Annotated in this window: 59 protein-coding genes, 3 tRNA genes and 1 pseudogene (1 of these 63 only partly in view); 15 read left to right on the plus strand and 48 right to left on the minus strand. The window is 31.5% G+C overall.

The window, feature by feature from the left end:
* The 12 genes and pseudogenes from WC663_05840 to rpmH all read right to left on the minus strand — a co-directional run.
* Positions 1–307: the 5' portion of a glycosyltransferase family 39 protein gene (locus WC663_05840; protein MFA6296852.1), read on the minus strand. 1,574 nt of this gene lie to the left of the window's left edge; 307 of the gene's 1,881 nt are visible here — the first part of the coding sequence; its start codon is at positions 305–307; its stop codon lies off the left edge, out of view.
* 18 nt (positions 308–325) lie between these two features.
* The gene (locus WC663_05845) at positions 326–931 is read right to left on the minus strand and encodes a DedA family protein (GenBank protein MFA6296853.1); all 606 of its coding nucleotides are present in this window, start codon (positions 929–931) and stop codon (positions 326–328) included.
* A 52-nt stretch (positions 932–983) separates the two neighbouring features.
* The gene (locus tag WC663_05850; GenBank protein ID MFA6296854.1) at positions 984–2,558 is read right to left on the minus strand and encodes an O-antigen ligase family protein; all 1,575 of its coding nucleotides are present in this window, start codon (positions 2,556–2,558) and stop codon (positions 984–986) included.
* 126 nt (positions 2,559–2,684) lie between these two features.
* Entirely contained in the window at positions 2,685–3,053 is a 369-nt protein-coding gene (locus tag WC663_05855) for a hypothetical protein (protein MFA6296855.1), read from the minus strand.
* Positions 3,054–3,170: 117 nt separating this feature from the next.
* Positions 3,171–4,259, minus strand: coding sequence for a glycosyltransferase family 1 protein (locus tag WC663_05860; protein MFA6296856.1), 1,089 nt, complete (start codon positions 4,257–4,259; stop codon positions 3,171–3,173).
* A gap of 258 nt (positions 4,260–4,517) precedes the next feature.
* Positions 4,518–5,972, minus strand: coding sequence for a flippase (locus WC663_05865; GenBank protein ID MFA6296857.1), 1,455 nt, complete (start codon positions 5,970–5,972; stop codon positions 4,518–4,520).
* 138 nt (positions 5,973–6,110) lie between these two features.
* On the minus strand, positions 6,111–6,674 hold the full coding sequence (locus tag WC663_05870; GenBank protein ID MFA6296858.1) for a PRC-barrel domain-containing protein: 564 nt from the start codon (positions 6,672–6,674) through the stop codon (positions 6,111–6,113).
* Between the two features lie 63 nt (positions 6,675–6,737).
* The gene (locus WC663_05875) at positions 6,738–7,220 is read right to left on the minus strand and encodes a R3H domain-containing nucleic acid-binding protein (GenBank protein ID MFA6296859.1); all 483 of its coding nucleotides are present in this window, start codon (positions 7,218–7,220) and stop codon (positions 6,738–6,740) included.
* 150 nt (positions 7,221–7,370) lie between these two features.
* Positions 7,371–8,078, minus strand: coding sequence for a YidC/Oxa1 family membrane protein insertase (locus WC663_05880; GenBank protein ID MFA6296860.1), 708 nt, complete (start codon positions 8,076–8,078; stop codon positions 7,371–7,373).
* Positions 8,079–8,202: 124 nt separating this feature from the next.
* Positions 8,203–8,448, minus strand: a pseudogene (gene yidD / locus WC663_05885) (membrane protein insertion efficiency factor YidD).
* 130 nt (positions 8,449–8,578) lie between these two features.
* Entirely contained in the window at positions 8,579–8,923 is a 345-nt protein-coding gene (gene rnpA, locus WC663_05890) for a ribonuclease P protein component (GenBank protein ID MFA6296861.1), read from the minus strand.
* Positions 8,924–9,017: 94 nt separating this feature from the next.
* Positions 9,018–9,158 (minus strand): 50S ribosomal protein L34, encoded by a 141-nt coding sequence (rpmH, locus tag WC663_05895; protein MFA6296862.1) that lies wholly within the window; start codon positions 9,156–9,158, stop codon positions 9,018–9,020.
* A 133-nt stretch (positions 9,159–9,291) separates the two neighbouring features.
* Here rpmH and WC663_05900 point away from each other — a divergent pair, with 133 nt between their 5' ends.
* Complete coding sequence (locus WC663_05900; protein ID MFA6296863.1) at positions 9,292–10,374, plus strand: transglutaminase-like domain-containing protein; 1,083 nt, start codon at positions 9,292–9,294, stop codon at positions 10,372–10,374.
* Between the two features lie 89 nt (positions 10,375–10,463).
* Here the strand turns inward: WC663_05900 and WC663_05905 are convergent, their stop codons facing one another.
* The 3 genes from WC663_05905 to WC663_05915 are packed head-to-tail and all read right to left on the minus strand — an operon-like array spanning position 10,464 to position 11,746.
* Entirely contained in the window at positions 10,464–10,730 is a 267-nt protein-coding gene (locus WC663_05905) for a helix-turn-helix transcriptional regulator (GenBank protein ID MFA6296864.1), read from the minus strand.
* A 22-nt stretch (positions 10,731–10,752) separates the two neighbouring features.
* The gene (locus WC663_05910) at positions 10,753–11,235 is read right to left on the minus strand and encodes a hypothetical protein (GenBank protein MFA6296865.1); all 483 of its coding nucleotides are present in this window, start codon (positions 11,233–11,235) and stop codon (positions 10,753–10,755) included.
* A 46-nt stretch (positions 11,236–11,281) separates the two neighbouring features.
* On the minus strand, positions 11,282–11,746 hold the full coding sequence (locus WC663_05915; protein MFA6296866.1) for a hypothetical protein: 465 nt from the start codon (positions 11,744–11,746) through the stop codon (positions 11,282–11,284).
* A gap of 156 nt (positions 11,747–11,902) precedes the next feature.
* Between WC663_05915 and WC663_05920 the strand changes: the two genes are divergently transcribed.
* A tRNA-Ser gene (locus tag WC663_05920) sits at positions 11,903–11,989 on the plus strand.
* Positions 11,990–12,177: 188 nt separating this feature from the next.
* Here WC663_05920 and WC663_05925 read toward each other — a convergent pair.
* Positions 12,178–13,629, minus strand: coding sequence for an ATP-binding cassette domain-containing protein (locus tag WC663_05925; protein MFA6296867.1), 1,452 nt, complete (start codon positions 13,627–13,629; stop codon positions 12,178–12,180).
* Between the two features lie 111 nt (positions 13,630–13,740).
* Here WC663_05925 and WC663_05930 point away from each other — a divergent pair, with 111 nt between their 5' ends.
* On the plus strand, positions 13,741–14,418 hold the full coding sequence (locus WC663_05930) for a GAP family protein (protein MFA6296868.1): 678 nt from the start codon (positions 13,741–13,743) through the stop codon (positions 14,416–14,418).
* Positions 14,419–14,445: 27 nt separating this feature from the next.
* On the opposite strand, the gene WC663_05935 is transcribed toward WC663_05930, so the two are convergent.
* On the minus strand, positions 14,446–15,141 hold the full coding sequence (locus WC663_05935; protein MFA6296869.1) for a hypothetical protein: 696 nt from the start codon (positions 15,139–15,141) through the stop codon (positions 14,446–14,448).
* A 92-nt stretch (positions 15,142–15,233) separates the two neighbouring features.
* On the opposite strand from WC663_05935, the gene WC663_05940 reads away from it, so the two are divergent.
* From WC663_05940 to thiI, 10 genes are all read left to right on the plus strand, one after another.
* Positions 15,234–15,962 (plus strand): DNA alkylation repair protein, encoded by a 729-nt coding sequence (locus WC663_05940; GenBank protein ID MFA6296870.1) that lies wholly within the window; start codon positions 15,234–15,236, stop codon positions 15,960–15,962.
* A gap of 197 nt (positions 15,963–16,159) precedes the next feature.
* Complete coding sequence (locus WC663_05945; protein ID MFA6296871.1) at positions 16,160–17,362, plus strand: pyridoxal phosphate-dependent aminotransferase; 1,203 nt, start codon at positions 16,160–16,162, stop codon at positions 17,360–17,362.
* Positions 17,349–18,737, plus strand: coding sequence for a nicotinate phosphoribosyltransferase (gene pncB, locus WC663_05950; GenBank protein ID MFA6296872.1), 1,389 nt, complete (start codon positions 17,349–17,351; stop codon positions 18,735–18,737). Before WC663_05945 ends, pncB begins: the two co-directional genes overlap by 14 nt.
* A gap of 160 nt (positions 18,738–18,897) precedes the next feature.
* Positions 18,898–19,266, plus strand: coding sequence for a hypothetical protein (locus tag WC663_05955; protein MFA6296873.1), 369 nt, complete (start codon positions 18,898–18,900; stop codon positions 19,264–19,266).
* Positions 19,267–19,386: 120 nt separating this feature from the next.
* Positions 19,387–21,000 carry a prolyl oligopeptidase family serine peptidase gene (locus WC663_05960; protein MFA6296874.1) on the plus strand — a complete coding sequence of 538 codons (1,614 nt, stop codon included), beginning with the start codon at positions 19,387–19,389 and terminating at the stop codon, positions 20,998–21,000.
* 47 nt (positions 21,001–21,047) lie between these two features.
* Positions 21,048–21,266, plus strand: coding sequence for a type II toxin-antitoxin system HicB family antitoxin (locus tag WC663_05965; GenBank protein ID MFA6296875.1), 219 nt, complete (start codon positions 21,048–21,050; stop codon positions 21,264–21,266).
* Between the two features lie 54 nt (positions 21,267–21,320).
* A complete protein-coding gene (locus WC663_05970) occupies positions 21,321–21,467 on the plus strand; it encodes a type II toxin-antitoxin system HicA family toxin (GenBank protein ID MFA6296876.1) in 147 nt (48 codons plus the stop codon).
* Between the two features lie 4 nt (positions 21,468–21,471).
* On the plus strand, positions 21,472–22,035 hold the full coding sequence (locus tag WC663_05975; protein ID MFA6296877.1) for an HD domain-containing protein: 564 nt from the start codon (positions 21,472–21,474) through the stop codon (positions 22,033–22,035).
* Position 22,036: 1 nt separating this feature from the next.
* Positions 22,037–22,714: a M23 family metallopeptidase gene (locus tag WC663_05980; GenBank protein MFA6296878.1), complete on the plus strand. Its 678-nt coding sequence runs from the start codon at positions 22,037–22,039 to the stop codon at positions 22,712–22,714.
* 72 nt (positions 22,715–22,786) lie between these two features.
* Complete coding sequence (gene thiI / locus WC663_05985; GenBank protein ID MFA6296879.1) at positions 22,787–23,941, plus strand: tRNA uracil 4-sulfurtransferase ThiI; 1,155 nt, start codon at positions 22,787–22,789, stop codon at positions 23,939–23,941.
* 30 nt (positions 23,942–23,971) lie between these two features.
* Here the strand turns inward: thiI and WC663_05990 are convergent, their stop codons facing one another.
* Both WC663_05990 and WC663_05995 read right to left on the minus strand, forming a co-directional pair.
* Positions 23,972–24,364 (minus strand): hypothetical protein, encoded by a 393-nt coding sequence (locus WC663_05990; GenBank protein ID MFA6296880.1) that lies wholly within the window; start codon positions 24,362–24,364, stop codon positions 23,972–23,974.
* A 93-nt stretch (positions 24,365–24,457) separates the two neighbouring features.
* A complete protein-coding gene (locus WC663_05995; protein MFA6296881.1) occupies positions 24,458–24,946 on the minus strand; it encodes a hypothetical protein in 489 nt (162 codons plus the stop codon).
* 167 nt (positions 24,947–25,113) lie between these two features.
* On the opposite strand from WC663_05995, the gene tyrS reads away from it, so the two are divergent.
* On the plus strand, positions 25,114–26,292 hold the full coding sequence (tyrS, locus tag WC663_06000; GenBank protein ID MFA6296882.1) for a tyrosine--tRNA ligase: 1,179 nt from the start codon (positions 25,114–25,116) through the stop codon (positions 26,290–26,292).
* A 111-nt stretch (positions 26,293–26,403) separates the two neighbouring features.
* Here the strand turns inward: tyrS and WC663_06005 are convergent, their stop codons facing one another.
* The 18 genes from WC663_06005 to dnaA all read right to left on the minus strand — a co-directional run bounded on the left by WC663_06005 (position 26,404) and on the right by dnaA (position 47,658).
* A complete protein-coding gene (locus tag WC663_06005) occupies positions 26,404–26,559 on the minus strand; it encodes a hypothetical protein (protein MFA6296883.1) in 156 nt (51 codons plus the stop codon).
* 41 nt (positions 26,560–26,600) lie between these two features.
* A complete protein-coding gene (locus WC663_06010) occupies positions 26,601–27,449 on the minus strand; it encodes an ROK family protein (GenBank protein MFA6296884.1) in 849 nt (282 codons plus the stop codon).
* Positions 27,450–27,493: 44 nt separating this feature from the next.
* Entirely contained in the window at positions 27,494–29,365 is a 1,872-nt protein-coding gene (locus WC663_06015) for a hypothetical protein (GenBank protein MFA6296885.1), read from the minus strand.
* A gap of 16 nt (positions 29,366–29,381) precedes the next feature.
* Complete coding sequence (locus WC663_06020; GenBank protein MFA6296886.1) at positions 29,382–30,434, minus strand: glycosyltransferase family 4 protein; 1,053 nt, start codon at positions 30,432–30,434, stop codon at positions 29,382–29,384.
* A 10-nt stretch (positions 30,435–30,444) separates the two neighbouring features.
* Positions 30,445–31,473, minus strand: coding sequence for a glycosyltransferase family 4 protein (locus WC663_06025; GenBank protein MFA6296887.1), 1,029 nt, complete (start codon positions 31,471–31,473; stop codon positions 30,445–30,447).
* Entirely contained in the window at positions 31,470–33,155 is a 1,686-nt protein-coding gene (locus tag WC663_06030; GenBank protein MFA6296888.1) for a glycosyltransferase family 2 protein, read from the minus strand. Before WC663_06030 ends, WC663_06025 begins: the two co-directional genes overlap by 4 nt.
* Positions 33,156–33,275: 120 nt before the next feature.
* Complete coding sequence (locus tag WC663_06035; GenBank protein MFA6296889.1) at positions 33,276–34,271, minus strand: hypothetical protein; 996 nt, start codon at positions 34,269–34,271, stop codon at positions 33,276–33,278.
* 9 nt (positions 34,272–34,280) lie between these two features.
* Positions 34,281–35,186: a hypothetical protein gene (locus WC663_06040; GenBank protein ID MFA6296890.1), complete on the minus strand. Its 906-nt coding sequence runs from the start codon at positions 35,184–35,186 to the stop codon at positions 34,281–34,283.
* Positions 35,187–35,245: 59 nt separating this feature from the next.
* Positions 35,246–36,691, minus strand: coding sequence for a hypothetical protein (locus tag WC663_06045; protein ID MFA6296891.1), 1,446 nt, complete (start codon positions 36,689–36,691; stop codon positions 35,246–35,248).
* A gap of 20 nt (positions 36,692–36,711) precedes the next feature.
* Positions 36,712–37,986: a UDP-N-acetylmuramoyl-tripeptide--D-alanyl-D-alanine ligase gene (gene murF, locus WC663_06050; GenBank protein ID MFA6296892.1), complete on the minus strand. Its 1,275-nt coding sequence runs from the start codon at positions 37,984–37,986 to the stop codon at positions 36,712–36,714.
* Position 37,987: 1 nt separating this feature from the next.
* On the minus strand, positions 37,988–39,028 hold the full coding sequence (locus tag WC663_06055; GenBank protein ID MFA6296893.1) for a glycosyltransferase: 1,041 nt from the start codon (positions 39,026–39,028) through the stop codon (positions 37,988–37,990).
* A gap of 156 nt (positions 39,029–39,184) precedes the next feature.
* Complete coding sequence (locus tag WC663_06060; protein ID MFA6296894.1) at positions 39,185–40,153, minus strand: hypothetical protein; 969 nt, start codon at positions 40,151–40,153, stop codon at positions 39,185–39,187.
* A 128-nt stretch (positions 40,154–40,281) separates the two neighbouring features.
* Entirely contained in the window at positions 40,282–41,706 is a 1,425-nt protein-coding gene (locus tag WC663_06065; GenBank protein MFA6296895.1) for a sugar-transfer associated ATP-grasp domain-containing protein, read from the minus strand.
* A gap of 109 nt (positions 41,707–41,815) precedes the next feature.
* Positions 41,816–43,339 carry a 7TM domain-containing protein gene (locus WC663_06070; GenBank protein ID MFA6296896.1) on the minus strand — a complete coding sequence of 508 codons (1,524 nt, stop codon included), beginning with the start codon at positions 43,337–43,339 and terminating at the stop codon, positions 41,816–41,818.
* 210 nt (positions 43,340–43,549) lie between these two features.
* Entirely contained in the window at positions 43,550–44,020 is a 471-nt protein-coding gene (gene ruvC / locus WC663_06075; GenBank protein ID MFA6296897.1) for a crossover junction endodeoxyribonuclease RuvC, read from the minus strand.
* Between the two features lie 130 nt (positions 44,021–44,150).
* Complete coding sequence (locus WC663_06080) at positions 44,151–44,879, minus strand: YebC/PmpR family DNA-binding transcriptional regulator (GenBank protein MFA6296898.1); 729 nt, start codon at positions 44,877–44,879, stop codon at positions 44,151–44,153.
* Positions 44,880–44,943: 64 nt separating this feature from the next.
* Positions 44,944–46,047, minus strand: a complete 1,104-nt coding sequence (gene dnaN, locus WC663_06085; GenBank protein ID MFA6296899.1) for a DNA polymerase III subunit beta — start codon at positions 46,045–46,047, stop codon at positions 44,944–44,946.
* A 225-nt stretch (positions 46,048–46,272) separates the two neighbouring features.
* A complete protein-coding gene (gene dnaA, locus WC663_06090; GenBank protein ID MFA6296900.1) occupies positions 46,273–47,658 on the minus strand; it encodes a chromosomal replication initiator protein DnaA in 1,386 nt (461 codons plus the stop codon).
* Between the two features lie 394 nt (positions 47,659–48,052).
* Here dnaA and WC663_06095 point away from each other — a divergent pair, with 394 nt between their 5' ends.
* Positions 48,053–50,992 carry a PBP1A family penicillin-binding protein gene (locus WC663_06095; GenBank protein ID MFA6296901.1) on the plus strand — a complete coding sequence of 980 codons (2,940 nt, stop codon included), beginning with the start codon at positions 48,053–48,055 and terminating at the stop codon, positions 50,990–50,992.
* Positions 50,993–51,186: 194 nt separating this feature from the next.
* Here the strand turns inward: WC663_06095 and WC663_06100 are convergent, their stop codons facing one another.
* The 11 genes from WC663_06100 to WC663_06150 form a co-directional block, all read right to left on the minus strand.
* Positions 51,187–52,341: a hypothetical protein gene (locus tag WC663_06100; GenBank protein MFA6296902.1), complete on the minus strand. Its 1,155-nt coding sequence runs from the start codon at positions 52,339–52,341 to the stop codon at positions 51,187–51,189.
* A gap of 180 nt (positions 52,342–52,521) precedes the next feature.
* Positions 52,522–52,755 carry a hypothetical protein gene (locus WC663_06105; GenBank protein MFA6296903.1) on the minus strand — a complete coding sequence of 78 codons (234 nt, stop codon included), beginning with the start codon at positions 52,753–52,755 and terminating at the stop codon, positions 52,522–52,524.
* 321 nt (positions 52,756–53,076) lie between these two features.
* Positions 53,077–53,922 carry a hypothetical protein gene (locus tag WC663_06110; protein MFA6296904.1) on the minus strand — a complete coding sequence of 282 codons (846 nt, stop codon included), beginning with the start codon at positions 53,920–53,922 and terminating at the stop codon, positions 53,077–53,079.
* A 125-nt stretch (positions 53,923–54,047) separates the two neighbouring features.
* The gene (locus WC663_06115; protein ID MFA6296905.1) at positions 54,048–54,449 is read right to left on the minus strand and encodes a polymer-forming cytoskeletal protein; all 402 of its coding nucleotides are present in this window, start codon (positions 54,447–54,449) and stop codon (positions 54,048–54,050) included.
* Positions 54,450–54,532: 83 nt separating this feature from the next.
* The gene (locus WC663_06120; GenBank protein MFA6296906.1) at positions 54,533–54,997 is read right to left on the minus strand and encodes a DUF4446 family protein; all 465 of its coding nucleotides are present in this window, start codon (positions 54,995–54,997) and stop codon (positions 54,533–54,535) included.
* Between the two features lie 88 nt (positions 54,998–55,085).
* The gene (locus WC663_06125) at positions 55,086–55,505 is read right to left on the minus strand and encodes an ATPase, T2SS/T4P/T4SS family (protein MFA6296907.1); all 420 of its coding nucleotides are present in this window, start codon (positions 55,503–55,505) and stop codon (positions 55,086–55,088) included.
* Positions 55,506–55,643: 138 nt separating this feature from the next.
* Positions 55,644–56,069, minus strand: a complete 426-nt coding sequence (locus WC663_06130; GenBank protein ID MFA6296908.1) for a hypothetical protein — start codon at positions 56,067–56,069, stop codon at positions 55,644–55,646.
* A 276-nt stretch (positions 56,070–56,345) separates the two neighbouring features.
* Positions 56,346–56,418: transfer RNA gene (locus WC663_06135), tRNA-Ala, on the minus strand.
* Between the two features lie 37 nt (positions 56,419–56,455).
* On the minus strand, positions 56,456–57,067 hold the full coding sequence (locus tag WC663_06140) for a hypothetical protein (protein ID MFA6296909.1): 612 nt from the start codon (positions 57,065–57,067) through the stop codon (positions 56,456–56,458).
* A 9-nt stretch (positions 57,068–57,076) separates the two neighbouring features.
* Positions 57,077–57,340 carry a hypothetical protein gene (locus WC663_06145; GenBank protein ID MFA6296910.1) on the minus strand — a complete coding sequence of 88 codons (264 nt, stop codon included), beginning with the start codon at positions 57,338–57,340 and terminating at the stop codon, positions 57,077–57,079.
* Between the two features lie 85 nt (positions 57,341–57,425).
* A tRNA-Ile gene (locus WC663_06150) sits at positions 57,426–57,502 on the minus strand.
* Positions 57,503–57,671 lie beyond the last annotated feature (169 nt).

Here is a 57,671-nt window from a genome sequence, read left to right on the forward strand (position 1 = left end):
TGTTACCCATTCTATAAATAAATTCCCAACCGCATTCCCATTGTCCATTTGTATCAGTTGTCCAACAAATTTTATCAACTGGAAATTTCAAATTCTTAACAAATAATAATGGCAATGCATCCCAAACTTTAATCAATGGCGGATGTTCTGGATTTAACCTATAATCTAAATATTTTATATAAGAATAACCAGCTGGAATATGTGCCACTTCATCCGTTGTACCAGAATCGCCTTTCAAAGAATAAAGACCCAAAACAAACATGGTCCCTAGCATTAATAAAACAAATAGCCATTGAAATTTTTTCATTTTTGTTTTTTTGATTATTTATTTTGTTTCTTCTTCAACAACCTTGAATAATTGCTTCTTCAAATACATTACAATAAAAATTACAATAACACCTACAACAACAATCAAGGTCACAAACAAAATACTATTTTGCACATATTGCCTTAAAACTTGCCAAGATTCTCCGAAAAAATAGCCTAAGAATGTCATAACAGTTGCCCAAACAAAACTGCCAACCGCATTCAACAATAAAAATTTTCCGAAATTAATTCTTAATGCTCCAGCCAAAATCAAAACCATTGCTCTGACTCCATAAACAAATCTTACCAACAAAATTGTTTTGCTAGCATGTTTTTTCAACAGTTGATCAAGACCAACAGCTTTTTCTTTTTTTCCAATTAATACTTTTTGTAATCTGTTTACCAAGGCCTTCTCTCCAAATCTTCCAATTACGTACCAAACAATATCAACTAATAATACTGCAATTGTTGCGAAAAAAATCACCCAAACAACATTAAAATAACCTTGGGCTGCCAAAAATCCAGCTGCTAAAAGTAAAATTTCTCCACCAACAATAACACCGGCAAAAATTCCAATGTAACCATATTGTATTAAAATTGCCGAAAGCGCGGAAATTTCTAACATAGTAATTAAATCTCAAATTACAAACAAATCTCAAATCACAAAGATACAAACTTTAAATCCTATTTTGTAATTTGTCTTTTGTAATTTGTTTGGAATTTGGAATTTGGAATTTTCGTAACGCTAAATTCTGTCCAGCAATAATCAATCCAATCAAAAACCAAATATGAATAATATATAAAGAAGAAAAAGTCATGTATTGAATTAAAATTCCAGCAAATGCAACTGTCAGTCCGACAACCAAAGTTTTATCCATAAAATCATCGCTCTTAAACCAAACTTTCAGCGTTCTAAAAAAGATAAAAAATATCATTGCCAAAAAAATCAGCAATCCAAAAATTCCAGTCTCTGCCCAAATTTCTAAAAATTCATTATTTACAATTGCCCAACCATTCTTTGGAATGGAAATTGGACCTTGCGCTACCTCTGGTCCAAAACCTCCAATCCCAACTCCCAAAATCGGATTCCTCTGAATCAAAAACCATGCCTGTTTATAAGTTGAATATCTTTCTTCAATTGATGCACCTTCTTCAAATTCTGTTGCTTGAGCTGTAAAATTTTTAATATTTACATCTTTCCTTGTAAATTTTAATAAATATATTGTCGATACAATTGCAATTATCGCAATCGCCGCAATTATAATAATTCTTTTCGGCGAAAAAAAAGATTTAAAATAAAATAATGCAAACAAAACCAACATTCCAGCAAATCCCAAATAAGCACCGCGCGAGACCGTCAAAACCAAATTCAAAACCATCAAACCAAGTATTACAAATAACACAATTGGCGCACTCAAATTTAGAAGCCGGTTTGTTTTATTGTTTTTTTGTTTTTTTGTTTCTTGCCCTAAAATCAAACCATTGTCAATTTCATCTTGTTTGCCTCGTTTTCTACTCAATATCATCGCCAAACATATTCCCAAAGGAATTAACAAAAAGTTACCAAAATATAATGGCTCAGAAGATGTCCCTTGAATTCTTGGAAAACCGAATACTTGTGATGTATATATATCTCTCAAACCTGTTATTTCTTTTGGAATACCAATCATATCTCCGACAAATTGAAAAAGTCCATAAATAGACACTACTAATCCAGACAGCAATATCACCCAAACAATTTTTTTAAATAATTCTTTTGAATTAATCAAGCTTGGAATAACTAATGCCACCAGCATTACAAAAAAATTAAAACCTAAAATTGTCAAACTTCTTGAAATATTTTGAGCATTAGCTAAAGATAAAACAGAAACGCCAGTAAACAAAAAAACAAAAATTATTAATGGATTTTTAACATAATTATTTTTTTTCTTTGCCAAACTAACCAAAAAAAATGCAATCAAAGTTATCAACGCAAAAACTTGTGAAATTCTCACTGTCATACTTCCCATTTCAAACGATCCTAATCTTTCAAAAGGCAGAAAAAAAGCGACTAAAAATAAACCAAAATAAGGTTTTTTAAAAATTGCCAAAGAAAGCCCAATAAAAATCATCGCACCAACCAAAAACAGAAAAACAGATTTATACTGATCATTTACTAAAACTCCAGTAATAGCGCAAACAACTAAAACAACCAAAGTCTTAATTAAGTTTTCTTTGCTAAAAATATTCAGTTTTTCAATTGCTTCAGCCATATATAAACTTATCCATATTTTATCCCATTTTTAACATTTTAGCAATTCGAAAAAACATTCGCTTTATTCGCAAATTCATTCGAGTGAGCAACAAAAAAAGAGCACAAAATGCTCAAAAAAGTTCTATCACTTTCTCATCGTAAGTTTCAAAACAATAACTCCTCTTTCTTCATCATTTTTCAGACCAAAATGATCATCCTCACAAAATGTAAACCCATCCTTTCTATAACTTTCAATTACGGGAAAAAGCAACAACAATGTTTCAATGGTTATGCATATTCCTGATTTTAAATCGTCTTTGTCTTCATGAGTTTTAGGCAAAAAACCAATTTTCACAAATGGCACTTCTAGATCTACTGATGTCACTTCAGGTTTGCATTCTAAATGAACAGTTCTAACGATACCGCCACCCAAAGTATCCTTTTCCATAAGACATATTAATCCAGATTTTTCTTTCGATTTATCATCTGAACGAACAACTACTATTTCTCCCATTTTCTCCTCCTTTTCGCCTAGGACATAAAAAAGTACAATAAAATATTTTACTAAATTAAAATACAAAGTCAATATTTAATTTCGTAATTTTCAATTTCGATAATTTAATCTATCTAACTAATCTATTATTTTTAACTCGTTATAAACTTCTAATGTTTCTTCAGCACATTTTTTCCAAGAAAATTTATCAGCTTGCTTTAATCCATCTGCTTTCATCATGATCTGTTTTTCAGGACTTTTCAAAACTTCTATAATATTTTTCACCCATACTTCTTTATTTTTTGGATCAATTAAAATTCCTGCATCACCGACAACTTCTGGCAACGATGAAGAATTTGAAGAAATAACTGGCACTCCACATTTCATTGCTTCTAATATCGGCAAACCAAAACCTTCATAAATTGACGGAAATGCAAACAGTTTCGCACCATTATATAAATACGGCAAATCACCTTCTTCAACATAATCCGTAAAAATAACTTTATCTTGAAGATTTAGTTCTTTAATCAGTAAAAATATATTTTCATACCTCCACCCTTTTTTACCCGCAATAACAAGCTTCAAATCTCCAATATCCGAATATCTTAATTTCCGAATATCATTAAATACGTTTACCAAAAATTCTAAATTTTTTCTTGGCTCAAGTGTCCCAACATTCAAAATATAATTTCCACTAATTCCATATTTTTTCTTAACCTCTTCAATTCTATTCAAATCAGTTATCACTCTAAATTCTGAGCCCGCTGCCTCATAAATCACTTTTATTTTATTTTCATCTAATCCAAGTTTTTCCACTAAATCTTTTTTCGCACTTTCTGAAATTGTAATAATATAATCTGCAAACTTATACGACCAAGGCATTAATTTTGTAAAATAAAACCTTGAACTCATTGAAAAATTTTCTGGATAAAGAATTGGAATAATATCATGAATTGTCACCACTTTTTTAAAATTTCCAAATTTCGGCACAGAAAAACAAGTTTTGTGAACAACATCTGGTTTTATTAATTTTACTTTTTTTACAAATTTTACCTGATCCCACCAAATTCTTTCATAAGTTCTCAAATCTTTATTTTTTCCTGAATCAATTAAAAAATACTCATTTTGAGTATCAATTTTTTTTAGATTTTCAACTAAATTTTTAACATAAAAACCAAACCCGCTCTTCTTTCCCAACATTGTCTGTGTATCGATGACTATCCTCATTTATAAGCACTGTCATCCTGAACCGCAGTGAAGGATCCCGTTGCTAAATAAATAATCACGGGATTCTTCGGCTTCGGCCTCAGAATGACAATATCTAAAAATATATTTTTCTAAAAAAATAAAAACAGATATTGGCAAAAATTATTTTTTTCTGAAGGCGAGGATTGTCTGAGCCCCGAACCGCAGTGAAGGGGCGAGTTCCGCAGCCTGAAGAAAAAAATAATTTTTGACAATCAACACAAAACATCTTTTTCAACATTATTTAACCTTAATGCCTTCTTTAACCAATTCCTCTTTTCTCAAAGAAATAATTTCTTTAACCTCGCCTATCAAAATTGCTTTAATTAAAAATGCAATCCCAAAATAAACAGCAACAGCAATCAATCCTCTGATCGCAAAATTCCAAGATTCAGGCATTATAAATAATGCTATTGCCATAAAAATTCCAGCGATCAAAGATTTGCCAGCAATTTTATAATTCAATCCAACTTTTTCCAGTTTCCAAATTATTAATGCTGTCAGAACTGCAACTGCAACTTCAGAAACAACTGTTGAAATTGCTGCACCATAATATGAATATTTTGGAATCAACCACAAACATAATACAACTGCCAAAATTGCCGTAAAAATATAAACCCACATTGTTTTATGCTGTTTATTTGCTGCAACTGCAGCATTTCCAAAAAGATGAGAGAAAAAGATCGCGCCAGTTGCGATAATCAATAATTTCAAAACATTTCCAGAATCAGAAAAATCACTACCTCCAAAAAATGCCATTATTGGTTCTGCAAGAAACAACGTTCCTATAATTAACGGAATTACAAAAATAATCAAAATATCAAATCCTTTTTTATAAATTTCTTCAAACTTCTTTCTATCTTCTTCAAAAAACTTCGACATTACAGGCAACAATAATCCAGCAAAAATCGCTGCAAAAGTAATTAAGACTTCCAAAACTTTGTATGCCGCGCCGTATACACCGACATCGCTTTCTGATTTCATAATTGATAAAAACAAAGTATCAACTTTAAAATAAATTAAATTAAAAACTACTGAAAAAGCCAAAGGCGCAGTCATGATCAAAATCTTTTTCCACAATGCAAAATCAAAAGCTAATTTAACTTTTACATATTTTCTGGAATAAAGGAACAGCACCAAAAAATTTACAAAATTGGACAACGCAATTCCAAAAATCATATACAAAATTGAAGCGTTTGCATTAATAACAAGTATAACAGCAACCAACCAAACAATTCTGCCAGCAACTTCAGCAACTGCCACTTTATACATTGAAAAATATTTTTGAAAAACACCGATTAAAGTTTGATTTAATAAAATAAATAAATAAGAAGCAGCTCCAACCACAACGCCCCATTTTACAATTGGATCATAAGGAAAAAGCCAAATTACCAAAGAACCAATCGTCAGAATTAACAATCCTGACAATCCTTTTATTGTCATTGCATTACTGACAAATTTATCTTGATCAATATTTTTCTTTGATATTTCACGAGTTACAACCAAATACAAACCCAAATCAGCCATAATTGAAAAAACAGATAGATAAGCCATAATTGTCGTATATTGTCCAAATCCAGACTGGCCTAAATATCGAAGCATTAATGATACTGTCACCAATGCCAAAACCATTCCAATTCCTTTGCCGACAAATTGTATCAGCGTATTATGCGCAACTTTTCTAGCTAAAGACATTCGTTTAAAAAACTAAAAATATAAAAATCACTAACTCATATTATCATTTTTTCTATGCAACAGCAAACAAAAAAGAGCAGAATGCTCTTAATTTCTAATTTCCGAATTTTTATATTTTTAATTTTTTATATCCGTACGCTATTCCGTATCTTTCATTACAACATCAGAAATCATCTCTTTTTGCTCAAGCTTTGCAGAAACAGGCTTACGTTGTTCTTCACGTACTAAATCATCCTTCACAACAATAGCTTTTTTACTAATCGAAACAATTTTATCAAAAGAAATAATTAATTGGCCTTTAAACAATTTTCTTAAAAAACCTGTTTTTACATACATTTTTTCAAGTCTATAAGAAATATCATCCATTTCAAAATCAACAACTTTGCCTAATTCTTCTCCACTCTCTGTTACAACATTATTATCTTTGATTTTAATTTCTTTTTTCAAAAGTTCTTCAAACAAACCAAAATTATTTAATGGCTTTACTGACATCTCACTATCAACAAAAACATTTCCATCTCTAATTTCTTTTACATCTTCAATTCGTAAAATTCGCTGTTCTTTCAATAAACCTTCAGACAACTGAAAACCTAATAATTTTCCAGTTTCAAAATTAATTATGAATTCATTTATTTTGCCAATTTCTTTATTGCTAGAAACAACCAAAATAGTCGCACCAATTGTCTCGTTGTAATCAATCATAAACGTGAATTAAGAATCATGAATTAAGAATTATGAATTTTATCATAATTCTTGATTCTTTATTCATGATTCTCGTGGCTTAATTACTATTTTTCTATTCGGATCTTCGCCAATACTTTCTGTACAAACTAGCTCATTATTTGCCAAACACATATGAACAACTCTCCGCTCATAAGCAGTCATTGGTCTTAATACGATTTCTTTGTTAATTCGAACTACTTTTTCCGCAGTATCCAAAGCTATCTTTTTTAAATATTCTTCTTTTTCTTGGCGATAATTATTCACATCAATGTAGAATGGAATTTCAGAAACGCTATTTTTTCTTTTTAAAAATACTTTTGCTAAATGTTGAATTGCAAATAAATTGCAGCCTCGCTGTCCAATCAAATAATTTGCATCATCAGCCTCAATATTCAAACAAACAATTTCCTTTCCTTCTTTTTCGTCAATTCGAGCATTTGTCTTTCCATTGATTCCCATTTTCAGAATTAAATCTTCAACTACTCCTTTTACCTCCTCGATACTTGTTGCATTGATTTCATTCATATGTTTTAAAATAATCAATAATCAATTACCAATAATCAATAAATAATCAATTTCCAATAACTAAATAATCAATAAAATCGTCGCAATTTTGATTATTAAATTATTGGTTATTGGTTTTTTACTGATTATTGAAATTTGATTATTGGTTATTTAAGCCGCTGTTACTCCCGAAACTCCAGTTTTCTTAGTCATTATATATTGTTGCGCAATTGCAAATAAAGTTGTTGTAATCCAATAAATTGCTAAACCTGCTGGCAAACTCATCGCAATAAAAACTGTCATTACTGGCATAAAATATGTCATTTGTTTTCCTAACATTCCTGCCATTTTATCGCTTGTTTTCTTTTGTTTTGAAAATACCATCCATGATTGCACAAATTGTAAAAGCCCAGCAATAATTGCCAAAATCAAATTTGGAGTTGTCATACTAACTAATCCAAACAACATTGGATTAATGCTTTCTGGTTTTGAAACAAAAGAATATAGCAAATCCATGCTAGAATTTTGTAAACCTTTTTGAAATACTCCATACAAAGCAAAAATAATTGGCAATTGAACTAATAAAGGTAAACAAGAAGACATTGGATTAATTTTGTTTTCTTTATAAAATTTCATCAATTCTTCGCTTTGTTTTTGCTTGTCGTCTTTAAATTTATTTTTAATCTCATCCATTTTTGGTTGCAATCCTTGCAAAGATTGTTGCGATTTCATTGACTTTAATGACAAAGGCAACAAAACAAAACGAATCAAAATCGTTACAATAATAATTGCAACACCAATATCACCAATCATGTTATACAGCCAAACTAATAAATTTAATAATGGCTGAAATAAAATTATATTATATAGTTGAATCATAGTTTTAAAAATTTATAAATTACAAATCCCAAAATCCAAACAAATCCCAAATAACAAATTACAAAATATCTTTTGTGGTTTGTAATTTGGAATTTGTAATTTGTTTGGTATTTGAAATTTGGAATTTCACAGGTACGTTATCCACTCCGCCATGACTCCACGGATTACATCTTAACACACGCCAGCCAGCCAACAAAGAGCCTTTAAAAATTCCATGTTTTTCAATTGCTTGATATCCATATTCTGAACAAGTCGGATGATATTTGCAAACACCATAAGGAAGATAATTAGATATTAAGCCATGATCAGGAGAAATGGTTTTCTGATAAACTTTAATCAAAAGCAATAATGGCAATCTAAATATATACATAAATACAATTATCAATTCACAATTACCAATTTACAATCAATTAATCAATGATCAATAATCAATTTTCGACGAAGTTTTGTAAATTGTAAATTAGTAAATTTATTGAAAATTGATAATTGGTAATTGAAAATTAAACTATTCCCGCCATACTCAAAACTCTATCCAAAGCCTGATTAACTTCGGTATAGCTTTTTCCAATAATTTCCGGCCTCACCAGTACAATTATATCAAATCCTTTTTTCAATTTACAATTTTTTATTTTTAATCTAAATACTTCTCTTAGAATTCTTTTAATTTTGTTCCGAATTACAGCCTTTTTTGAGATTTTTAATCCAACTAAAAAACCAACGCGCGTTACATCTAATCCGTTTGGTAAAAATCTTATTGCTAGAAACTCGTCGCCACAGAATCTGCCTCTTTTATGAATTCTGCCAAAATCATCTTTCTTTGTCAGCCTGTTTTCTTTTTGAAGCATTATCTTAGTTCTAAAAGTTATAAAGTTATAAAGTTCGTAAAGTCCGTAACTTTATAAACTTTATAACTTTATGAACAGCACGAACTAACGCAAACTAAACAGTCAGTTTTTTTCGGCCTTTTGCTCTTCTTCTTTTCAGCACATTTCTTCCGCCTTTTGTGCTCATTTTCTGCAAAAAACCATGAGTTCTAGCTCTTTTTCTCTTTTTCGGTTGATATGTTCTTTTTGTTGCCATATGTCTCAATTTACCAGAAAAAAACTGATTAGTCAATCCAATTACGATATTGAGAAAACAATAAAATCTTGTTAATATAAAAATATACTGAGGCAAAAAATAATATTTTTGGCTCTAATTTACCTAAAAAAGTATGCCAGAACAAAAAACAAATACGCAAAAAATTCAACCAGTAAAAAAATATCAAAAAAATAAAAAAATAATCGTTGCCTGTTGTTCAATTTTTGCTGGATTTTTTATTATTTTATTTTTTACATTTATCGCAATTTGGTTTTTTGTTTTGCCAAAAAGTTCTAATCCTCCAAAAAATCTCCCCAACATTTCCCAAAATATTGCTTTAAATTCACCAGCAGAATCTAACTCCCAAAATTATTTAATTTCCGAAAATATCATCCTACAAAATATTGGCCTGCAAGATTCTTATATGCAAACTGTCTATATTGCTAAATTCCATGATCTTGCTCCTTATCAAGATGTTTTAGAAGAAACAATCTCACCAACAAATTATGAAATTATTAAAGATGAAAATAATAATGAATATCTAAAATATACTTTTTATAACTTGTCTGCAAATGAATCAAGAAATTTTAATCTTCAATACAAAATAAAAATAAATGCAGTTAATTATGATTTAAAAAATTGCCAAGGAAATTCTACGAATCAATTTTTATTGCCAGAAAAATCAGTTGAATCAGACAATCCAGAAATAATTGATTTAGCAAAAAGTATCACCAAAAATTCTCAAAATCAATGCCAGGCTTCGAAAGACATTTACAATTGGATTGGTGACAATATTAGCTATCCAGGCTATATTCCAGATGCCAAAGGCGCATTATGGGCATTAGAAAATAAACAAGGAGATTGCACAGAATTTGCTGACCTAAATATTGCTTTAAATCGCGCTGATAATATTCCTGCTCGTTTTGTTGAAGGTTTAGTTTATCAATCCGATCAAGAAACAGATCCATCACAAATGAAACATGATTGGTCGCAAGTTTATTTGCCAAGCACAGGATGGGTGCCAGTTGATCCAACTTTTGGCAGACTATCAACAAATCGCAAAGATTATTTTGCCGAAATTCCAGATAATCATGCCATTTTAACAATTGGGCAGAATTTAGAAATATTGCATGGCTTTTATTTTTATTATTATGAATATAATGGATCAACCATAGAAACAACTCAAGAAAATTGGCGAATGCAAAAGACAAATTAAAAATTTTTCAAAATACCTTATCTTAAAGGTATTTTTTTGACACAAAAAAAGCTAGATAAATCTAGCTAACAAGGTACTATTCACAACTCTTATGCCGACAAAGCTTGATCAATCAAGACTCGCAAACCTTGATCAGTAATCCTATACAATCTTCTTCGAGGTCTTCTCAAACTAACATGTTCCTCTCTGCGACTTGCAATATCATTTCTATCTTCCAATTGATCCAGCCAAACATATACAGTTCCACGCTTCAATTTTCCTGAAGATCTTTCGATAATATCCAATCCATACATCTCATTTCCATTTTCTTGCAAAATTTCCAAAATCAATATTTCCAATCCAGAATAATCATTCATCACAGCCTCCTCTTCCTAAAATTCAGGAAATCGCCGAACTGATTGTGTTAGCAAGATAACTAAAACGCATAGGCAACAAATAACTTCCTCTCGGATTTTTCGCAAGATGCTCTTTCGCCTCCATAATATGTAGAGTCCACACTGCAACACTCGGAACATTCAAGGGCTTTATCCATTCAATTAGCTCCTCAACGGAAATTGCATACTTCTTCCTCTCGCAAAAATAATTCGATAAATTAGGCAAAAATCGCCTATGACTATTATGATTATCACGATCACTTGCGACAGCAAAATAAATGTTTCTCGAAGATTGCACATTTCTCACAATACCAAAACCGATCAATCCACAAGGTGACTTCACTGCATTTGTCCACTCAATAACCAGAATAGTTCCAGAACTAACAATTTCATTAACCGTATCATCAGTCAATAATCTTTCTAAAAATCCACGAACCGGCATTTCTTCTAAATGCAACATTACTTGTTCTGTTCCACCTTTAAACATCGTCACCATTGTCTTCCTCCTTTTTCCTATGAAAAGCAATCAAGAATTATAATGCCGAATTAATTGGATAAATACAAAAACGCAATGGAAGAAAGCTATCACTACGACCAGAAGAAGATTGTTCTTTTGCTTCCATAATATGATACGCCCATATATCAGCTGCAGGAATATTCAATGGCTTTATCCAATCCATTAATTCATCAACAGAAATTCCGGTCATTTTCCTATCGCAACAAACTTTATTAATTGCAAAAAACTTACCTTCTCCTTGATCCTTTGCACCAGCAAAAAATACATTTTTTGAAGTTTCCATATCTCGTAAAATTCCAAACCCAATCATTCGACAAGGCCTTTTTACTGCACTCGTCCATTCCAAAACCAAGATAGTTCCATCACTAACAATTTGATCAACTACGTCATCTCTCAATAATTTCTCCAAAAATTCACGAACTGGCATCTCTTCAAAACGTCTTTCCAATTCTTCTTCAGTCCCTTCAAACATTGTTACCATTGTCTTTTCTCCTCCTTTTCTGCGAACGATAATTTTTAAAGAGCATTTTTCAATATATAATAAACTGAACAAAAAAACAAGACTAAAACCTTGTCTTTGTGTAACTACAAATTTTAGATTGCCAAAAGGCTTAAGTAAGATTAAAATAACAATATTGGAGAGGTGCCAGAGAGGCCGAATGGGCTGGTCTCGAAAACCGGTATGCCCGAAAGGGCATCGTGGGTTCGACTCCCACCCTCTCCGCCTTCGCCCGCCGAAGCTTTAGCAAAAGCGAAGGCGGGATAGTCAAATACACGAATCAATGTTTCTGTTTTTTCTAATTCACGGGCGGGCTTCGGCGGACAAAGTCCGTTAAGAAATATTAATTTTAACTTAAATAAAAAATTATCCATACAAATCCGCGTGTAATCCGCATTAATCCGCGCGTAAAACTAGAGTTTTCCTAAATCCAATTCTTCATCAAATCTTATTTGTTTTACAAAATCAGGCATGTGACTGACCATGATCATCGCTCCTTCGTAGTCATTAATTGCTTTAGCAATAATTGGCAAATGACGAAAATTAATATGATTAGTTGGTTCATCCAAAATTAATAAACCTGGCTTCATTAAAGTTAATCTTGCAAAATTCAATAATCCTTTTTGCCCTTCTGACAAATCTCCAACTTTATGGCTCATCATGCTGCCATCAATCAAAAAACCAGATGCAACTGAACGCATGTTATGTTCATCTAGTCCTTCAGCTAAAATGCTTGAAAGAGAATCATAAACAGTTTGATCAAAATCTAAATTAGAAAAATCTTGGCTATAATATCCAACTTTAACATCTTCTAAAATTTTAGCATTTTCATCTTTATTGTTTACTAGAGTTCGAAGCAATGTACTCTTGCCTATTCCATTTGGTCCAACAACTAAAAGATGCATTCTTTTTCGAATCACTTTTTCAGTTTCTTTCAAAACTGGCTCGTGATTTTTAATCACTTTAACTGCTTTAATTTTTACAATTTCTCCAGAAATATCTTGAACTGGAATTTCAAATTCTCTAATCGTCTTATCTTCTTTTCTAACATCAACCATATTTTCTTCCATTTCTTGAGCTTCCAATTTTAATTTTCTTGCCAATTGACGCATCTTTCCGCCTTTGTTTGCAAAAAAATTAACTTTTTCTTTGCGATCAATAATTGATTTTTTTAACTGAGCATTTTTTCTTTGCTCTCTAAGAACTCTACTTTTTATTTCCTCTACTACTGAAAAATAATCGCCGACATAAGTTTCAATCTTATGTGTAAAAACATCAAGATAAATAACGCCTTCAGTAAAACAATTCAAAAAATCAGCATCGTGCGAAATCACAATTACTGTCTTATCATACATCACTAAAAATTCAATCAAGTGTTCAATGCCGGCTTGATCAAGATTATTAGTCGGCTCATCCAATAACAAAATATCTGAATTTTGAATCAACGCATTTGCCAACAATAATCTTGCTTGTTGTCCGCCAGATAAATCTCCGACTTTTCGATCAGTTGGCACATCTAAATTTACTGCTTGTAAAACCTTGAATATTTTACTTGCCATATCAGGCTGTTCTACTTCAAAAGCTTTCTCAAAATACTCGCTAACCTTCAAAGAAAAATCTTCTCGCTTCATCACTTGGCGAGCAGTTGCAATTGTTGCTCCATTTGAAATATGAATTTGACCAGATGTTGGCTGTAATTCTCCCATAATTAAAGCAAATAACGAACTTTTTCCAGCGCCATTTTGACCCATCAATGTTATTTTAGCTCCTTTTCGAACACTAAAACTGACCTCGTCCAAAACAGGCTTATCATGATCATATTCAAAATTTACTTCATCAAATCTTAAAATTACTTCTTCAGCCATAAAAATAAAATAAAAATGCGCCTTTCACGCAAGTGGAATTAATATAACATATTATCCAAAAATGTACAGACTATTTGATTTAAAAAAATAAATAAAAAATAACACAAAAATATGTTCGAAAATCTCACCTTTACTATTATTATTTCTATTGCCAGTTTAGCTATCCTTGACAGCATCAATCCGCTTGAACTATTAGCTGCCTTATTCATTTTTTCTATTAAAAAACCGATCAGCCGTTTTCTACCTTATGTTATTGGTATCTTTTTCTTTCACTTTTTAGTAGGATTCATTCTTTATTACACTCTTCATTTTATCCTAAATCTTAACATCTTTAATTCGCCTATCTTTGACCGCTCTCTTGAAATCATTGCAGGCATTCTTTTAATCATTGTTGGACTAAAAATGAAAAAACATAATAAATCAACAATTAAAACAATTCTTAATCCAAAACCGCTCTATACTTTTCTGCTAGGTCTAGGCATTACAGCTTCTGCTCTCCCAAGCTCTGCCGTCTATTTTTCTGCTTTAGGAATTATTGCTAATGATGATCTAAAATTTGCAAGTCTTGCCCTGCTTTTGCTTATCTATAATATTATCTTTGTTTTACCGCTCTTTATTTTGCTGGCGATTTATTTATTATTTCAAAAACGTTCAGAAAAAGTATTTTCCAAAATCAGAAATTTTATTCAGCATCGTTTAAATTCAATTTTAAAAGTAATTATAATACTAGTCGGATCATTTTTAATTTTAGACTTTATTCTTTATCTTTTTCACACGCCAATTCTCTAAAAAAATAAAAAAGACCAAATCAATTGGTCAAAACGCACTATGGGTGCATTCACAAGGATCTTTATGACAATTATGACAGCCATTGCCATAATATTTCAAAACAACTGCCTCCAAATCAATATTCAATAAATTTGCAATTGCAATCGTCCAAGCTAATGTATCAGCTAATTCCAATGCAAATTCTTTTTCCATCTCATCTAAAGTTAAACTTCTTTCAGGAATTCTCATCAACAGTTGCAACAACTCGCTAATCTCTTTAAACAAACGATTCAAACAGTTTTCTAAACCTTTCTGCTCATTCCTTTTTCCATAAATCTCTTTCATTGAAGCACACCATTCTTTTAAAGTCCATTCCATCTGAACCACAAAATCTATAACAGCATCAGGATCGTAAGACAATTTTGGATCCAATCTCCTTTCCGAACATTTGCATGATTTTTGCAAACAATAACTGCAAACACCTCTTGGATATTTTCTTGCCATATATTCCACCAACGGCAATTTCCAAAAATGGTTAGCAACGCAGAAAATCCTTGCTACTACACTTGCCAATTCTTTTTCAACATCACCATTTTTTCGAATTGCATCCTGCAAATTTCCGATTCCAACATTCAAAAAATTAATTCGCGCAGACAAACTTGGCAAAAATATTCTGTTGCGCCTTTCATAAAGTCCCCAAAAATGAATCATCAAATCCTGCAAACTTCTCTCTTCTTTTTCCATCCCTTTCTCCTCCTTTTCGAAGTTCTAAATATTTTGTTGTAACAAAGAACGAATTATTATAAGATAATATGAATATTAATTAAAGTCAAATCATGACCATCTTAAAACAAATAGACCGAGAATTAAAACAACATATTGATCAAGGATACAAAGCAGGATCAATTAGATATTTCAAAGAAAAAATAAAAGTAATTGGCGTAAGAAGTAAGATTGTCAACAAGATTTCCCAAAAATATTGGAAAAATTTATCCACCGAAGTCTCGCAAGACGGAGGTGGATCAAAATTAGAAATCTTTAATCTTTGCGAACAACTATTAAAAACTGGTTATAGTGAAAAAATCAGCATTGCCTTAGATTGGACATTTAGACTTAAAAAAGATTTTGAAAAATCAGATTTTAAAATTTTTACGTCTTGGCTTTCAAAGTATATTAGCAATTGGGCATCTGATGACGATTTATGCACTCACCCATTAGGCTATCTTATTTATAAATTTCCAGAATTTTTACCGCAATTGCAAAAATTAACCAAATCAAAAAATAGATGGGAACGACGTGCTTCAGCAGTCACATTTATTTATCCAATCCGCTATGATAAAAAATTTCTGCCACATGTTTTTAAAACTGCCAAAATCTTATTGCAAGATCAAGATGATCTAGTCCAAAAAGGTTATGGCTGGATGTTAAAAGTTGCCAGCCAAAAATTTCCAGCAGATGTTTTAAAATTTATCAATCAACACAAATCCAAAATGCCACGCACAGCTTTAAGATATGCCATTGAAAAATATCCACAAAGGATAAGAAGAGAAATCTTGAAAAATTAGCTTCTACCCTGCCCACGGCAGGAGTTAATCAACGCACAAAATAAAGACTTTTTCGCAAAACACGAACCCTTGCCACGCCTGCCCACCGTAGCATGTGCGAAGGTGGGGGCAAGGTAGAAAACTAAAAAAATATCCGCAAAAAATCAAAAAACAAATTCTAGCAAAGACTTTATAAACTTTATAACTTTACAAACTTTATGAACTTGTCTAACCGCGCATCAAACACGCCCGCTTCTCCTATTCGAAAATTGTTCCCCAAAGCATCAGAAGCCGAAAAAAAAGGCATCAAAATTTACAAATTGAATATCGGCCAGCCAGATTTAAAAACTCCTAACTGCATTAAAAAACGTTGCCAAAATTATCCAAAAGATTTAGTCTATGAACCTTCACCTGGAATTCCTGAATTAATTTCAACTTGGGCAAAATATTTTGCCAAAGATAATTTGCCAGTCACAGATAAAGACTTAATTATTACAACTGGCGGCAGCGAAGCTATTGTTTTTTCACTTCTTGCCACTTGCGATCCAAATGATGAAGTTATTGTTTTCGAACCTTTTTATGCCAATTACAAATCTTACGCTATTCAAACTAGCGTCAAATTAGTTCCAGTTACTTTAAAAATTGAAGATAATTTTCATCTTCCAAATGCTGAAGAAATTGAAAAAAAGATAACTTCAAAAACCAAAGCAATTTTAATCAATAATCCAAGCAATCCAACTGGAGCAGTTTACAAAAAAAATGAATTGCAGATGATTACTGATTTAGCTATCAAGCACAATTTATTTATCATTTCTGATGAAGTCTATAATGAATTTGTTTTAGACAAAAAAAATAAATTCATTAGCTTAATGTCGTTCCCAAAAATACAACAACAATTAATTTTAATCGAAAGTGCCTCCAAAAAATTCAATGCCTGCGGAGCCAGAATTGGCGCCTTAGTTTCTAAAAATTCTGAAATAATAGCAACTGTCACCAAATTCGCTCAAGCTCGCCTGTCTTCTCCATCCATTGAACAATATGCCTTGATTCCAATTTTTAAAACTGCAAAAAAATATACGCAAAAAATTTGCCAAGAATATAAAAAAAGACGTGACACAATTTTTAACGGCCTCAAAAAAATCAAAGGCGCAATTTGCCTAAAACCAGAAGGCGCATTTTATGTGATAGTAAAATTACCAGTTGATGATACTGAAAAATTTTGCGCCTGGCTTCTTGACAAATTTGAATATAAGAAGCAAACTGTTATGTTAGCTCCAGCTAAAGATTTTTATGCCACACCAAATATGGGCTTGCAAGAAGTAAGAATTGCCTATGTTCTAAAATCTCAAGATCTAAAAAAGGCAATGGAGATCTTAAAAATTGCTATCGAAGAATACAATAAAATTTATGCCAAAAAATAATCTTCCAAAAACTCATCTTCTAGTTCCTAAAGATTTGCATCTTTATGAATTGCAAAACATCTATCCTGCATGCGCGCTTTGGCTTGAAAATAAAATGGAAAAACAAATTGCCACTTACGATTTGACTATTCGAGATCTGCCAAAAAATCGCAACTTTTTATTATTTGGAGGTCTTGAAGAAGTCATCCAAGAAATTAAACAATGGAAATACACTAAAGCAGAAATTAATTATCTTTTAAAACAACAGCTAGCTACTCCAAAATTAGCCAAATATTTATCATCTTTTAAATTCACCGGCGATCTTTATGCAATGCCAGAAGGCACTGCTTTTTTTCCTGGAGAACCAGTAATTAGAATTACTGCTCCATTGTTAGAAGGCAATTTATTTTCTTTATTTTTGATGAACTCAATTTGCAGCAATACGATTTTTCTTTCAAAGTTAATTCGTTCTAAAATTGCTGTCAAAGATAAAAAACTAGCTTTCGGTGGCCAAAGAAGCCATTCCTTTGAATCAGGCATGAAAGCAACTCGTGCTGCTTATATCGCTGGAATTGATACTGGCATGCCAAGTTTTTTTAAAAAATATAATATTATTAATCCTCCAAAAATATCACTCAATGCTTATCATGCAGTCATCAAATCTTTTCCAACAGAATTAGATGCTATGCGATCAGCAGCCAAACTTTTTCCAAATCGCTGTCGACCAATGGTTGACACTTATAATTTTAAACAAGGCATTAAAAATGTTATTGCTCTATCTAAAGAATTAAAAAAAGAAAATAATTCAATTGCAGCAATTACAATTGATAGTGGCGATCTTGCTCAAAGAGCACTCTATGCTAGACAAAAATTTGATCAAGCTGGTTTTAGAAATATCAAAATTACTGCTGCTAGCAATTTAGATGAATGGAAAATAGATGAATTAGTCAAAAAAAATATTCCAATTGATAATTATGTTGCTGTCACTGAATTGTCAACCTCTTCTGATGATCCAAAATTAGAAATTGTTTATAAATTAGTTGAATTAAGAGATAGAAATAAAATAAAACTTTGCGCCAAATTTGCAAAAAATAAAATCAGCTATCCTGGCAAAAAACAAGTTTTTAGAATTTACAAAAATAACATTTCCCAAACCGACATTATCGGATTAGAAGATGAAAAACTTGGTAAATTAAAATTACAAAAAATGATTTCTAATGGAAAATTAAATTATAGCTTGCCAACATTAGACCAAATTAAAGAACATGTCCAAAATGAATTAAAAACTTTACCAAAAAAATTATTAGATATTGAAAAACAACACAAATATAAAGTTCAATTTAGCCAAAAACTAAAAGATCTATTAGAAAAAGCTAGACAAGAACATACAGTATAAAAATAAAGCGAGATTAATCTCGCTTTTTTGTTGCAAATTTTATACAATTTTACTACCAAAAACTTGACAAAATTACAACTTTTTATATAATTATCAGCACCCTAAAAATTTTACTGACAAACCCGCCATGCCAAAAAAATGGCGGGCTGGAGGATGAAAAATGGAAAAAAGGGTCAATCTCATTCTATTTTCCTGTGCATTATTACTCATTTATTCTATTGCCAATTCGCTACCGAGCAAACCACTCGAACAACTAATCAATTCAATCGCCACTCTCCAAAAATCGGTTGACGCTCTAAAGCCAGCAAAGCCAAAAGAAACAAAACTCCCAGAACAACCTATTTCAAATCCAACCACCATTCCCAATCTTTGCCAAACAAAATGCCAGACTAAATTGAAAATAGTAGCTAAGGCAAGAGACGATTTTGCTCAAAAATGTGATGAGTTATATTCAGATGAATGCAAAGTGCAAGGCGTATCTCTTAGTCTTGCCATTTCAGCTTACCTCTTCTGCCTAAATCCGAATTGACATTTTTCGTACTTTCACCAAACCTTGATATCAAGGTTTTTTTATTGCTTAAAATTTAATATATTTTTATTTTATTACTTCATTAAAAATGCTATACTATAACTATAATTTATAATCAATATGACAAAAACAAAATATCTTGTTCTAATTATTTTGGCATTATTTATCTTGCCAAACATTTCGTTTGCTAAAACCAAATACCACACTTTTACCAGAAAACAAATCAAAATAAAATATGATGCCAAACTTTGGGCTAAAAAAAATCACAAAGTTTATTTAAATTTAAAATTAAAATCAAAACCAAATACAGTCAAAATAAAAATCAAAAAAACTTCTTTAAGCCAAAAAGGCCGAAAAAATTTAAAAGGACTAAAAGTAAACAAGTTTGCCAAACAATACAAAAACAAAGTTGCAAAACAATTCTCTACTTTGAATCCTCTATTTCAGTCCGCCCAAACTTACAAAATAAAACACAAAAATTATAAAATAATTAAATTAAATTTTAATTTAAAAACCGGCGGATTGTTTGCTTATTATATCACTAATAAAAAAGTCTATTTGCAATACATCATCATTTGCCGTCAGCCAGATATTACAATTTATAATCAAGATTTAAGAAAGATAACGCAATCTTTAAGAATTTTGCCAGATAACACTGCTCCAACTTTTGCTGGAACGATGAATGCAGTGTCAACCAGTACCTCTTCAATTACTTTGTCTTGGGATGAAGCAACTGACACTGTGTCATATCCAGAAAATATTAAATATCTGATTTATCAAGCTAATCAATTAGAAGAACAAGATTATGCCACGCCAAATTACACAACCGAAAAAGGCGCAACATCATATCAAATCAATAATCTACAAGAATCAACTTCTTATTATTTTGTTGTTCGAGCCGAAGATGAAGCCGGAAATTTGGAATCCAATCAAACCCAAGCGATTGCCACAACAAAAGCAACTTCAAATGACAATCCAACTGCTGGTAGTCTGCAAAATGTTACTTATCAATCTAATGGCTCAACAGTTGTTGGAAGGATGTATCGACCTAACGGCGCTGGTCCTTTTCCAGCAATTGTTTTTAACCATGGCGGAATTACTCCAGTAGATCCTTCTGTTAATGACGCTAGAATCAATGCTTTACGTCAAGGCGATACTTATGCTGTTTTAGCCACAGCCTATCGAGGAGACACTCTCTCTGGAGGGAATCTAAGTCTTAGCCTAGGTGACGTTAATGACACCTTGGCAGCAATTGAATATCTAAAAAGTAAAAGCTATATTGACTCAAACAGAATTGCAATGTACGGGGAAAGCAGAGGTGGCAATGTTACTCTATCCGCTGCTGAAAGAACAACCGAAATGAAAGCTGTTGTTACATGGTACCCATACACCAATATCACAACATTCTGTGATTATCTTAATGAAAATGTCTATCCAGGCGCTTGTCTTCTTTATGCTGATTTTTATGGCTTAGCAGATTCTGACCATAATGTTCGTATTGCTTCACCAATCAATTTTGTATCTCGCTTAACTTCGCCATTGCAAAATAGTCATGGTACAGCTGACACTACAGTACCCTATTCCCAAAGCGTTGAACTAAATACTGCCATGACTGGCAAATCAAATTACACTTTTTATGAATATGTTGGTGCTGATCATGGTGGTAGTGCTGTTTGGGCAACAGATGGAACTGCAATGCAGAGGCTTCATGAATTTATTGCCAGCTATTTATAATTGACAATTATCAATATTTTGCTAGACTAAAATTGTAAAATTATTTTATGCCAAAAGTAAACTTAAAAAATATTGTTTGGAAAGAAGATAAATATTATGTTGCCCAATGCTTGAATGTTGATGTCTCAAGCTTTGGAGAAACAAAAAAAGAAGCTATCAAAAATTTAGACGAAGCTTTAGAATTATATTTTGAAGACATAAAAATTCCAGAAGTAACCAAGATTGAAAAACCTGAAGTTGTTAATCTTTCTTTGAGTTATGCCTAAATTATATTCATCAAAAAAATTATTAAAGTCCTGAAAAAACAGGGCTTTATTTTTGTGTCACAAAAAAGAAGTCACACCAAATATCGCAAAACAAATCACAAAACTCTGACTGTTATAGTTCCAGCAAATAGAAAAGAAATTCCTTCCGGAACTTTTAAATCAATTTTACGCCAAGCCAATTTATCAGCAAAAGAATTTTAAATAAATGAACAAAAAAATTATTCAAGAAGTAAAAAATTTTGTTGAAACAGAATGCAAAAAACCTACCAGCAAATATGGCTATGAACCTTATCCATTCCATTTTGTGCCAGTTGTAAATTATGCCCAAAAATTAGCAAAAGAACTTGGAGGAGATCTTGAAATAGTTACAATTGCTAGCTATCTTCATGACATTGGCTCAATAATTTATGGTCGAGAAAATCACCATCTTACAGGAGCCAAAATTGCTGAAAAAAAATTGCAAGAATTAAATTATCCAAAAGAAAAAATAGAAAAAGTTAAAAATTGCATCTTGCATCATCGAGGATCAAAAAATTATCAACGATTAAGCATAGAAGAACAAATTGTTGTTGAAGCTGACTGCTTAAGCGCCTTTGACAACTTGTCAGGAATTTTAAAAGCTGCCTTTATTTGTGAGAATCTAGATCAAGGACAAGCAAAAATTTCAGCCAGAACAAAATTAGAAAATAAATGGAAACAATTAAAATTTAAAAATTCTAAAATAATCATCAAACCAAAATTTGAAGCAGCAATGCTACTCTTAAAATAAAATGTCCAAACTATTCAAAATCATTTTAATAATACTTTCCATCTTAATTGCCGCAGTCTTAACAAGCTTGGCAATTTATTTTGTCTTTTTTAATAACAAAAATGAAATTTCAAATCAAACTTTTCAACAAAATCTTAATATTATAAATCCTGACACAAATACAAATTCAGAACCGCAATCTCAATTCACATATCCAATCCAAAATTTCAAAACTAATCAAACCAAAAAAACTTTTGACCAATTTATAACAGCCGAAAATTCACCAATTCAACCAGAAAGATTTTCTGGCTATCATGCAGGAGCTGATATCGAAATCAATCCTGATCAAATTGATCAAGACGTTCCAATCTATGCTATTGAAGATGCTCAAGTTGTTTATCTTGGCTATGTTTCTGGTTATGGCGGTGTAATTATCTTGCAAGGAAACGTCAATAATCAACCAGTCACCTTTTTGTATGGACATATTAAATTATCTTCTGTAAACTTATCTGTTGGCGATCAAGTTAGCAATGGCCAGCAAATTGGAATTTTAGGTGATCAATATTCAACTGAAACAGATAGAGAAAGAAAACATCTCCATTTCGCAATTCACAAAGGATCAAACATTGAATTACGAGGATACGTTAACAATGAAGCAGAACTTCAAAATTGGTATAATCCAAACGATATCATTAAATAGTTCTGCATTTTCTGCGTTAACTTCTGCGTTTTTTCTGCGATTAAATTATTTAACAATTTAACAATAGAACAATTGAGCAATACAACAATTATTGTCCACTACTCTGAAATCGGTCTTAAAGGCAGAAATAGGAATATCTTTGAAAACAAACTAATTAAAAACATAAAAGCCCACATTAATCAATTGGGCTCTTTTAAACTTGTCCATTTGCACGATCGTATTTTGATTGAAATCTCTCAACTCTCACCTCTCATATCCCAAGCTCTTCAAAAAACATTCGGCATCGCCAATTTCGCAATTGCCAAAACAACAAAATTAGATCTAAACGAAATAAAAGAGCAAGTTTTAAACCTCGCCAAAACAAAAGAATTTACCACTTTTGCTATTCAAGCCAGTCGTTCCAACAAAAAGTTTCCGCTCACTTCTCAACAAATTAACGAACAAGTCGGTGGAGTAATTTTAGATAATTTAAAAAATAAAAAAGTAAAATTAAAAAATCCTAATTTAACTATTTATGTTGATATTTTAAAAGACCAAGCTCTAATTTATTCTGAAAAAATCAAAACTTTCGGTGGCTTACCAACTGGCACAGCAGGCAATGTTATCTCTTTAATTTCCGGGGGCATTGATTCGCCCGTTGCTTCTTTTCAAATCATGAAACGAGGCTGTCAAATTATTTTTTGTCATTTCCATTCTTACCCGCAGACTTCAATTGAATCACAAGACCAAGTCAAAAAATTAGTTAGTATTTTAGATCAATATCAGCAAAATTCTAAATTATACTTAATTCCAATCCTGGACATTCAAAAACAAATTGTTGCCAAATGCTCTGCCAAACTTCGCGTTGTTTTATACCGCAGAATGATGATGCGAATCGCCACTAAAATCGCAGAATTAGAAAATGCCAAAGCTTTAATTACCGGCGATTCAATCGGTCAAGTCGCTTCCCAAACTTTAGAAAATATTCAAGCAATTTCCAATGCTACAGACTTGCCAATTTTTCGCCCACTAGCTGGATTAGACAAAGAAGAAATAATAACTTATGCAAAAAAAATAGAAACTTACGAAACTTCAATCCAACCTTTTGGCGATTGCTGTTCTCTCTTTATTCCAGATAGTCCAGAAACAAAAGCAAAATTAGATGAAGTTTTAAAAAATGAACGAGAATTAGAAATTGATAAATTAATTAATGATTCGTTTCAACAATTAGTTATTAAGCAATTTTAAATAAAAAAAAGACATTTTATTGTCTTAATATCAAAGAACTTTGAAAGTAATCTTTATGCCTCCAACATGCATAATGTCATACTCAATCAAGATTAGTCCTTCACAAACTTGTTTCATGTCCGCTATAGTAGGACAAAAGAAATCCAGACGACGTTCCTGAGCTATGACTTCAATTGCTCCTTGTTCCAAAAGATTTCTAAAAACCATCTCCACATGTTCTATTCCAAGAAAAATCGCAGATTTGCTTAGCAATATAACTGCTTTTTTCAAAGCTTCATCACGCCTTGCTTTTTCCCAATCAATCCTTTCTTGCCATTTCCTTTGCTCTTCTTCCAATAGCTTGACTACTGAAGTAGCTCGCTGAAAAAAACATAACTGATTTCCCAAATCCAATGACATTTTTCTTTTTTCATCCTCTGTCATTTCCTCCCTCCTTTGAAGGTAAAAAGAACTTAATACAATAATATATCAGTAAAAATCATAACGCGCAATAAAAAAAGAAGACATCAAAGTCTTCTACAAGTGCAAAAAGGTACCTTTTTCAAAACATGGCTTAAAAATCAATTCAATCGTTACAACATCATCACGCATATCTATCTCTGTAACAAAAATATCAATAATATCTTGCCAACCAAATCTCAAAGATTCTAGTTCAGAATAAAATTCTGCTCGCTTGCTTTTTGGCACAAACAATCTGATTTCTTGCTGTTCGCCACAAATCACTTTCTGAAAAACATTGTAAAAATCAATCCTCGCAAAACTTTCCAATTTTTCACCACGCAACCAATAAAACGGAAACAAGAATTCAACTTCTGGAAGAATCTGCTTTCCAAATCGATCTTTGTAATCATGAACTCGATTTCTGAACAACTTCAAATAATGCAAGATTGAAACATGAAATTGTTGAAACCTTTCAACGACATGGCTATCAGCAGAACACAAAATCGTTTCTGCCAAATCCAACATGATTGCCATTACCATTTTTCTTTTCAATTTATCTACCATCTCCTCTCCCTCCTTTTTCGGCAGGCATAAAAAGAGCATCTAACAATATACCAAGATATTAAAATATTATCAAGTCAAATTGAATTTTTCTTTGTTCCTGATATAATTAAATTAATTATTCGCTGTAGCGACAGGGCACTGCCCTGTCGTTACGTCAACCAAATTTTATGTCTGATAACAAAATCAACGAAATTTTAACTCGCGGAATTGAAGATATTATTGAAAAAGATCATCTTCAAAAAAATTTAGAATCAAAAAAATTAAGAATTAAATTTGGCATTGATCCAACTGGCCCAAAAATCCATTTAGGTCGAGCCATTCCTCTTTGGAAACTTCGCGACCTTCAAAATCTAGGTCACACTATTGTTTTAATCATCGGTGATTTTACTGCCCAAATTGGCGATCCTTCTGACAAGTTGTCAAAACGACCTTTTCTTACAGAAGATGAAATCAAAAAGAATCTTGAAAATTATAAAGAACAATTAGGCAAAATTTTGAATATTGAAAAAGTTGAATATCGCTATAATTCGGAATGGCTAAAAAATTTAACTTTCAAAGAAATCAGCCAATTAGCTGAAATTTTTTCCATCCAACAAATGCTAGCCAGAAGAAATTTCAAAGAAAGATTTGAGAACAAAGAAGAAATTTCTTTGCGTGAATGCCTCTATCCAATCATGCAAGGCTACGATTCAGTTCAAATAAAATCGGATTTAGAAGTTGGCGGTTTTGATCAATTATTTAATTTAAAAGCAGGCAGATTAATCCAAAAACATTTTAATCAACCAGAACAAGATATTTTAACTTGTAAAATGTTATTAGGCTTAGATGGGCGAAAAATGTCGACATCTTGGGGTAATATTATTACAATCGTAGACGAACCAAATGACATGTTTGGCAAAATCATGTCCATGCATGACGAATTAATTCCAGACTACTTCTTACTTTGTACCAGATTAAATTTAGAAGAAGTAAATAAAATTAAAACAGAATTAGAACAAGGTACAAATCCAAGAGATTTAAAAATTAAATTAGCTAAGGAAATCGTTACTTTGTATCATAGCAAAGAGTTAGCAGATAAAGCCGAGGCAGAATTCAAACAAGTTTTCCAACAAAAAGGCAAACCAACCGACATTCCAGAAATAGAAATTAAAGACAAAAAATTAAAATTAATCGACCTAATTTCACAGACAAAAACGATTCCATCAAAATCAGAAATCCGCCGTTTAATCGAACAAAAAGCTGTCAAAATCAACGATCAAGTTAACAATAATTGGCAAGCCGAAATTGAAATAAAATCTGGCGACATTATTCAAATCGGCAGAAGAAAATTCGTAAAAATAAAATAAAAGATTAAAACACAAATCCCAAATCCCAAATTCCAAACAAATTACAAATCACAAAATACAAAAAAACCTGCGAACGAACGCAGGTTTTTACTTTATAAACTTTATAACTTTTTACTCGTCTTTTTCTTTTGGTCTTTTTCTCACAAAATGTCCTTGATATCGACATTTCTGGCATAACATTTTTTCTTTGGTCTCAATCCAACCATGCTCGCCTTCATATTCATAATCCTGCCCACAATTTGGGCAATACACTTTTATTTTGTCCATATATTTATATTAGCAAATAATTAGCAAAAATTAGCAAAGGATTAGCGACTTATTAATAATCCTGCTCCAATCATTCCAGCATCATCGCCTAACATTGCCTTTTCAACTTTAAATTCAACATCTTTATAAAAAATATATTTTCCCATTTCTTTTTTTGCCGATTCAATCAAAATGTCAGACCTTGCTAATCCTCCACCAATAATTATAATTTCGGGACACAAAATATTTATTAAATCTGCAATTCCAATTCCTAAATATTTACCTGCTGTTTCATAACATTTTTTTGCTATATCATCTCTTTCAATTTTATTTTCAATTTCTACTGCGTCAATATTTTGACCGTAGCATTTTTCAATTGCAGATCCAGAAGCTAAATTCTCAAAACTTTTTTCACCTAACATCATATGTCCAGCTTCTGCTCCAAATCCTTGACCCTTATATAATTTAGAATCAACAATAATTCCTGATCCAATTCCAGTCCCAATTGTCAATCCTAAAATATTTTTAAATCCTTTGCCTGCTCCAAATTTTGCTTCAGCTAAAACAAAACAATTCGCATCATTTTCTATAGCAATTTTTGTTACTTTAAATCCATTTAATTTCTTTAACAATAAATCACTAAAATCAATTCCATCTAATTTCGGCATATTCGGAGATTTGATAATTTTTCCTTTCTCAGAATCAATTTGTCCAGCAATTCCTATTCCAATTAATAATTCCTCATTATTTTCTGCTAAGGCTTTAACAATTTCAACAACATTATCCAAAACTTTATCAATACCCAAATTAGCTTCTGTTAATTTTTTAACTTTTTTGACAATTTTAGAACCATCAAAAATTCCACCAATCATTTTCGTTGCGCCAATATCAATGCCAATTATTTTATTCATAGAAATTCTTAAAAATATTTATATTTACTTAAAATATAAAATAACTATATTTTATACCGAATGTCAGACATTAATTCATAATATTTCCTAATAATTCTTCTTGCTCCAACAGCAGACCACAATTGAACTTTGCTCATTCTTCCGCCCACATTAGATTGCTCTGTCCAAAATCTCGCCTTGCCTTGATCATCACAATAATGCAATTCTGGAATCATTTTTAATTTATCAAAAGCTTTGATCATATTCTCGCAAGTCACCAATAATGTTTTTTTAATTAATTTTTGCAAATCTTTATCCCATTCTTCAACAATAGATTTTTTTAAATGTTTTGATAATCCCAAAACAATATAAGCTGTTTGTTTTGTCCAAATAACCAAGCCATGATAATCCATTGTCGTAAATCCAGCTTTATCACTTTGGCCAACCAATACCGGACCTGCATCTGTATAAAAATATTTTTTGTCTAATAATCTTTTGCAAAAACTTTCAATCTCATTCTTGCTTCCATCACAATATGTATATAAATAGGATTCATCGATATGATTAACTTTATACTGTTTGTATTTTATTTTTTTGCCTTTCTTTTCACCTTCTACGTCATACAATGCCAAAGCATATGCCAATAGGCCATCTTCGTTCTTAAATTTATAATAACCTTTTACTTTATTCCATTTTTTTATTAAGTCATCGATATCCGGTATTGTCATTCCAAGTTTTTCTTGATAATCTTTCAGCACTCTTAATGCTTCAGGATAAAAAACTACATTTACATCAAATGGCGCGATCTTTGGCGATATTTTTTTGTACGACCATTCTGAATCTCGCCAATCTCCCATTTCGTAATATTTTTTATCTTTTGTTTGCAATTCTTTCGGTAATTTTTTAAATAAAATTAAATTATTTTCTCGTGCTTGTTTTAAAATATAGTTAGCAGTTAATTTTATTTTTTCTTTATTTTCTTTATTTATCAAAAAATCATTTGACAGCATTTTTAAACCGAAAATATAATGAGGTTCAATATCAATCATTCTTCTATTAAAAATATCTTTTCCAGCTAATTGATGTTCATATTTATATTCTCCGACAACATCTTCATGCCAGCCTTCTCCATCTTTATCAATATTTTTTAAAGAAACTTCATACATATAATCTCGCACTTTTGGCAAAAGATCATGTACTCCTAAATCTGAAGTTTCCATCCAATCTCGTGGAAAAATTGTCCCATAATAATCACCAGATGTTTTACCCCATGTTATCAAATGCCTTACTTCAACCTCAGTCATTTTCCAAAAATATTCTACTGTTTTTTTGTATTTTCCAAATGTGTCAAAATTGAATTCTATTGGTTCAAAAAAACTTTTAATTTTGCTTCTATTGATATCATTGGTTGAAGAAATAATTCGAAAATTGATTTCTCCTTTTTTAGTCATATCAGAAATTTGATGCCCTTTGTACGGACTATCAATGCTTTCAATCACAACATCATTTGAAGTAAATTCAAATAATGTTTGATACCAATATTTTTCACCATAAAATCTTTTATAAACTAGCAAATCACTAAAACCTACCTTTCGATGTTTCACAACTTGCGGTACTAATTTATCAAAAAAATTTTGCCTAATTTCCAAAAAACTGACAAACGGTTTTGCTGCATATTCTTTAGTAATCAAACTTCGCATTGTTCTAATATCATCCATTGCTGGATAATACAAATTAACTCTTTCTGACAAAAAAGTTCCATCAATTTTTACTTTTCCATTAGTTGATTCAACTTTATTAATTTTTATTTTATGTCTCGGAATATCTATTAGCCCAAGATAAAGATGATTGTTCGGTCCGATTATTCTAAATTGGCCAAGTTCATCAAAATCAATATAATATCCTCCCTCTATCCACAAATCTTTGTCTAGTTTCATATTAAAAAATAATAAATTAGATAAATTTAAACCATTTTTTCCAATTTTGTTTATCTATTAACTTTTGATAAACTTCTTCATAACCATCAACCATTTTTTCAATCGTAAAATGTTGCATAACTCTTTTCCTACAATTCTCACGATCAATTGATTTGATTTTTTTGATCGCTGCTGCCGCTTCTCTAATATTTTTTACTAAATAACCAGTTTTGCCATCTTCAATTATTTCTTTTGTTGCACCATTGTCATAGGCAATTACTGGCGTGCCACAAGACATTGCCTCAATCATTACTAAACCAAATGGTTCTCTCCATTGCACTGGAAAAATCAAAGCTTCAGCACCTTGTAATAATTTGATTTTTTCTTTTTGTTGAACAGGACCAACATATTTTATTTGTTTATTATCAATAAAAGGTTTAATTTCTTTTTGATAATAAAGATCTTTTTTACTATCCAATTTTGCCGCAATAATTAATTTTTTACCTGCTAATTTTGCAATTTTGATCGCTTCAGCAGTACCCTTTTCTTTGCAGATTCTGCCCAAAAATAAAATATAATCTTTTGGCTTAAAATTAAAACTATATTTTTCAGTATCTAAACCATGATAAACAGTCGATACATAATTTAATTCTGGCAAAGGCTTTCTTTGACTATTTGAAATTGAAGTAAAAAAACATTTTTTATAATCTCGATAAAATTTCTTTGCCATTACATCTTCCAAATTTATATGGAAAGTTGTTACAATCGGAGTTTTTACTAAATTCACCAAAGGCAAAATATGCCAAGATAAGTGGCTATGAATTACATCATACTTTTTTGCATCTTCTAATAATTTGCTTGTCAACCATTGTACATACATCAAATAAACTTCTTTATCAATATTCTTCAGAGGTTTATAACAAACTGATTCAATATTAGCTAATGTTTTTGAATCTCCAGAAGCATACAATGTTACTTTATGTTTTCTTCTAACTAATTCCTCGCAAATTAAACCGACTACCATTTCAATTCCTCCATAATCAATCGGCGGCACTCTTTCCACAATTGGTGAAATTAATGCTATTCTCATATTTAAATTTTTATTTTTTACTAACTAATTGTTCGTAAATTTTTAAATAATTATCTGCCATTTTCTCAACAGTAAATTTTTCTTGAACAATTTTTCGACAATCAGATCTTCTAATTTTATCAATCATTTTTACTGATTTTTCCATTTCCGTAATATCATTAACTATAAAACCAGTTTTACCATTTTCAACAATTTCTGGGATTGCTCCTTTATTAAATGTAATGACTGGCGTTCCGCATGCCATTGCTTCAATTAAAACCAAGCCAAAAGCTTCGTTCCAACTTATTGGAAAAATAAAAGCTTTAGCTTTTTTCATAATCTTGTTTCGCATCTGTGGTGTAATCTCGCCTAAAAATTTTATTTGGTCATCATCAATAAAAGGTTCTATTTTTTCTTTATAAAAATTTTCAAATTCTGGTCTTCTATCACCAGCAATTAACAACTTTTCGCCTGTTTTTTTTGCAACCTCTATTGCTTTGTCAGCACCTTTTTCTGGAGAAATCGTTCCCACAAAAAACAAATATTCGCCGGAATTCTCACTAAATTCAAATTTGCTCAAATCAATACCATGATAAACAGTATCCAAATAATTTAATTCTGGCCATAAATTTCTTTGAGCATCACTAATTGAAACAAAATTTTCTTTGCTATAAGTTTCCGCTAATTTTTCTAATTCTCTTTTACTGCTATGCAAAGTTGTCAGAGTCGGAGTTTTTACTAATCTCGCAAATGGCAACATTGTAAAACCAACATGATTATGAATTACATCAAATTGATTAGCCATTTCATAACATTTTCCACCATTAATCAAATCCATATAAAAATAATTCCAATCAAATTTTCCAAGCATCTCATACAATGATTTATCAATTATCGAAAATAATTTTGCTTTTGTTTTTGACGTCCCACAAGCAAATAATGTTACTTCATGGCCTCTTTTTACCAATTCTTCAGTCAATAGACTAACTACAACTTCTGTTCCTCCATATTTTATTGGAGGTACTCTTTTCCACAATGGCGCTAAAATTGCTATTTTCATAATTTATGTTCCTTGCCTTGTTCTAAAACATTTAAAACAAAATTGTATGATGTTGTTGAAAAAATTAACGCATAAATAATTAATAAAACAGCAATTAACCATGATTCGAAGCCTCCAATCACAACGACAATACTAATCGCGAAAAATAGACAGATTAAAGTGATTGCTAACTCTTTGAAGGCATATTTCCAATTATCTCTTATTTTTGGCCGATGCGTAAATTTTGATGTACGTTTAAAAACAAATTGCTTAGTAATAAAACCATCCAGCGTCGCATACGCCATTGCTAATGTCAAAGAATAAAATGACACTAAAGCCCAAAACATTGTTGAAAATTTTTGTTTTATTAAATTTTTCAATATATATAAAAACCCAAAAGTTCTTCTAAAAATATATGATCCTATTGTAAACATTATAACAAACAAAATTGGCCAAGAAAATGCCATTCCAAAATTATAAAGTATTACTAAAATCAGCAAAATTATTGTTACTGGCAACAAAAGATTCATCCAAATACTAATCGCTGCAAAATAATTTACTTTCTGCCAAAAATTTAAACCAGATTTTACACCAGGTAAAAATTTTTTCCAATGTTGCTTTAAGACTTGAACATTGCCGAACGTCCATCTCTCTCTTTGTTTTTTATAACTTTTGAATTCATCAGGTATAAATCCTTTTCCAAAAGCTTTATCAATATAAACAGTTTTATATCCTTTTGAATGAACTCGAAAACCAACTTCTATATCTTCAGTTATAGTTTTCTCACTCCATTCTCCAATAGTTTCCAAAATATTTTTTCTAAACAATCCCATTGTCCCCATAAAAGATGCTGCATTATCCATATTATTAGAAATCATATTTACCGCAAAAAAATATCGGTATACCCAAAAACAAGAGACAAAATACTTGCTCCATTCCCAACCGCGAAAACTTTGCGGAGTCTGGACAATTGCAATTTTTTCATCTTCAAAATAACCAACAGTTTCTTTCAAAAATTCAGGAACAACTAAATAATCCGCATCTATTACACAAATAATTTCAGAATCAGATGCAGTATGTTTCAAAGCTAAATTCAAAGCTCCGGCTTTAAAACCAGATAATTCACCAACATGAAAAAACTTAAATTTTTCTGACTTTTCCTTACAATATTTTTCTACTGGTCGCCATAATGCCTCTTCTTCTGTCCCATTATCAACAACAATCACTTCAAAATTCGGATAATTTAATCTCTCAAGTCCTGCTAAAGTTTCAATTACCATTTCAGGTGGTTCTTTTTTTGTTGGAATATGTATCGAAACTTTTGGATATCTTTTTAACGGCTTATCCCATGGCTTGCTGATTCTAATATTTCTGATTCTGAACAATGAATTCATCTGCGTAAAAACTTCCGCCAAACATAATAATGCTTCAGCAACAAATAATATTAATAAGATTATTAATATTATTCCTTCAACTAAAGAAAAACTTGTGATTAAAAAAATAACAGCGTACAGAAATAATGAAACAAATGAATAAATCAATGAGCTATACAACAAATTAGCCAACGAACTCCAAACTGAAAAAATTTTTGCCACCAACAAATTCACAACTAAAAATGCCAATCCAAAAATAATCAAAGTCACAAAATCATCCACATAAAAATTAGTTAAAAACATTGCAACCAAACTGACAAAAAAAGACAAAAATATCGAGCAAAAAAGTGATCCAAATTTATACCTTTTTCCAAAAATAATTACACAAAAAAGCGACAACAAAAACAGCATAAACGAAAAAAACAGATTTAAAATTATCATAAATAATACTTATATAAATTTTTTCTCTGCCATATCTAAATCAAACTTGTGCGCTCTTAATGCTTCTTTTGTCGTCACATAAGATTTTATCGGTTCAAACCAATCATTATATTTCCAAATTATTATTTCTCTAACTGACAATTGAATTAAAATTAAAGCAAACATTTTTTCAAATCTCTCTTTATCCTCAATATTTTGTACAAATTCATTATACATTTTGTTGCGCCATTCTGGATATTTCCAAGCCTGTACCCATAAAAAAGCCAAGTCAGATGCATTGTTGTCAAGATGTACGTCTTCCCAATCAGCTGTATGTATTAATTCAGATTTTTTTTCAACAATTTGATTTGAAAGCGAAAAATCTCCATGCGCCAAAACTTTGCATTCTTCATCAAAAAAATTTTTTTTATCTTTAACAATTTTTAAAAGCTTTTTATACCTATTTTCTCCGATCATTTCAAAAGCTTTTTTTTCATAACTTAAAAATTCTTTTTCATACCAATTTCCATCCCTTTTTTCAAGAATCGGCAAATTATTACTTTTTAACATTACCTCTGTATTTTTTTGAATACCTGATAAATTGCCAAGAATTCCTTTTATAAACTCGTCTCTTCGTTCCGAATAATCTTTATCAAAATCAAAAATTGAACCAATCGGCTTTCCATCAACAAAATAAAATAATGCCCATCTTATTTTTCCATCGATTCCCTCTTTTCTGTAAAGTTGGACATTCAAATTATTTTTATTTTTTAATTCAACCACTGTCTTGTTCAACCAAATTTCTCTAGCAAAAGCTTCATTTGTCTCTTGTTCATCAACAATGTTTGCTTTAAAAAAATATTTCTTATTATCTTTGTCTAAACAAATCGCATAATAATATCGTTTTAAATCTTTTATTCTTTTTTCCATCGTATGCTTCACTGATTCAACTGGCTGCAAATTCAAATCCTGCAAAATTTTCCTTAATTTATTCTCTGCTTCTGGAATAAAATTTCGAGTTTGCATAAATATTTTTTATAAATTCTCTAAAATTAATTCCACTATCAAATCAGAAACATTTTTGTGAGCTTCTTTAAAAGCTTCCGGATAAAATCCAGGAAAATTATTTTCATCAACTATTTTATAACCATCAGCTGTCTTAATAAAATCAAAACCAACAATTGATTTGTCTAAAATTTCTGCTGCCTTTTCGGCATAATCTTTAACAGGCGACGGATCAACATAATACGCTCCTCCACCTGCTCCTTTAACATCATACACTTTCCAATCAGCAAATTTTTCTTCTTTTTTCCTATATCCATAGACAATTTTTCCGTTGATTAATGTTGTACTTATCCAAGCTTTTTTGTCATTTTCATAAAACTTTTCTACAAAAATTTTATTCTGACCATAAGATTTTAACATGCCAGCTATATCTCTTAAAGTTTCAAAATCTTTAACTTTTATAATTCCTCTGCCAAAACTTCCAAATCTCGGTTTAACTAAAATCTCTTTCCAGTCATTCAGAATCTTTTTCATAGTTTCAAGATCATCATAAGGAATCAAAGCAAAATCAGCAATTGGCAAACCTTTTTCTTTCAAAGTCACATGCGTCTTAAATTTATCATTAATCAATTCTAATGATTCAGGATTTTTAATAACCTTTATTACTTTTGATAAAGCTTTGTATTCATTTATATTTCTGCCAGGCGCATACCAAAAGAATAAATCACATTTGCTCAAATTAACATTATCGCACCAAAAATCAGTGTTCAGTACTTTTAAATTATTAAAATTAACATTACCTAAAAATTCAATTTCAGAATTCTGTTTCAATTTTTCTTCAATTTTCAGAACCTCTTCTTTGCTCAAGAAACCAGTTTGTTTTTTAGTTGAATTATCAATACTTAACAAAAAAATCGCCACTTTTTTCTTACTCATAAATATATTTAAAAATATTTTTACTAAACAGCTAATCCTGTGCCCTAAAAACCTAAGCCCTAAGCACTAACAAGTCCCAATTCTTCATAAACAGCTTTTACGACGTTCTTCATCCAGCCATTTAATTCCTTGCCATCATGTTCAGAAATTTCTTCGTTTGCAATAATTTTTAAAATTTTTCCATTTTTTGCATACACTAAATTTTTTGTTGGCACGCCATCAGTTAAAATAAATTCACCTGCATTTTTGATATCAATCAACTCAACGCCTAATCTTAAAAATTCTATTTTTTCATTATTCAATTTATAAACTCCGCCTTTTAATTCTTTTCCACATTTGACATCTTTTCCTAATGGATTAAAAATTAGTAGATGCCCGCCATTTCTTTTTTTATCTTTTTTAAAAACTTGCTCATTCTTAATTTTGTATGGAATATTTAAAAATTCTAAAATATGAAATGAAACAATAGGCACTTCTCCTTTATCAAGTTGTACAAAAACAGAAGCTGGAAAAGTTCCTAATAATCTGACATTAATTTCTAATGGCAAAAGTTGGTTATTTTTTTTATCCCAAATCAAATCTAAGCCAAAAATTCCTTTTAATCCTGCTTCTTTTAATTTCTCGCCGATTTTTGTAACGAGTTCAACACCTTGTTTATTTATTTCATCAGGAATATTTACTGATTGCGACCAATCATGTCCGCAAAAAACACCTACTGCATTTGTCTTATTTTTCGTCGCTTCTTTGATATCAATTAATTGATATTGGCAATATGATGTCAAAATTCCATTATCTTTTGTAATACAGCCAGTAATGCTCAAAACTGGTCCTTCCACAAATCTGCTTGCCACAATTTTCATTGCATTATTTCTTTTTTTATTAATCAGATCAAATCTGGCAAAAATTTTATCCATCACTTCGGCTCGCTCATTTTTATTAAAAAAGAAGGTTCCTCTTCCTCCTCCTTCATCAACAAATTGGATTACAATTTTTTCCCATTCATCAAATAAATTGTCCAAATTCTTTTCTAAATCAGCTAGATCAAAAATTTTAATGTCTCGATTTATTTTTAATTCTTCTAAAATTTTATAAAACTCTAATTTACTGCTAAATCTTTCAAACAATTCAGGACTGTTAGAAAGCATCGTCCAATTATTTTTTTGACAAATTTCTTTTGATTTTTTGGATGGCTTATAAAAATATAAGGCTGTCTTTCTATTTTTTGCCGAACTATTAATGTGTTCAATAACTTTTTTATCGCTCAAAACTACATCTGGTCTTTTCTCTGGAATTTTATTTGATGATTCAAAATCAGCCACAAAAACTTTTGTCCTTATTTTCACAGAATCTATTTCTCCAGATAAGTTACCGCATATCACTTCAAAATCTGAAACTAAAGGCCAAATTTCCGACCTAGTTGATGGATACCCGCCAACACCAAAAATAGCGACATTATTTTCTGTCAAAATATTTTTAATATCTTCTTTTGAACTAACTATCTTCATAACAAAAAAGTTTTAAAAATCTATTTTTCTGCTTTCAAAGCATTTACAATTTTTATTAAATTCATTCCATGTGATGCTTTAACTAAAATCACATCTTTTTCTTCTACCATATCCTTAATTCTACCAATCGATTGATCAACATCATTAAAATGCAATGTTTTATTAATATCGAAACCATTGTTAACTGCTTCTTCAGCAATCTTTGTTGCATCATCACCAATCGTAATTAAAAAATCTACAGTATCGCTACTTATTGTTTTGCCAATTTCGCGATGGCATTGATCTGAAAATTTATGCAACTCTAATATATTTCCTAAGATAGCAATCTTTCGCCTCTCTTTTGGAAAGACTGCCAATGATTTTAATGCTGCGGTCATTGAACGAACATTGGCATTAAACGTATTATTTATAATTATCGAATTTTTTATGCCTGTCACAATATTTCCTCTACCTTCTACTGGCTCAATCTTACTAACAGCATCAATTATTTCATCACGATTCATATTATAGATTCTGCCAACTAAAATTGCTGGCAAAATTGCATAGACATGAGCTCTATCAAAAATTTTCGGAACTTTAAAATTTATTGGCTCGTTGTCTTCTTCTTTAAACACAAAACTTAATCCGTTCTCATTAATTATGACATCAGAAACTCTTGCATTTGCAGATTTATCAAATCCATAAAAAATTATTTTAGCAACTGTACATTTTGCCATGTCTTTTACATACGGATCATCAACATTTAACAATGCATTGTGAGAATTTAAACAACCACATTCAACTAAGGCTCTTTTTTTAGATGCAATTTCAGAGAGACCACCAAGATTTTCTGCATGCACAATTTCAACAGCAGTTACAACCCGAATATCAGGTTGTAATTTTTCTGTAATAAAACGCAAATTATTTCCAGCATAATTGCACCTTAATTCCAAAACTAAATGGGACCAAAATCGCACCCGCTTATTTAACAAAATCCAAAACGCTTTAAAAAAAACATAAAATAACCCTAAAAATTGTTTGCGCAATTCACGCACTGGGCTATAACCAAAAATCGACAAAAAAGTAGGAACTCCAGTTGTCAAATCTTTACTAATATATACATTCGGATATTTTGTTTTTAAAACCGAATAAATAAAATTAGTTGTTGTTGTTTTTCCAAGACTGCCTGTTACGCCAACAATCTTTGTTTTTCTTTTATCAACTACTAATCTAGTTAAAAAAGCCAACGGCTCAAAAACAAAAGTTTGGCGAATTCTATACTTTAAACCTCTAAAAAATTTTATTATTTTTTCCATCTTATTTCTTTTTTAAAGCCAGTATTCTTTGATAAACTTTTATATACTCATCAGCCATATGAGAGCTGCTAAAATATTTTTCAGCATAATTACGACATTCTTGGCGATCAAATATCTCATCAACTTCTTTTACTGCCTTAACTAAATCATCCATCTCATTTGATAGATAAGCAACCTTTGGACTTCCACCCAAAAGCTCTGGCATTTGTCCTATTTTTGTCCCAATAATTGGCGTTCCGCATATCAAAGCTTCCGAAAGCACTAACCCAAAAGGTTCAGGCTCTTGAATCGTAAAAAGAAGTGCTTTTGCTTTTCTGTAATAATCATATATTTTTTTATGCGAAACTTCTTTTTTATAAATAATATTTTTACCATCAATAAATGGCTTTATTTCTTTTTCAAAATAATCCTTATAAGCATGATTTATTCTACCAAAAATCAGCAGCTTAATTTTCGCTTTTAAAGCAATTTTGATCGCCTTATCTACTCCTTTTTGCGGAGTCAATCTTGCAACTGTCATAAAATACTCTCCCTTCTTAACAGAATATTCAACTTTTTTAACTGGCACTCCATTCCCAATTATTGCATAAGAATCAAGTTTTTTATCATGAAAATCAGTCAAAGAAACAGTAAAAATTTTTGCTTCATTAATTAATTCAAATTCATCTTTATCTATTCCGCTATGCAATGTTAAAACACATGGTATTTTTGAAATTTTACCAACTGGATAGGCATGTCTCTGTGAATTCAAATGAATAATATCAAATTTATCCTGATAATTTAAAACCTTCATTTGACTATAAGTAATATAATTTTGCCTGATTATCCTTTTCTGTTTTTTAAAATCTTTCATATTCCAAAGACTCTGCTTCAATGTCGCAATCCTTTTTACTCCAATTTTCCAATCTTCAGGACAAAAAAGAGTGACGTCAACATCGTCTTTTTTAGCTAACTCAGAAACCAAATTTTGAACAACAACTTCTGGTCCGCCCCAATCACCAAATGCCGGCGACACAACAGCTACTTTAATTTTTCTTTTCATAAATTTAAGACTTAACCTATCTTCACTATAATTAATTTTGACGCATCAGCATTCGTATCCGCGTTAGCATCCATATCGTATCCGCGTCGTTTCCGCAACGTTCCGCGATAATATTTATTTATTTCAATAGAATTGCAATCTTATCAAATCGTTTTTCTACATCAACCAAGAATCCATTGCTTCAAGAACATCAGTAAAATATTTTTCTCTTGTGTCAAAATTATTTTCGTTAAAATAATCAACTCCTGGCTTCGTATTCATTTCAATTAATTTTGGCCCATTTTTTTTATCATATAAAAAATCCAAAGAATAAATCCTTTCACTAAAAAAACTAATTCTTTTATTAACTTTTTTTACAATGTTCCAAATCTCTTCTGGAATCTTTTTCTCATCAATAATATTCAAAACTGCTCCTTGGTGAAAATTGGTAAATAAAGAACCTTCTGGCGCCACTCTTGTTGCTGCATAACTAAGCTCTTCACCAACAAAAACCATTCTCAAATCAGCCACACGATCCTTAAAACCCCAAAAAGAAGCGTCAGCTTCCAAAAATTCTTGCCCTAAAACAGGAAAAGAAACTTTTTTTAGATCAATATTCTTTATCTTTTCAATTATAATTCCAAATCCTCCAGATTGATCAATCGGTTTCAAAACAATTTTCTTCTCTTGATCCATAGACTTCAAAATTCTTTCTAAATTCTGAAAATTACCAGCAAAAAAACTTTCTGGCATAAATTCAGAGAATAATAAACATTGATTTATTTTGTTATCAAAAAGAGAAGAAAAAATTGGATCATTTATAATCGGAATACTTTTTTGCATTGCTTTCATATTCTCTAGATCTTCCATTTTTTCTCTTATTTTTATCTTATTCAAAACAACATCTGGCAAAAAAGATTTTTCGTTTTTTTCCCATTTTCCATTTTTAAATTGCCAATATTTTTTAAAGCTGCCATTTTTCTTGTCAAACCATTCAATCGATGCACGAACCATTTCTACTTCCATTTTTCCAGCTTGCTCTGCCCAAGCTTCATAACCTTTTCGATTTGCTTCTTTATCAAACGGTATTTCTTTATCCCAGTCATCACCTTGATAAATTACTAATATCTTTTGTAAGTTTTTCATTTTTTATTCTATATTATTACAACTAAATTTTTAGAGAGTATCCGCGTTATATCCGTATTTTCCGCGTAAATTTATTATGAGTATTAAATTATTTTTCAAATATTATAAAAAATCAACGAAATTATTTATCATTTTCGTTCAACATTGACTAAATAACCTTTTATATCTTGCATGCCAATTAACATTTGATATTTCATTAAACCTCTTTCAGCTAAGTTAACTGTCGAAATCTTTTTTTCACCTGCTACAAAAAATGCTAATTTTATATATGGACGTAAGGTCAATCCATGGGCAGATCTCACAAAATTAACCTTTACAACATCAGATGAAACAATTTTTAATTCTTTTTCTGCTTTTTTCGCTGCCTTTTCGGCCTGACTGTCTGACATTTTTGAATCTAATTTATAATTTTTAATTAAATTCAATAAATCTCCATATCCTAATTTTTTCGCTAATTCAGAATCAATTGATGATGAAGCAGCTCCAGTATCAACTTTAGCCAAAATTTCAAAAGTACTTTTGCCATTCTTGCTTAATACTTTAACTTTTTCAATTGAACCTAATACTTTTCTACCTAAAACTTCTGCTTTCTTAGTTGATACTGCGCCAAAAAGCTCTTTTGCAATTCTAACTCCATGATCAACAGTTCTAATAGCCAATCCAGACACTCTTTCTAATCGCCTTGCTAATCCTAATAAATTTGCATTCTGAATTTCTAAACCAGGTCTTGCATTTAATTCCAAAATTTCTGGACCAAATTTTCGATCAATTGCAATGTCAACACCAATAAAACCCAAGCCAGATGCCTGTTGCGCTTCGATTGACATTTTTAGTATTTCATCCCAAAAAGGCACCTGAAAACCATTTAATTTTTGTCCTGTATCAGGATGCGTAATTATTTCCGCTCTTTTGGGAACTTTTATAATTGAATGTGTCGTAACACCAGTTGCGATATCAACTCCAACGCCAACCGCTCCTTGTGCTAGATTTGCTTTGCCTTTTGATAATTTCGTTGGCAATCTCAACATTGACATTACTGGAACCTTATTAAAAACAATCACTCGAACATCTGGAATTCCTTTATAAACATATTTTTTTAACAATGGATGCAAAACAATTTTTCTTTCAAAAAAAGCAACGTCTGGAATACCAGATAATGAAAATCTACCGTCCAAAGTATCAAGAATATGCGATTTTAAATTTTCAAACGTTACTTCCTCGTTATCACTCTTAAACCAAATCCTCTTTTCAATTGGTTTTTGCATAAATTCTTTTTTCTTCTCAGAAGAACGTAAAACCATTACTCCCTCTCCGCCAAATCCATGATCTGGTTTTACCACAAAACTAACTGGCAATTTATTCCAATCAAAAGTATTCAAATCTCTTGAAATTTGAATCGCGCCATAAACTCGCGGAGTTTTTATTCCGGTTTTCCTTAAAACTTCTTTTGTTGCTAATTTGTCATCAACTACCCGAATATCATCTCTACGATTATAAACACGAATGTAACGTAAATTACGCTCATTCATGCCTAAAATATCAGTTGCTTGCATAGATTATACTCTAAATCCTAGGTCCTAAACAAATCCAAAACTTAAATGGTCAATAATTTGATTTTGAACATTTACATTTTGATATTTAAATTTGTTTAGGACTAAGAATTCAGGATTTTGATTTTTTCAACAACGATTTAAAACGAAAATACTCTGATAATCTTAATCCAGTCCATTTACCTAAGGCAATATTTATAATAATCGTCAATAAAACCAATTCAGGATAAGACAAGATCAAAGTCTTAAACCACTCCCAATTCACAATCCAATAACAAATTACTGAAACCAAAATAGTTTCTAGAGATAATAAAATTGCTGTTGTTCCGCCTTTTTCGATCTGTACTGCAATAAATTTTTCAACCATTATTATCAATACTAAAATTGGCAAAATTGACAGAGTAATCATTCCTGTTCGATTAAAGTAGGCACCGACCATAAATAATAACAACAAAACCAAAGCAACAACGCACAGAACAATTGCCATTCTTGGCAGATAAAGCAATTTAAATCTTCTCAGTAAAAATCTTAGTGCAGATGCCACTAATAATATAATAATAAAAATAGTTAATCCGTATTTTAGGCCAGTTGCAATAAAACATAGAGTGATAATTGTCGGAGTATAAATACCAAAAGTCTTGATTCCTAATATTTGTCTTAAAAAAGCAATTAAAGTTGCAATAATTGGCAACATTAATAATAAAAATAAATTATCAATTGCCACACCCTTGTTAATCAAATAATTTATTGAATAACTTAAAAAATTAGTTACGCCTAACTTTGTAACTGCTCTTTCAGAATGTTTGCCAATTAAAGTATGCTCAGAATTATCCGACTGAACTTTTGATAATAAATCACCAGAATTATGAGAGCTAATAACCGAATTTAAATAATTATCTTTAACTAACAAAATATATTCTGGCTTCAAAACATCATAAGTTGATTGCGCGATTCTCGCATTTGATTTTACATTTTTGCCGGCACTAACAATTCCTTTTTGATCCATTCTAAAATCTGCCAAATTTCCTGCAGATTGAGCAAATTTTGACATTGCATTTAAGCCTAAACTTCCAGAAGTCCAAAGAATAATAATATCAGCATTTTGAACATCTTCTTTTGCCTCAAGCAAAGCGTTAGACAAAGCTCCTTCAGTGACATAATCAGCTTCACCTTGCTTATTTAAGATCGTTACTAGTAATACCTGATTTCTAGAAGCCTCTCTTTTTAAATCTCGAAGCTGATCGGAAGTCGGAGTCTTGTCCGCAACTAATAAAATTAAATCTTTATAAACATTAACTGTAACTTCATCCTTATCAGACTCGACACCATTATTTACAGTCAAAGTAACCTTATATTCGCCAGGCAAACTATAACTATGGATAACTTCTTTACCATCTGCAAAAGTTCCATCGCCAAAATCCCAAAAATACTCTATAAATTCGCTTTCTCTTGTATCTGTCGTTTTTGAGGCATCAAAAACTATTTTTTTATCGACTGCAACATTTTTATCGCCACCAGCAGATGCTCTCAGTTCCAAAGACAACGAATCAAACTGAGCATTTGCCACAAAACCAAAACATAAAAAGACCATCGTAAAAATAGCAAATACAACAGATAATATTTTATTTTTATTCATAACTTTTTTTAATTTTTCATTTTCTCCAAAAATCAACATACCCGCCACTATCTTGTCAAGTTTTATAATAGAATTATAACAAAATAAATCAAAAAAACAAAGTAAATGTCAAGGTTTTTTAATTATCCGTTTGCCATCCGTTGAATCCGCGTAAAAGACGATAAAAACAAAAAACTTTTAAAGTTTTAAATAATTAGTTTGTACCGTTAATCATTTAACACAGTTAGCATGACAAATCGCAGAAGCGCATGCATCAGCCACATCATCAGGCCTTAAGTAATCACTTAGTCCAAGCAATCCTTTTGTCATTTCTTGAATTTGTTTCTTGTCTGCTCTTCCATAACCAGTCAATGCTTGTTTTATCTGCAATGGAGTATATTCAAAGAATGGTACTTTCGAATTTTTCGCAGCCAGCATAATTACACCTCGTGCCTGCGCAACATTAATTACTGTTTTTGCATTCTTAAAGAAAAAAAGTTCTTCGCAAATTACACAATCTGGTTTATATTTCTTAATAACTTTAATAACATCAGCATAAATCATTCCAATTCGATTATAAACCGATTCTTCTTTTGAAGTTAAAATACAACCGCTAGCCAATAAATTAATTTTATTTTTATCTTTAATAATAACTCCAAACCCAGTTATTGCTAATCCAGGATCAATTCCCAATATTCTCATTATTTAATGTTATTTATACACTTTTTAACTTTTTTCTGCGATTTCTGCGTCAGATTCTGCATATTTTTGCGTTAAAGTCATATAAATAACTATTCATATGACTTTACAGCACACCAAAATTCATAAAATTTTAAATAAATTTGATATTAGAATAAATATTAACCACATCAGGATGTTCTTCTAATTCTAACAATAGACTTTTAACTTGAGTTAAAATATTTTCATCAACATCGATCAAATTTTTAGGTTCAAGCCTTGATTCAATTGCCTCTATTTTAACATTTTTCTTTTCTAAACATTCCTTAGCTTTCTTTAGATCTCCAGATTCAAAAAAGGCTTTTAAAATTTTATCGTTTTTTGTAACATCTAACGCCCCACAATCTATCAAAAATAGCGTCATTTCATCCTCTACTAAGTTATTCTTGCTCATATCCACTTCCACCACGTTTTTCTTTTCAAATAAGAAAGAAACATTGCCATTTTCGACTAATCTTCCATTATGATCACTCAAAATTTTCCTTAGCTCTGGAACAGTTCTATTCCTGCTATCAGTAATAACTTCAATCATCAAAGCAATACCAGCCGGACCATAGGCTTCATAAATAATTTGTTCAGCTAAATTATTTTCAAGTCCGCTCGCTCCTTTTTTTATCGCTCTTTCAATATTTTCTAATGGCACGTTATTTTCTCTTGCTTTATCAATCGCTAAACGCAACTTAAAATTAGCTTCTGGGTCGCTTCCGCCTTCTCTTGCTGCAATTGCGATCACATTTGCCATTTTTGTAAAAATTTTTCCGCGCACAATGTCTCGAACTCCTTTTTTTCTCTTAATTGTGCTCCATTTTGAATGTCCGGACATATAACCAGTTAAAAATCTAAAGTCAAAAATCAAAAATATTTAAGACTTTAGATTTTAGACTTTTTTATTTCTTTATTGGCATTACAATATAAAAATGACCAGCTTCTTCCTTGCCAAAAATCATTCCTGGACCAGAATCACCTAGTAACTGCATTTTTACTACATCAAAATTAATTGAATTTAAACCTTCTAGTAAATATTTTGAATTAAATATAACTTCTGTATCATTTCCATTAAAACCGCAAGCTAATTTTGTAATATTTTTTCCGATTTTTCCAGATTCAGCGCTTAATTCAATTTCTTTTTTAGTACTATCTGCTTTCATTTTTAATTCATTCGTATCTGTTTTAGCAAATAAACTTGTTGTTTTAATTGCTTTTATAAAATTACCTTTATGAATTTCCAAAACAGTTGTAAAGTCCTTTGGAATTATCTTTAAATAATCAGGATACTGTCCTTCAACAAGACGAGAAACCAAAATTACATCATCAGCAACAATCTTAACTTGATTTTCCATTGTGAATATTTCTACATGAGAGGCGCCTTCGTCCAATATTTTAGATAGTTCTTGCATCGTAAAAACTGGAATAACCATTGCTGTTTCCTTGCCATTATCTTTTAGCAGATCAATTGTTACTTCAGAAAGCCTATAACTATCTGTTGCTGCTAATCTCAGTTTTCCGCCTTTTGCATTCAAATAAACTCCGGATATTTCTGGACGCATTTCATCTCTTGCTGCTGAAAAAACTACTTTATCTAAAGCATCCTTTAATAAACTAGTATTCACGCTACAAAATGATTCGCAATCAATTTTTGGTATTAATGGAAATTCATTTGCCGCAATTCCATTAATTTCGCCAGTATAGCTATCACAACTAATTTTTACGACATTATTTTCAACAGACAATAAGATGTTATTCTTCGGCAAGCTCACAATGTAATTCTGCAACAATTGCGCTGGAATTGTAATCGAACCCTCTTTTTCAATTTTTCCACGAATTATGCATGTTGTTCCAATTTCCAAATTTGTTGCTGAAATCTTTATTATGCCTTTACGAGCTTCAATTAATACGTTAGCTAGTACTGGCAAATTTGCGTCTTTGCCTACGCTTTTGCTAACCAAAGATATGCCTCTAGCTAGATTCTCTTGTGTGCAAACAATTCTCATTTAGTTAGTATATAGTATATATAAATAAACAATAATACGTAATAAGGATTCAAAATTCTGTGTATAAATGGCTTTTAATTCTTATTTAAGCCACAACTCTTACTTATATCTCCTGGATAACCAGTGTCTTATACCTTAATATTATTTTTTAAATGTTGATATCTTTATTCTACTTACATAATCCTGTTGATATCATCTACTTTATAACAACTTAATAACAGGTTATTAACAACTGCTGACATACATTTTTTGCTTTATTGCCTCGATTTCTTGTTTTAAGTTGTCATTCTTCTCTAATTCTTTCTTAACTTTTTCGTAAGCATGAATTGCTGTCGTATGATCTCGTCCACCTGTCTCATCGCCAATTGTTGGATAACTTTTATTTAACTCTCTTCTCATTAAAAACATCGCAATCTGTCTTGGCCAGGCAATATCTTTCCTTCTGTTCTTCGCCATTATATCAGAAGGATCAATATCATAGAATGAAGCAACTGCCTCAATTATTTCTTTAGAGCTTGTTGTCTGCTTGCTAGGCGCTGTAATAATGTCTGTTAAAATTGTTTTGCAGCTTTCAAGCGTTGGAGTGCTGTTGCTAAGCTGGCTATGTGCAATAACTCGACTCAATGCGCCTTCAAGTTCTCTGATATTGCTTTGAACATTAGAAGCAATAAAATCTAAAACGTCTTCTGGAACATTATAAGCCTTCTCTCTGCATTTTGTTGATAAAATTGCTTTTCTTGTTTCTAAGTCAGGCGCGCTGACATCAGCTACCATTCCGCCTTCAAAACGCGAGACTAATCTTGCTTCAAGACCAGAAATTGCTTTTGGCGGTCTATCTGAAGTTAATATTATTTGTTTATTATTCTGAAATAAACTGTTGTAGGCATGAAAAAACGCTTCTTGAGAACTAACTTTTCCAGCTAAAAATTGAATATCATCAATAATTAAGACATCGCAATTGCGATAAAAATTTTGAAAATTGACAGTATTACTATCTTGATTTTTATTTCTAATAAAATTAATAAAATCATTAATGAATTTTTCAGAAGTTGCATAAACAATCTGAGTATCTTTATTCTCTTGCAGTATCCTATTGCCAATTGCTTGAACAAGGTGAGTTTTTCCAAGCCCAACACCGCCGTATATGAAAAAAGGATTATAAATTTTACCAGGACTCTTGCAAATTGCTGTTGCTGCTGCCTTTGCTAATTCATTATTCGGACCGATGATGAAATTTTCAAAAATATATTTCGGGTTCAAGCCAGTTTGTATATCTTGGCTTGGCATTACATTTTGTTTTCTTTCGAATGATTCTGCTGGTCTTGCAACTGGTTTTAATGAATCAACTGCCTGTGCTGTATTCTTTTTGTTTATCTCGTATGTAAGCTTAGTTACTCTTGAAGATGTAATATTCTGAAGCGCTCTAGCAATATCTTTGTGATATTTGTTTTGTAACCATTCTTTTGTAAAACCATTAGGCACGCCAATGACATATTCGCCATTAGAGATTAGTAGAACACTGGTTTCTTTAAACCAAGTCGTAAAATTTGCCTTGCTCAAAGAGAGCTCAAGCTCTCCAAGCACTCCTTGCCAAATTTGATTATTGTCCATAAAAAATAATGTTTATTTTTTATTTTTAAAAAAAATCTGCATTTTTCTGCGTTAGCTTCTGCGTGTTTCTGCGTTAAAAAGCTATTTAACAGTTAGCTTATTAGAAAAAGATAGAAACAATCTAATTTAATTCTATCTTGTTAATAAAGTATAGCTTCAATTAAACAAAACATTAAGGATTAATATGTTTACAACTTGTTGAGAACCTGTGGATAACTTAAGTTTATGCTATATCTTAAATATGCTGTTGTCAAGAATTATGCTATAATAAAAACAAGGAAACAGAAAATAGAAAACAGTTTGTTTCGCAAGTTTCTGTTTTCTGTTTACTGTTTTCTTTTTTATGGACAAGAACTAAAAAATTTGCTATTCTCTATAAAATAATTTTAATTTTATGTTTGATTTTAGACAAAAGGGCTTAGATAAGCCAAAAGTTATAAAAACTAATTCTTCAAATATGGCAAATCCAAAGAAAAAATCAGAAAAACAACGCAAAATTGTCATTATTTTTGTTGCTATAGTTACCTTTTTCTTTTTGGTTTTTGGCGGTATCTTTGCTTTTTATGCAAAAGATCTTCCATCTCCTAGTAAAATTAACTCTAAGAATGTCTCTGAATCAACAAAAATTTATGATCGCACTGGAGAAACATTGCTTTACGAGATCCATGGTGGCGAGAAAAGAACGCTAATTCCGCTTTCTGAAATGCCAAAAAGTATTCAGGAGGCCACAATTTCTGCAGAAGATAAAAATTTTTATCATCATTTTGGTTTTGATCCTATCGGCATTATCCGATCTGCACTCAAGAACACAAAAAGCGATGAAAGAGTCGGCGGATCAACAATTACTCAGCAATTAGTCAAAAATACGGCTTTGTCATCAGAAAAAACCTATACTCGAAAAATAAAAGAGCTTATTTTATCAGTTGAAATTGAAGCTTTATATACAAAAAAAGACATTTTGCAAATGTATTTAAACGAAATTCCTTATGGTTCAAATGCTTATGGTATTGAATCTGCAGCAGAAACTTTTTTTGGCAAGAAAGCCAAAGATTTAACATTAGCTGAATCAGCCACACTTGCTGCAATCCCTCAAGCTCCTACTTACTATTCTCCTTATGGCGCTAATACTGATGCTCTCAAAGCTCGCCAGGAATGGATTCTTGATCGTATGGTTGATGACAAATATATTACTAAAGAAGAGGCAGAGCAAGCAAAACAGCAAAAATTTGCCTTTGTTGAAAAGCAAGAAGGAATTATTGCTCCTCACTTTGTAATGTACGTAAAAGACTTACTTGTCCAAAAATACGGCGAAAAAGAAGTCCAAAAAGGTGGTTATAAAGTTTATACAACTTTAGATATGAATTTACAGAAAATTGCTGAAAAAGTTGTTCCTGAAGGCGTCGATAGAAACTATTCATATGGTGCTTCAAATGCTGCCCTAGCTGCTGTTGATCCAAAAACTGGAGAGATTTTGGCTATGCAAGGCTCAAAAGATTATTTTGATAAAGAAAATGGCGGTAATGTTAATGTTACAATCAGAAATCGCCAGCCAGGTTCTTCATTCAAGCCAATTGTTTACGCTTTAGCCTTAAAAAGAGGTTATACTCCTGATACTATTCTTTACGATGTTCCAACCGATTTTGGCAATAATTACAAGCCAAGTAATTATGATGGCAAAACTCATGGTCCAGTTACAATGCGTACAGCGCTTTCAAACTCTCTAAATATTCCAGCTGTTAAAACATTGTATTTGGCTGGTCTTGAAAATACAATTAATTTTGCTCACGATTTAGGCATAACAACACTTGGCGATCCAAGTAATTATGGTTTATCTCTAGTTTTGGGCGGTGGTGAAGTTAAATTGCTTGATGAAGTATCTGCGTTCAGTGTTTTTGCTAATGATGGAATGAAAAATGATAAAAAAGCTATTTTAAAAGTTGTCGATCGCAATGGTAAAATCACCCAAGACAATACTAAAGCAGATCCAAAACGAGTTGTTGACGATCAAATTGCTCGCCAACTTTCAAGTATGTTATCAGATACAAACGCTCGTCAAATGGTTTTTGGTTCTGCTCCAAATTTAAGATTATCTGATCGTCCAGTTGCTGTAAAAACAGGAACAACTGAAAATTTTAAAGACGCTTGGACAGTTGGATATACTCCTTCAATTGCCGCTGGTGTTTGGGTTGGCAATAACGATGGTGCTCCAATGAATGCTGGATCTGATGGCTCTTATGTTGCTGCACCAATCTGGCATTCTTTTATGGAACAAGCGCTTGCTAACAAGCCAGTTGAAGAATTTCCAGGCTATGATCCAATTAAAGTTGATAAACCTGTTTTAATGGGCAAATCAGGCTCTGAACAAAAAGTCAGAATCGAAAAAACAACAAAAAAATTAGCAACTAACGATTGTCCAGCTGATGATGTCGAAGAAATTACAGTCAGAAGCGCTCATTGTATTCTTTATTATGTTGACAAAGATAATCCAAGAGGCGAAGTTCCAAAAAATCCAGCAGTAGATCCTCAATTCAGAAATTGGGAAAGTGGAGTGTTAGCTTGGGCAGGAAAAGATAATAAAGGCATTACCCAAATTCCAACTGAGACAACTGATGTTTGCAGTCCAGCTAAGAAGCCAAAAATTAATATTACATCTCCAACTGGCGGTTTGATTAAAGAGGATACTATTACTGTAACTGCTAATGCTTCTGCTCCAAATGGTCTAAAAAGCGTTGATTTCGCAGTTGACGGCATTTCAATTGGCTCTTCAGCATCCGAACCTTTCTCTGCTAATTTTTATACTGGCAGATTTGAAAATGGCTTTCATACAATTTCAGCTACAGTTACTGACAAAATAGGTCAAAAAGCCAGCTCTCAAGTTACAATTGAAACAAAAGTTGACCGCGCATCATCTATTTCACTTTCTTCATCAGGTTCTGGCAATTTGACTAAACAAGATTTTCCAATCAGCTTAACTGCTTCAGTTGTTTATTCAGGAACATTGCAAAAAGTCCAATTTTTGCTTAATGGCGCTGTTTACGATGAAGTTGGCTCGCCTACTGGCAATTCATTCTCAACAAGCTTAGCCTATCCTGGAACAGGTTCATATTCAGTTCAAGCAGCAGCTGTTGATGAGACTGGACGTGCAATCTTTAGTAATCAGGTTTCATTCTCAATTGCAGAAGCAAGTGTTCCAACAAAACCAACTGTACCAGAAAAACCAGTTGCACCGCAAAAACCAGCTCCAGACACAACGAAAAATAAAAAATCAAGCTTCTTATTCAAAGTCATTAATAATCTAGCCTATCTAAGCAACTTTGATTTCAGAATAAGCTAATAAAAATAATTAAAGATTTTAAAAACTCGCCCACAAGCGAGTTTTTTGTTTACGCAATTTCTGCGTTAGCTTCTGCGTTTTTTCGCGTTAGATCTTTCTAAAAAACGCACATCTAATTATTTTTGCATAACAATTTAAGACGAAAAACATTAAAATTAATCCAAATAAAAAAAGCACAAATTGTGCTTAAGGTACTATTTCATTCTTGAAAGAACTGCGTTCTGATGTTCCTGCACCTCTCTTTCTTTGCGTAATCTTGTTTCAACTCTTTCTCTGCCTTCAGCAATTTTACGCAAAAGTACAAGTGCTAATTCTGGATCATCTTTGCCATATTCTGCATGCCATCTAGTTGCTAGATCTAAGTCCTCTTGGTCATAGATTAAAAATCCTTTTTCATCGCTGAAACCCACGTTTTCAAAAACCATATATCTGACATATCTTCTCATGATTTCAAGAGCATAAACGTCATCTTCTGTCAGAGTACCAATAAGAGCAAGCAGTAATCTTTCATTGTAGGTTGGAAATAATCTGCAACCTTTCAAATTGAGCGCAAGCAGAAAGCCGATCTGATCAGCAAAAAGCGCAATTGAATATGGATTTTTTTTCAAGCCAACGAATGATGTAACGCGATCCGCATAGTGAGCAAACGCGCTCTCATGTTCTGCGCGAGGTTTCGCCTCTCCTTGTAATTCTGCCCTGACAGTTACTCTCATCTTCAAATCTGCCAATCTCTTGTAGCGTTCGTTAACTTTAGGATTCCACATGAGATGTGAAAACGGATTATATCCTGAACAATCATCCATGTTGTTAAAGCAGACCAAATCGTTCAGAGAAATCCTGTTAAACAAATTATCAGCATCTGGTCCTTCAGGCAAATAGCCCAAGAGTGCAATCATCCAGGAATTATACCGATTAGCAAGCGAAAGATGATCCGTAAATTCATCTTTGCCTTCAAGTGTCAACCGAAAGAAGCTGACAACCAAATCAACAATATATTCAATAAACTTTTCGCAATTAGCAACCAGGTCAAGTTCAAAACCATAAATACTAGAAAATGGCGTTACTAAATTCCAATTCTTTGGTGCGTTTTTTGGAGTTGGTGCAAGTAAGGCCAATATTGCACGCGCCTTGAATCTGTCGTTATAATCACCTTTTAGAATATCTACAAAGTAGCTGATAGAATCTCGTTTTGTTAGCTCGTGCCATTGTTTCCAAATCTCTTCATCAGCTTCAACAAAAAATCGCGGCCACCGTCTCTTGATGTCAGCAACCAACATTTCAGTTTTCGTTGCGCCTCTGAAAATTCCCATCTTTCTTCCTCCTCTTCTTGGGGTTGGCTTTAGAATCATTTTTCCGCATTAAAATCCGCTCAATCCGCGCAATTTGTTCATTTTTTTATAACATATTTTTGTGCAAGAATGATTTTGAAACACTCAAAATGAATTTTTAATTTTAAAGAGCATCTTTGAATATATCTTAATTTAAATTAATGGTCAATAAAAAAAGCACAAAATGTGCTTAAAAAAGTGCTAAATTTTTCCTTCAAGAGCCTTTTTCAATCTTTCTGCCAGCAGAGCGAGATAAACAACAACAAAGGATCCAATTAGTCCACTCATTATAGCTGCCACTATCGCCCTAAAAGTCATATTTTCATAGACCAACGGAATCGCATTAGTTAGTGACAAGTTTTGATTCTGCAAAACACATTGTGCTCCAATTCCCATCAGTACAAATGCGCTAAAACTGAAAAGAACAAATGTCATAAATCCAAGCAAACACATTTGAACCAAGTCTCCTTTTTTCACTCTAGCCTCCTTTGGTTGCTAGCCGTATTTCGGTACTAGCAACTTTGTCTACAACGAACTCTTCTGACAATAAAAAATAGCATGAAAACAAAAATTTGTCAATAATTTGACAAATTAAGCAAAATTTTACAAATTTTAATATTAAACAAGAAGAATGTGAATATCTTAATATCCGAATATCGTAATATCTTCAAAAATCAAAGCATTAGGGATCGCATTAGAGAAGTAGTTATTCGAGATAGCATTAGAGAAGAGTAATTAACAAAGCAAAAATCAAATTCAAAAGCTTCTTTTTTTACCAACAATTACTTCGATTGTTTTTGGCACAATTTCAAAGACTTCCGGCACTTTTTTAATCTGTTGTCCATCGCAAGCCATTATTAATTTTTCTTTGCAATAGAATTTAATCTTTTTACCGCGAAAAAATGATAAATCAGATTCTTTTTGTTTTTTATTTCCGCTAAACATAATTAAATCCAAAATTTGGTCTTTAGGATTAACTTTTGATAATTTTATTTTATTTTTTCCTTCAAAATTGATATTTCCTAATGAATTTATGACAGACATACTCGATAATTTTGCTTTTGCAAAGATTCTTTTATCTACATCAAAAGAAATCTCTGGCAATTTATTTCTAGAAATTGCTTTGATGACAGTTGTTAATTTTTCCCAAACTGTTTTTTTTCGATCCATAAAATCTGCATCAAAAGATGTCATAAAATAGCTTCCGTCAGCTCGGCCTAAATCAATTGTCTCAACTTTTCTACTAGTTAATGCCTCACAAATTGCATTATCATAAGGTAATCCCAAAACATCAGCTATTTTTGATTCTCGTAATGGTACCATTCCAAAAACTGGCCAATTTTTGACTTGCGGATTAGCTTTCTTTAATTTAGCAATTGTATTTATGATCTGGCTCGCAGTCTTGTCTGATCCAACAGCAACTATTGTTGTATATCTACCATCTAGTATCGCATCATGCGCCAGAATATCAGCAGTTCTAAGTGGTGTTACTGATACTTTTTCATAACGAATGCCAAGATCAGAAAACTTTAGACTAATAATGTCTAAAAGTTTAGCTTGTTTATCTTTTATTTTGTTTGATTCGCAAATAAAATAATACATAGACGAAATTCCAAATAACAAATACCAAATTCCAAACAAATTACAAACTCCAAGCTACAAAAAACAAAAGTTTTGTAATTTGTATTTTGGGATTTGTTTGTGATTTGGTATTTGGAATTTTTAAACTATTCTTGTTCTTCTTCAGAAACATTGCTTTCTTCAATTCCCATTTGACAATGTCCAGAAAACATCGCGCCGTCGCTGATTGAAATTGATGACACAACAACATCGCCAAAAATCTTGCCAGTTCCTGTAATGCTTAATTTTCCTGATGCTTTTACATTTCCTTCGACTCTTCCGCCTACTGTCACATTTTCGCCTGAGATATTAGCCTTGATTGTTGCTGTGTCGCCGATAGTTACATCTCTTTCAGTTACAATTTGGCCAACAACATCGCCATAAACGCTGATATTTCCAGTGCTGATCAAATCGCCTTCTAATTTTACCGATGATCCGACGATTGTCTCATTATTTTCCGCTCCTCCAACAACTTCATCTTCGATTGGTTTTACGTTCTTTTTAAACATACGTTTAGTAATTAGTTAACTAGTAATTAGTAATTAGTGTCGGCACTAGTTACTAATTTCTAGTTACTAGTTACCGATTCACGCTATTCTTGTGCTTTTTCAATTGCTTGTTTTTCTTCATCAGACAAATTATATTCTGATTTTCCGCCTTTAATTGGTTTGGCAAACATTCTAGTTCCAGCTCTTGAATGAAGGCTAGAAACAATAATGCCATTATTATTTGCGTCTAGAAGTGCCATCGCAAAACTTTGATCTCCACCAGTATCTCCAAAAGGATTGAATCTGACTAATCCAACTTTCGTCAAGCTATTCATCATTATTTTGTTTAGCTGATCAGAAATATTATAAAGCTCTTTGACATCAGTATCTATTCTTTTGATTTGTTTTGCACAATCATCAAGCACATTTTCTAATCCTTTTTCTTTTGCTTCAGCCAAAACTCCTCTTTTGTCAGAAACATAAGATCTAACTAAAAAAGTTAAATAAATCACCCATCCAAGCAATGCAAAAACAATAATAAAAAAGAAAATTAGAAACAAGTTAGACATTTATTTTATATAAATTAATTAGTTATGTTATTATAGCAGAATTTTTTTAAAACAACAAAAAACAGACATAAAGTCTGTGCAATTCAGTTTAAGGTGCAATTGGAGTCGAGTTGGCTTCTCTTCTTAAAATTAAGACTGCTTTTTCGCCAAATTCTGTTTGGGTGATTGAAACATCAAAAAGATATCTTCCACTAGGTACAAATTTCGAAGCTACTTTTATGTCAATCAGTCCATTTTGAGGTTTTTCTTTTTCGCTAACATCAAGAAGTGCCATAATTTTAATTCGACTAATCATGGTTTCCTTCAGGCTCAATGGCGGACACATCACAAGAACCAGATTTCCATCAATTCTGTAGCTAACTTCAATCCGTTTTTCAACAGGTACGATCTGTATTTCAGTTCCGCATTGCCTAATTGAGTCTAAAAGAATCATACTCACCATTCTTACAGCTGGATTCGAAGTAAATTCTACAGGTGCATCTTTGCAATCTCTTTCTGCTTCTGTCATTTTCCCTTCCCTCCTCTCTTGGGATGAATTTAAGGTACAATAAACAAAACTAATCAAAACACTGATCAATTATAATATAATTATATCATTTTTTAATATCTTTTTCAAGCATAAAAAAACAGACATAAAGTCTGCGATCTAAAGTGCAAATGATGTTGGGTTTACTTCTCGATTCAAAATCAATATTGCTTTCTCGCCGAATTCTGTTTGTGAAACTGTAACATCAAAATGAAATCGTCTATCAGGCTTGTCTTGAACGCTGACCAACACATTTAACACGCCAGTTTGCGGCATTTCCGTCATATCTTCGTTTAGGAGAGCAATTTCTTTGATATGAGCAATGGCATAGCCATGCAAATTGAGCTGCGGACGCATCACAAGAGTAAGATGTCCATCAATCATGAATTCAATTTCAACTTTGTTCCTAAAAGGAGTAACGTGAATTTCTGTTGCTCCTTGTATTACAGCATCTAGCAACATATTATTTATCATCCATTCTGCTGGATTTGATATTGCTCCAGGCGCAGACGAAATGCTTTGGCAATCTCTTTTTTCTTCTGCCATTTTCGTTTTCCCTCCTCTCTCTCTCTCTCTGAGCCAAAATAAATTACAACAAACTAAACTAATCAAAACGTTGATTAATTCTAATATAATTATATCATTTCTTAATATTTTTTTCAAGCATAAAAAAACAGCGATGCGCCGTTAATTTAGTTATTTCTAATTTAGTTATTTTGTTATTAACATGGTGGACCTGAGCGGACTCGACCATGAAAATTTTTTATTCAAAAATTTTCATCCTCCTGCTTGCAAAGCAGGCGCTCTGACATGATTTATTTATGGACCTGAGCGGACTCGAACCGCTCACCTCCTGCTTGCAAAGCAGGCGCTCTACCAGATGAGCTACAGGCCCAATATAATAACAAAATAACTAAATTAGAAATGAAAAATTACTTTCTTTCTTCTGTCTTGCTTAACGTATCAGTCATTTTTACGTATAAATAAACTAATAACACGCCAATTAATGCCCCACAAGTATTCATTAACAAATCATTTGGCGTATCAAAGCGATCTCCTAGTCTATTATTGCTTAGAAAAAAACTTTCTGAATATTCTTCAATCTCGTACAAGACTCCAAGAAAACAAGCTGCAAAAAAGGCATAACTTCCAATCAAATATTTTTTAAATTCAACTCTTCTTCTTTTTAATACAGCGCAAAGTATGAAGAATATTAATCCAGCAACTGAAGCTCCGCCTAAGAAATGAGCCATTTGATCATACCATGAAAATCTGCCATACCATTTAAAAATATCTCCAAATGCATCAATCAACACATTTCCTAATGGAAACAAGAATACAAAACTTGGAATAGTATAATTAAATTTCTTTTTACAATACCATAACACAAATTCTAAAGCAATCCAAACTACAATTGATGTCAAAGCTAATCCAAACCAGCTAAATTCAAGTTCAAAATGTAAGATGCCAAAAAGATTAGCTAGCTCAAAACAAGCAAGTGAAGCAAAAGCAATCCTTACAAACCACAGAATTATAATATTCATAATAATGAATTATTGTAATCCGCCTCCAAATAAGCCTTTTAGCATATTTGGTAATGTATGTTGTAAAAAACCAGTCATGTATAATGTTGAAACAGCAGCAATTAAAACGCCCAGCAGTTGCCAGAACAATCTTCCGCCACCAAATGTCCCAAAATATTTTTGAGCAAAGCTTGGACTTCCGACATTATTAATTAACCATTCAGATTTTAAAGTTACAAAAACTCCAATTGCAATACCTATTAATCCTAAAAATATTTGGCCGATTAAAGACATGAAATAACATTTAACATTTAACTTTTAACAGTTAACTCGCTATTTATAGCGTTAATTGTTAAGTGTTAATAGTTAATTGTTTACCTGGTGGGCGCACTTAGATTCGAACTAAGGACCTCGTCATTATCAGTGACGCGCTCTAACCAACTGAGCTATGCGCCCATAAATAAATAACAAAATAACTAAATTTTAAATAACAAAATATCTTTTGCTTTCCTTACTATTTTAACATCAAAAAATATTTCTTTCAAGTCTTTATGTCCAAAAGTTTTAAAAAGTGCAATATGTGTGTGCACATTACCCAAGAATCTTGACAATCTGCTTGCCTTAT

It is taken from the genome of Patescibacteria group bacterium, from assembly GCA_041662665.1.
Classification (GTDB): domain Bacteria; phylum Patescibacteriota; class JABMPQ01; order JABMPQ01; family JAQVVF01; genus JAQVVF01.

Coding starts and splice junctions, on each gene's coding strand:
- dnaA (MFA6296900.1), bottom strand. CDS start 47,658: ATGGACAATAATCAAATTTGGCAAGGAGTGCTTGGAGAGCTTGAGCTC.
- ruvC (MFA6296897.1), bottom strand. CDS start 44,020: ATGAGAATATTGGGAATTGATCCTGGATTAGCAATAACTGGGTTTGGA.
- WC663_05940 (MFA6296870.1), top strand. CDS start 15,234: ATGACCATCTTAAAACAAATAGACCGAGAATTAAAACAACATATTGAT.
- rnpA (MFA6296861.1), bottom strand. CDS start 8,923: ATGCTTCAAAAAGAAAACAGGCTGACAAAGAAAGATGATTTTGGCAGA.
- WC663_05975 (MFA6296877.1), top strand. CDS start 21,472: ATGAACAAAAAAATTATTCAAGAAGTAAAAAATTTTGTTGAAACAGAA.
- WC663_05900 (MFA6296863.1), top strand. CDS start 9,292: ATGCCAGAACAAAAAACAAATACGCAAAAAATTCAACCAGTAAAAAAA.
- dnaN (MFA6296899.1), bottom strand. CDS start 46,047: ATGAGAATTGTTTGCACACAAGAGAATCTAGCTAGAGGCATATCTTTG.
- WC663_06040 (MFA6296890.1), bottom strand. CDS start 35,186: ATGAGTAAGAAAAAAGTGGCGATTTTTTTGTTAAGTATTGATAATTCA.
- WC663_06120 (MFA6296906.1), bottom strand. CDS start 54,997: ATGTCTAACTTGTTTCTAATTTTCTTTTTTATTATTGTTTTTGCATTG.
- tyrS (MFA6296882.1), top strand. CDS start 25,114: ATGTCTGATAACAAAATCAACGAAATTTTAACTCGCGGAATTGAAGAT.
- WC663_06035 (MFA6296889.1), bottom strand. CDS start 34,271: ATGCAAACTCGAAATTTTATTCCAGAAGCAGAGAATAAATTAAGGAAA.
- WC663_05905 (MFA6296864.1), bottom strand. CDS start 10,730: ATGAATGATTATTCTGGATTGGAAATATTGATTTTGGAAATTTTGCAA.
- WC663_06010 (MFA6296884.1), bottom strand. CDS start 27,449: ATGAATAAAATAATTGGCATTGATATTGGCGCAACGAAAATGATTGGT.
- WC663_05915 (MFA6296866.1), bottom strand. CDS start 11,746: ATGGTAACAATGTTTGAAGGGACTGAAGAAGAATTGGAAAGACGTTTT.
- WC663_06080 (MFA6296898.1), bottom strand. CDS start 44,879: ATGTCCGGACATTCAAAATGGAGCACAATTAAGAGAAAAAAAGGAGTT.
- WC663_06060 (MFA6296894.1), bottom strand. CDS start 40,153: ATGAAAAACTTACAAAAGATATTAGTAATTTATCAAGGTGATGACTGG.
- WC663_06005 (MFA6296883.1), bottom strand. CDS start 26,559: ATGGACAAAATAAAAGTGTATTGCCCAAATTGTGGGCAGGATTATGAA.
- WC663_06145 (MFA6296910.1), bottom strand. CDS start 57,340: ATGTCTTTAATCGGCCAAATATTTTTAGGATTAATAGGTATTGCAATT.
- WC663_06105 (MFA6296903.1), bottom strand. CDS start 52,755: ATGACATTTGTTCTTTTCAGTTTTAGCGCATTTGTACTGATGGGAATT.
- pncB (MFA6296872.1), top strand. CDS start 17,349: ATGCCAAAAAATAATCTTCCAAAAACTCATCTTCTAGTTCCTAAAGAT.
- WC663_06055 (MFA6296893.1), bottom strand. CDS start 39,028: ATGAAAAGAAAAATTAAAGTAGCTGTTGTGTCGCCGGCATTTGGTGAT.
- WC663_06110 (MFA6296904.1), bottom strand. CDS start 53,922: ATGTATTATTTTATTTGCGAATCAAACAAAATAAAAGATAAACAAGCT.
- WC663_06125 (MFA6296907.1), bottom strand. CDS start 55,505: ATGACAGAAGCAGAAAGAGATTGCAAAGATGCACCTGTAGAATTTACT.
- rpmH (MFA6296862.1), bottom strand. CDS start 9,158: ATGGCAACAAAAAGAACATATCAACCGAAAAAGAGAAAAAGAGCTAGA.
- WC663_06020 (MFA6296886.1), bottom strand. CDS start 30,434: ATGAGAATAGCATTAATTTCACCAATTGTGGAAAGAGTGCCGCCGATT.
- WC663_06130 (MFA6296908.1), bottom strand. CDS start 56,069: ATGGCAGAAGAAAAAAGAGATTGCCAAAGCATTTCGTCTGCGCCTGGA.
- WC663_05870 (MFA6296858.1), bottom strand. CDS start 6,674: ATGATTGATTACAACGAGACAATTGGTGCGACTATTTTGGTTGTTTCT.
- WC663_05880 (MFA6296860.1), bottom strand. CDS start 8,078: ATGATTCAACTATATAATATAATTTTATTTCAGCCATTATTAAATTTA.
- WC663_05865 (MFA6296857.1), bottom strand. CDS start 5,972: ATGTCTTTAGCTAGAAAAGTTGCGCATAATACGCTGATACAATTTGTC.
- WC663_05910 (MFA6296865.1), bottom strand. CDS start 11,235: ATGTTTAAAGGTGGAACAGAACAAGTAATGTTGCATTTAGAAGAAATG.
- WC663_06065 (MFA6296895.1), bottom strand. CDS start 41,706: ATGCAAGCAACTGATATTTTAGGCATGAATGAGCGTAATTTACGTTAC.
- WC663_05995 (MFA6296881.1), bottom strand. CDS start 24,946: ATGGTAGATAAATTGAAAAGAAAAATGGTAATGGCAATCATGTTGGAT.
- murF (MFA6296892.1), bottom strand. CDS start 37,986: ATGGAAAAAATAATAAAATTTTTTAGAGGTTTAAAGTATAGAATTCGC.
- WC663_05930 (MFA6296868.1), top strand. CDS start 13,741: ATGTTCGAAAATCTCACCTTTACTATTATTATTTCTATTGCCAGTTTA.
- WC663_06045 (MFA6296891.1), bottom strand. CDS start 36,691: ATGAAGATAGTTAGTTCAAAAGAAGATATTAAAAATATTTTGACAGAA.
- WC663_05855 (MFA6296855.1), bottom strand. CDS start 3,053: ATGGGAGAAATAGTAGTTGTTCGTTCAGATGATAAATCGAAAGAAAAA.
- WC663_05925 (MFA6296867.1), bottom strand. CDS start 13,629: ATGGCTGAAGAAGTAATTTTAAGATTTGATGAAGTAAATTTTGAATAT.
- WC663_05845 (MFA6296853.1), bottom strand. CDS start 931: ATGTTAGAAATTTCCGCGCTTTCGGCAATTTTAATACAATATGGTTAC.
- WC663_06070 (MFA6296896.1), bottom strand. CDS start 43,339: ATGAATAAAAATAAAATATTATCTGTTGTATTTGCTATTTTTACGATG.
- WC663_05875 (MFA6296859.1), bottom strand. CDS start 7,220: ATGAATGAAATCAATGCAACAAGTATCGAGGAGGTAAAAGGAGTAGTT.
- WC663_05850 (MFA6296854.1), bottom strand. CDS start 2,558: ATGGCTGAAGCAATTGAAAAACTGAATATTTTTAGCAAAGAAAACTTA.
- WC663_06100 (MFA6296902.1), bottom strand. CDS start 52,341: ATGATTCTAAAGCCAACCCCAAGAAGAGGAGGAAGAAAGATGGGAATT.
- WC663_05955 (MFA6296873.1), top strand. CDS start 18,898: ATGGAAAAAAGGGTCAATCTCATTCTATTTTCCTGTGCATTATTACTC.
- WC663_06095 (MFA6296901.1), top strand. CDS start 48,053: ATGTTTGATTTTAGACAAAAGGGCTTAGATAAGCCAAAAGTTATAAAA.
- WC663_06015 (MFA6296885.1), bottom strand. CDS start 29,365: ATGAAACTAGACAAAGATTTGTGGATAGAGGGAGGATATTATATTGAT.
- WC663_05960 (MFA6296874.1), top strand. CDS start 19,387: ATGACAAAAACAAAATATCTTGTTCTAATTATTTTGGCATTATTTATC.
- WC663_05990 (MFA6296880.1), bottom strand. CDS start 24,364: ATGACAGAGGATGAAAAAAGAAAAATGTCATTGGATTTGGGAAATCAG.
- WC663_05965 (MFA6296875.1), top strand. CDS start 21,048: ATGCCAAAAGTAAACTTAAAAAATATTGTTTGGAAAGAAGATAAATAT.
- WC663_05980 (MFA6296878.1), top strand. CDS start 22,037: ATGTCCAAACTATTCAAAATCATTTTAATAATACTTTCCATCTTAATT.
- WC663_06140 (MFA6296909.1), bottom strand. CDS start 57,067: ATGAATATTATAATTCTGTGGTTTGTAAGGATTGCTTTTGCTTCACTT.
- WC663_06025 (MFA6296887.1), bottom strand. CDS start 31,473: ATGAAAATAGCAATTTTAGCGCCATTGTGGAAAAGAGTACCTCCAATA.
- WC663_05945 (MFA6296871.1), top strand. CDS start 16,160: ATGAACTTGTCTAACCGCGCATCAAACACGCCCGCTTCTCCTATTCGA.
- WC663_05935 (MFA6296869.1), bottom strand. CDS start 15,141: ATGGAAAAAGAAGAGAGAAGTTTGCAGGATTTGATGATTCATTTTTGG.
- WC663_05860 (MFA6296856.1), bottom strand. CDS start 4,259: ATGAGGATAGTCATCGATACACAGACAATGTTGGGAAAGAAGAGCGGG.
- WC663_06115 (MFA6296905.1), bottom strand. CDS start 54,449: ATGTTTAAAAAGAACGTAAAACCAATCGAAGATGAAGTTGTTGGAGGA.